The organism is Streptomyces sp. NPDC002104 (assembly GCF_053593795.1).
The window spans coordinates 1-56726 of the sequence record NZ_JBSFDF010000022.1; the positions used below are offsets into that span (position 1 = coordinate 1).

Annotated in this window: 53 protein-coding genes and 1 pseudogene (1 of these 54 running past the window's edge); 26 read left to right on the forward strand and 28 right to left on the reverse strand. The window is 72.3% G+C overall.

Annotation, left to right across the window (positions count from 1 at the left end; all coding sequences use genetic code 11):
* Positions 1-223: 223 nt before the first annotated feature.
* Entirely contained in the window at positions 224-913 is a 690-nt protein-coding gene (locus ACWCP2_RS19690; RefSeq protein ID WP_450909863.1) for a hypothetical protein, read from the reverse strand.
* 230 nt (positions 914-1143) lie between these two features.
* Between ACWCP2_RS19690 and ACWCP2_RS19695 the strand changes: the two genes are divergently transcribed.
* The 4 genes from ACWCP2_RS19695 to ACWCP2_RS19710 all read left to right on the forward strand — a co-directional run bounded on the left by ACWCP2_RS19695 (position 1144) and on the right by ACWCP2_RS19710 (position 6217).
* A complete protein-coding gene (locus ACWCP2_RS19695; protein WP_450909864.1) occupies positions 1144-2961 on the forward strand; it encodes a glycoside hydrolase family 35 protein in 1818 nt (605 codons plus the stop codon).
* A 211-nt stretch (positions 2962-3172) separates the two neighbouring features.
* On the forward strand, positions 3173-4366 hold the full coding sequence (locus ACWCP2_RS19700) for a serine hydrolase domain-containing protein (protein WP_450909865.1): 1194 nt from the start codon (positions 3173-3175) through the stop codon (positions 4364-4366).
* 118 nt (positions 4367-4484) lie between these two features.
* Positions 4485-4985, forward strand: a complete 501-nt coding sequence (locus ACWCP2_RS19705; RefSeq protein WP_450909866.1) for a hypothetical protein — start codon at positions 4485-4487, stop codon at positions 4983-4985.
* Positions 4986-5023: 38 nt separating this feature from the next.
* Positions 5024-6217 carry an MFS transporter gene (locus ACWCP2_RS19710; protein ID WP_450909867.1) on the forward strand — a complete coding sequence of 398 codons (1194 nt, stop codon included), beginning with the start codon at positions 5024-5026 and terminating at the stop codon, positions 6215-6217.
* Between the two features lie 62 nt (positions 6218-6279).
* On the opposite strand, the gene xdhC is transcribed toward ACWCP2_RS19710, so the two are convergent.
* Genes xdhC through ACWCP2_RS19725 form a run of 3 tightly spaced genes read right to left on the reverse strand, consistent with a single transcriptional unit; the run spans position 6280 to position 11112 of the window.
* On the reverse strand, positions 6280-7152 hold the full coding sequence (gene xdhC / locus ACWCP2_RS19715; RefSeq protein ID WP_450909868.1) for a xanthine dehydrogenase accessory protein XdhC: 873 nt from the start codon (positions 7150-7152) through the stop codon (positions 6280-6282).
* Position 7153: 1 nt separating this feature from the next.
* Positions 7154-9634 carry a xanthine dehydrogenase molybdopterin binding subunit gene (xdhB, locus tag ACWCP2_RS19720; protein WP_450909869.1) on the reverse strand — a complete coding sequence of 827 codons (2481 nt, stop codon included), beginning with the start codon at positions 9632-9634 and terminating at the stop codon, positions 7154-7156.
* Positions 9631-11112 carry a xanthine dehydrogenase small subunit gene (locus ACWCP2_RS19725; RefSeq protein WP_450909870.1) on the reverse strand — a complete coding sequence of 494 codons (1482 nt, stop codon included), beginning with the start codon at positions 11110-11112 and terminating at the stop codon, positions 9631-9633. The genes xdhB and ACWCP2_RS19725 overlap by 4 nt, the downstream gene beginning before the upstream one ends.
* A 477-nt stretch (positions 11113-11589) precedes the next feature.
* Here ACWCP2_RS19725 and ACWCP2_RS19730 point away from each other — a divergent pair, with 477 nt between their 5' ends.
* From ACWCP2_RS19730 to ACWCP2_RS19745, 4 genes are all read left to right on the forward strand, one after another.
* Positions 11590-12222, forward strand: coding sequence for a pyridoxamine 5'-phosphate oxidase family protein (locus ACWCP2_RS19730; RefSeq protein ID WP_450909970.1), 633 nt, complete (start codon positions 11590-11592; stop codon positions 12220-12222).
* Positions 12223-12478: 256 nt separating this feature from the next.
* Positions 12479-13891, forward strand: coding sequence for a family 2B encapsulin nanocompartment shell protein (locus ACWCP2_RS19735; RefSeq protein ID WP_450909871.1), 1413 nt, complete (start codon positions 12479-12481; stop codon positions 13889-13891).
* 100 nt (positions 13892-13991) lie between these two features.
* A complete protein-coding gene (locus ACWCP2_RS19740; RefSeq protein ID WP_450909872.1) occupies positions 13992-15287 on the forward strand; it encodes a family 2 encapsulin nanocompartment cargo protein terpene cyclase in 1296 nt (431 codons plus the stop codon).
* A 14-nt stretch (positions 15288-15301) separates the two neighbouring features.
* Positions 15302-16204 (forward strand): geranyl diphosphate 2-C-methyltransferase, encoded by a 903-nt coding sequence (locus tag ACWCP2_RS19745; protein ID WP_450909873.1) that lies wholly within the window; start codon positions 15302-15304, stop codon positions 16202-16204.
* Positions 16205-16259: 55 nt separating this feature from the next.
* Here ACWCP2_RS19745 and ACWCP2_RS19750 read toward each other — a convergent pair whose 3' ends face one another.
* The 6 genes from ACWCP2_RS19750 to ACWCP2_RS19775 all read right to left on the reverse strand — a co-directional run bounded on the left by ACWCP2_RS19750 (position 16260) and on the right by ACWCP2_RS19775 (position 21666).
* Positions 16260-16943, reverse strand: coding sequence for a DsbA family oxidoreductase (locus tag ACWCP2_RS19750; protein WP_450909971.1), 684 nt, complete (start codon positions 16941-16943; stop codon positions 16260-16262).
* 112 nt (positions 16944-17055) lie between these two features.
* Positions 17056-18360 (reverse strand): methyltransferase domain-containing protein, encoded by a 1305-nt coding sequence (locus tag ACWCP2_RS19755; RefSeq protein ID WP_450909874.1) that lies wholly within the window; start codon positions 18358-18360, stop codon positions 17056-17058.
* Positions 18357-19196: an iron-containing redox enzyme family protein gene (locus ACWCP2_RS19760; RefSeq protein ID WP_450909875.1), complete on the reverse strand. Its 840-nt coding sequence runs from the start codon at positions 19194-19196 to the stop codon at positions 18357-18359. Before ACWCP2_RS19760 ends, ACWCP2_RS19755 begins: the two co-directional genes overlap by 4 nt.
* Complete coding sequence (locus ACWCP2_RS19765) at positions 19190-19957, reverse strand: dihydrodipicolinate synthase family protein (RefSeq protein ID WP_450909876.1); 768 nt, start codon at positions 19955-19957, stop codon at positions 19190-19192. The genes ACWCP2_RS19760 and ACWCP2_RS19765 overlap by 7 nt, the downstream gene beginning before the upstream one ends.
* Before the next feature lie 22 nt (positions 19958-19979).
* On the reverse strand, positions 19980-20492 hold the full coding sequence (locus ACWCP2_RS19770) for a DUF6190 family protein (RefSeq protein ID WP_450909877.1): 513 nt from the start codon (positions 20490-20492) through the stop codon (positions 19980-19982).
* Entirely contained in the window at positions 20482-21666 is a 1185-nt protein-coding gene (locus ACWCP2_RS19775) for an aminotransferase class I/II-fold pyridoxal phosphate-dependent enzyme (protein WP_450909878.1), read from the reverse strand. Before ACWCP2_RS19775 ends, ACWCP2_RS19770 begins: the two co-directional genes overlap by 11 nt.
* A 383-nt stretch (positions 21667-22049) precedes the next feature.
* Here ACWCP2_RS19775 and ACWCP2_RS19780 point away from each other — a divergent pair, with 383 nt between their 5' ends.
* The gene (locus tag ACWCP2_RS19780; protein WP_450909879.1) at positions 22050-22637 is read left to right on the forward strand and encodes a TetR/AcrR family transcriptional regulator; all 588 of its coding nucleotides are present in this window, start codon (positions 22050-22052) and stop codon (positions 22635-22637) included.
* Positions 22638-22722: 85 nt separating this feature from the next.
* Here the strand turns inward: ACWCP2_RS19780 and ACWCP2_RS19785 are convergent, their stop codons facing one another.
* Both ACWCP2_RS19785 and ACWCP2_RS19790 read right to left on the reverse strand, forming a co-directional pair.
* Entirely contained in the window at positions 22723-23301 is a 579-nt protein-coding gene (locus tag ACWCP2_RS19785; protein ID WP_274550934.1) for a YceI family protein, read from the reverse strand.
* Between the two features lie 32 nt (positions 23302-23333).
* The gene (locus tag ACWCP2_RS19790) at positions 23334-23666 is read right to left on the reverse strand and encodes a rhodanese-like domain-containing protein (RefSeq protein WP_327302767.1); all 333 of its coding nucleotides are present in this window, start codon (positions 23664-23666) and stop codon (positions 23334-23336) included.
* A gap of 93 nt (positions 23667-23759) precedes the next feature.
* Between ACWCP2_RS19790 and ACWCP2_RS19795 the strand changes: the two genes are divergently transcribed.
* Positions 23760-24215 carry a MarR family winged helix-turn-helix transcriptional regulator gene (locus ACWCP2_RS19795; RefSeq protein ID WP_450909880.1) on the forward strand — a complete coding sequence of 152 codons (456 nt, stop codon included), beginning with the start codon at positions 23760-23762 and terminating at the stop codon, positions 24213-24215.
* A gap of 156 nt (positions 24216-24371) precedes the next feature.
* Here ACWCP2_RS19795 and ACWCP2_RS19800 read toward each other — a convergent pair whose 3' ends face one another.
* The gene (locus ACWCP2_RS19800) at positions 24372-24782 is read right to left on the reverse strand and encodes a Fur family transcriptional regulator (protein WP_250738278.1); all 411 of its coding nucleotides are present in this window, start codon (positions 24780-24782) and stop codon (positions 24372-24374) included.
* 346 nt (positions 24783-25128) lie between these two features.
* Between ACWCP2_RS19800 and katG the strand changes: the two genes are divergently transcribed.
* From katG to ACWCP2_RS19815, 3 genes are all read left to right on the forward strand, one after another.
* Positions 25129-27360, forward strand: a complete 2232-nt coding sequence (katG, locus tag ACWCP2_RS19805) for a catalase/peroxidase HPI (RefSeq protein WP_450909881.1) — start codon at positions 25129-25131, stop codon at positions 27358-27360.
* A 175-nt stretch (positions 27361-27535) separates the two neighbouring features.
* Positions 27536-27886 (forward strand): hypothetical protein, encoded by a 351-nt coding sequence (locus tag ACWCP2_RS19810; RefSeq protein ID WP_450909882.1) that lies wholly within the window; start codon positions 27536-27538, stop codon positions 27884-27886.
* Positions 27887-27979: 93 nt separating this feature from the next.
* Complete coding sequence (locus tag ACWCP2_RS19815) at positions 27980-29947, forward strand: potassium channel family protein (protein ID WP_450909972.1); 1968 nt, start codon at positions 27980-27982, stop codon at positions 29945-29947.
* Here ACWCP2_RS19815 and ACWCP2_RS19820 read toward each other — a convergent pair.
* Positions 29926-30522, reverse strand: a complete 597-nt coding sequence (locus ACWCP2_RS19820) for a hypothetical protein (protein WP_450909883.1) — start codon at positions 30520-30522, stop codon at positions 29926-29928. The two genes, ACWCP2_RS19815 and ACWCP2_RS19820, sit on opposite strands and share 22 nt — an antisense overlap.
* Positions 30523-30693: 171 nt before the next feature.
* On the opposite strand from ACWCP2_RS19820, the gene ACWCP2_RS19825 reads away from it, so the two are divergent.
* From ACWCP2_RS19825 to ACWCP2_RS19840, 4 genes and pseudogenes are all read left to right on the forward strand, one after another.
* Positions 30694-31203 carry a hypothetical protein gene (locus ACWCP2_RS19825; protein WP_450909884.1) on the forward strand — a complete coding sequence of 170 codons (510 nt, stop codon included), beginning with the start codon at positions 30694-30696 and terminating at the stop codon, positions 31201-31203.
* Between the two features lie 100 nt (positions 31204-31303).
* Positions 31304-32341 (forward strand): urease accessory protein UreH domain-containing protein, encoded by a 1038-nt coding sequence (locus tag ACWCP2_RS19830; RefSeq protein ID WP_450909885.1) that lies wholly within the window; start codon positions 31304-31306, stop codon positions 32339-32341.
* Complete coding sequence (locus tag ACWCP2_RS19835) at positions 32338-32553, forward strand: cation transporter (protein ID WP_450909886.1); 216 nt, start codon at positions 32338-32340, stop codon at positions 32551-32553. Before ACWCP2_RS19830 ends, ACWCP2_RS19835 begins: the two co-directional genes overlap by 4 nt.
* A gap of 88 nt (positions 32554-32641) precedes the next feature.
* Positions 32642-33255 (forward strand): annotated as a pseudogene (locus tag ACWCP2_RS19840) (RraA family protein).
* A 61-nt stretch (positions 33256-33316) separates the two neighbouring features.
* Here ACWCP2_RS19840 and ACWCP2_RS19845 read toward each other — a convergent pair.
* The 10 genes from ACWCP2_RS19845 to ACWCP2_RS19890 all read right to left on the reverse strand — a co-directional run bounded on the left by ACWCP2_RS19845 (position 33317) and on the right by ACWCP2_RS19890 (position 43155).
* Positions 33317-34729 carry an ammonium transporter gene (locus tag ACWCP2_RS19845; protein WP_450909887.1) on the reverse strand — a complete coding sequence of 471 codons (1413 nt, stop codon included), beginning with the start codon at positions 34727-34729 and terminating at the stop codon, positions 33317-33319.
* Positions 34726-36099 (reverse strand): ammonium transporter, encoded by a 1374-nt coding sequence (locus tag ACWCP2_RS19850; protein ID WP_450909888.1) that lies wholly within the window; start codon positions 36097-36099, stop codon positions 34726-34728. Before ACWCP2_RS19850 ends, ACWCP2_RS19845 begins: the two co-directional genes overlap by 4 nt.
* A 48-nt stretch (positions 36100-36147) precedes the next feature.
* Entirely contained in the window at positions 36148-37173 is a 1026-nt protein-coding gene (locus tag ACWCP2_RS19855; RefSeq protein ID WP_450909973.1) for an urease accessory protein UreD, read from the reverse strand.
* Between the two features lie 5 nt (positions 37174-37178).
* Complete coding sequence (gene ureG / locus ACWCP2_RS19860; protein ID WP_250738243.1) at positions 37179-37802, reverse strand: urease accessory protein UreG; 624 nt, start codon at positions 37800-37802, stop codon at positions 37179-37181.
* Positions 37803-37866: 64 nt separating this feature from the next.
* Entirely contained in the window at positions 37867-38598 is a 732-nt protein-coding gene (locus ACWCP2_RS19865; RefSeq protein ID WP_450909889.1) for an urease accessory protein UreF, read from the reverse strand.
* Complete coding sequence (gene ureC / locus ACWCP2_RS19870) at positions 38595-40319, reverse strand: urease subunit alpha (RefSeq protein WP_450909890.1); 1725 nt, start codon at positions 40317-40319, stop codon at positions 38595-38597. Before ureC ends, ACWCP2_RS19865 begins: the two co-directional genes overlap by 4 nt.
* A 2-nt stretch (positions 40320-40321) precedes the next feature.
* Entirely contained in the window at positions 40322-40846 is a 525-nt protein-coding gene (locus ACWCP2_RS19875) for an urease subunit beta (RefSeq protein ID WP_450909891.1), read from the reverse strand.
* 23 nt (positions 40847-40869) lie between these two features.
* Complete coding sequence (locus tag ACWCP2_RS19880) at positions 40870-41796, reverse strand: sirohydrochlorin chelatase (RefSeq protein ID WP_450909892.1); 927 nt, start codon at positions 41794-41796, stop codon at positions 40870-40872.
* Positions 41797-41799: 3 nt separating this feature from the next.
* Positions 41800-42105 carry an urease subunit gamma gene (locus ACWCP2_RS19885; protein WP_243332378.1) on the reverse strand — a complete coding sequence of 102 codons (306 nt, stop codon included), beginning with the start codon at positions 42103-42105 and terminating at the stop codon, positions 41800-41802.
* 81 nt (positions 42106-42186) lie between these two features.
* On the reverse strand, positions 42187-43155 hold the full coding sequence (locus ACWCP2_RS19890) for an urea transporter (protein ID WP_450909893.1): 969 nt from the start codon (positions 43153-43155) through the stop codon (positions 42187-42189).
* 315 nt (positions 43156-43470) lie between these two features.
* On the opposite strand from ACWCP2_RS19890, the gene ACWCP2_RS19895 reads away from it, so the two are divergent.
* Positions 43471-44427, forward strand: coding sequence for a tellurite resistance/C4-dicarboxylate transporter family protein (locus ACWCP2_RS19895; RefSeq protein ID WP_450909894.1), 957 nt, complete (start codon positions 43471-43473; stop codon positions 44425-44427).
* Positions 44428-44475: 48 nt separating this feature from the next.
* Here the strand turns inward: ACWCP2_RS19895 and ACWCP2_RS19900 are convergent, their stop codons facing one another.
* Positions 44476-45189: a YoaK family protein gene (locus tag ACWCP2_RS19900; protein ID WP_450909895.1), complete on the reverse strand. Its 714-nt coding sequence runs from the start codon at positions 45187-45189 to the stop codon at positions 44476-44478.
* Between the two features lie 311 nt (positions 45190-45500).
* Here ACWCP2_RS19900 and ACWCP2_RS19905 point away from each other — a divergent pair, with 311 nt between their 5' ends.
* The 5 genes from ACWCP2_RS19905 (at position 45501) to ACWCP2_RS19925 (ending at position 49421) form a co-directional block, all read left to right on the forward strand.
* Positions 45501-45935 carry a VOC family protein gene (locus ACWCP2_RS19905; protein WP_450909896.1) on the forward strand — a complete coding sequence of 145 codons (435 nt, stop codon included), beginning with the start codon at positions 45501-45503 and terminating at the stop codon, positions 45933-45935.
* 90 nt (positions 45936-46025) lie between these two features.
* The gene (locus ACWCP2_RS19910; RefSeq protein WP_450909897.1) at positions 46026-46733 is read left to right on the forward strand and encodes an epimerase; all 708 of its coding nucleotides are present in this window, start codon (positions 46026-46028) and stop codon (positions 46731-46733) included.
* Positions 46734-46805: 72 nt separating this feature from the next.
* Positions 46806-48020 carry an RNA ligase gene (locus tag ACWCP2_RS19915; RefSeq protein ID WP_450909898.1) on the forward strand — a complete coding sequence of 405 codons (1215 nt, stop codon included), beginning with the start codon at positions 46806-46808 and terminating at the stop codon, positions 48018-48020.
* A gap of 4 nt (positions 48021-48024) precedes the next feature.
* The gene (locus ACWCP2_RS19920; RefSeq protein WP_450909899.1) at positions 48025-49002 is read left to right on the forward strand and encodes a phosphatase domain-containing protein; all 978 of its coding nucleotides are present in this window, start codon (positions 48025-48027) and stop codon (positions 49000-49002) included.
* A 53-nt stretch (positions 49003-49055) separates the two neighbouring features.
* Positions 49056-49421, forward strand: a complete 366-nt coding sequence (locus tag ACWCP2_RS19925) for an NTP pyrophosphohydrolase (protein ID WP_450909900.1) — start codon at positions 49056-49058, stop codon at positions 49419-49421.
* Positions 49422-49453: 32 nt separating this feature from the next.
* Here ACWCP2_RS19925 and ACWCP2_RS19930 read toward each other — a convergent pair whose 3' ends face one another.
* On the reverse strand, positions 49454-49954 hold the full coding sequence (locus ACWCP2_RS19930; RefSeq protein ID WP_450909901.1) for a hypothetical protein: 501 nt from the start codon (positions 49952-49954) through the stop codon (positions 49454-49456).
* Positions 49955-50180: 226 nt separating this feature from the next.
* Here ACWCP2_RS19930 and ACWCP2_RS19935 point away from each other — a divergent pair, with 226 nt between their 5' ends.
* Positions 50181-50555, forward strand: a complete 375-nt coding sequence (locus ACWCP2_RS19935) for a YbjQ family protein (protein ID WP_450909902.1) — start codon at positions 50181-50183, stop codon at positions 50553-50555.
* Positions 50556-50717: 162 nt separating this feature from the next.
* Positions 50718-54155 (forward strand): endo-alpha-N-acetylgalactosaminidase family protein, encoded by a 3438-nt coding sequence (locus ACWCP2_RS19940; RefSeq protein WP_450909903.1) that lies wholly within the window; start codon positions 50718-50720, stop codon positions 54153-54155.
* Here ACWCP2_RS19940 and ACWCP2_RS19945 read toward each other — a convergent pair.
* On the reverse strand, positions 54133-55062 hold the full coding sequence (locus ACWCP2_RS19945) for a helix-turn-helix domain-containing protein (protein ID WP_450909904.1): 930 nt from the start codon (positions 55060-55062) through the stop codon (positions 54133-54135). The genes ACWCP2_RS19940 and ACWCP2_RS19945 overlap by 23 nt on opposite strands.
* A gap of 32 nt (positions 55063-55094) precedes the next feature.
* On the reverse strand, positions 55095-56126 hold the full coding sequence (locus tag ACWCP2_RS19950; RefSeq protein ID WP_450909905.1) for a DMT family transporter: 1032 nt from the start codon (positions 56124-56126) through the stop codon (positions 55095-55097).
* A 101-nt stretch (positions 56127-56227) separates the two neighbouring features.
* On the opposite strand from ACWCP2_RS19950, the gene pdxR reads away from it, so the two are divergent.
* A protein-coding gene (gene pdxR / locus ACWCP2_RS19955) for a MocR-like pyridoxine biosynthesis transcription factor PdxR (RefSeq protein WP_450909906.1) crosses the window boundary here: on the forward strand, positions 56228-56726 show its 5' portion. Its footprint extends 1190 nt past the window's final position; the window shows 499 of its 1689 coding nt (coding positions 1-499); its start codon is at positions 56228-56230; its stop codon lies off the right edge, out of view.

Consider the following 56726-nt stretch of genomic DNA (forward strand, 5'->3'; position numbering starts at 1 on the left):
CCCGGCCCGGCCCGGCCCGGCCCGGCCCGGCCCGGCCCGGCCCGGCCCGGCCCGGCCCGGCCCGGCCCGGCCCGGCCCGGCCCGGCCCGGCCCGGTCCGCCCGGGCCCGGCCGGAGCGGCGCGCCAAGCCCCCAGCCCCCGCCGCACCGGGACCCGGTGAGAGGGCGACCGGTTCGCCGAGGAACGAGTCGCTCCGGAGCTGGTCAGCCTCTTCCAGCGGCTCTCACTGCCCCCCGCCGGCCGCGGAGGTCGGCGACGGGCCCACGAACACGGCCAGATAGCGGAACTCCCCGCCCGATCCGCCTTGTTCGGAGTACCCGTCCCAGGTCAGACAGTAAGTTCCCGCCAGCGTGCACGTGTTCTTCTCGTACGTGCCGTTCGCCCACAGCCGGGTTCCGGTCAGCTCGCCCCCCGCGTGGATCCTGAACGCGTGGTCGCGCGTCGGCCGGTGGCCGGGCCCAGGGGCCGTCCACAGCGCCGGTTCGTTGGTCAGCATGAGGGCGAGGCCGTTCTGCCCGGTTTCCGTGCAGAAGCGTTCCAGTCGGGCTATGTCCCGGACGAAGTGGAGGCGGGCGAGGTCCGTCGCCGCGTGTGCCTTCAGCGAGTAGGCCTCGGCCGGGACGCCCGCCGTGCCCCGCCAACTGCGGGTGAAGTACTTGAACTCGACGCAGGTACGGACCTCCGGGCCGATGCAGAGCAGGTCCAGGTGCTCGGTCCGTCCCGATTGCCGCAGCGGGACCTCCAGCCTGGACTCCACCTCCGGCGCCAGCTCCCACAGGGCCCTCGCGAAACCGTGCTGGAGGTCGGCTTCGGAGTGGAAGACGGGTCTGCGGCGCCGCAGGTGCTCCATGACCTCGTCGAGCGGGGCTCGTCCGGCAATCGTGCGTGCGCTGTCCAGGGATCCTGTGGTCACGACGGCATTCAAGTGGGTTGCGGGCCGCTTCTCAACCCCAGGGTCCCGGGCGGTCAACGGGGGCGACGGGCGGGCCCGCGCATCCGGCCCGCTGCCGCATGCGTGATCTCCCTTGACCCCCCGGGCTGCTTCGGCCTAGCGTGATCAGGGGCCCGTAGAAAGCGCTTTCTATGTCTCCCTGTCGGCCGACGGGCCGTGCACCACCGGAAGTCACCGAGAGAGAGCGCCACGTGAAGCCACCGCACCCGCCGATCGCGCATCCGATCCCGCATCCGGTCACGACGCTGACCACGGACGAGACGGGCTTCCTGCGCAACGGCCGCCCGCACCGGATCGTCTCCGCGGCCATCCACTACTTCCGGGTGCACCCCGGCCTCTGGGCCGACCGCCTGCTGCGCCTGCGCGCGATGGGGGTGAACACCATCGAGACGTACGTGGCCTGGAACGTCCACGAGCCCCGCCCCGGTGCGTTCACCTTCGACGGGCCGAACGACGTCGCCGCCTTCATCCGGACCGCCGGCGACCTCGGCCTCGACGTCATCGTCCGGCCCGGCCCCTACATCTGCGCCGAATGGGACTTCGGCGGACTGCCCGGATGGCTGCTGGCCGACCGCACGATCCGGCTCCGCCGGCGCGACCCCGCGTACCTGGCCGCCGTGGACGCGTGGTTCGACACCCTGGCGCCCGTGCTGGTTCCCCTCCTCGGCAGCCGGGGCGGCCCGGTGGTGGCGGTGGGCGTCGAGAACGAGTACGGCAGCTTCGGCAACGACACCGGCTATCTGGAACACCTCCGCGACGGACTGGTCCGACGGGGCCTGGACTGCCTGCTGTTCACCACCGACGGTGCCGACCACGGGTTCCAGCTCGGCGGACGCATCCCCGGTGTCCTGGCCACCGGGACCTTCGGCTCGCGCCCCGAGAGTTCGCTCGCCACCCTGCGCACGTACCAGCCCCAAGGCCCGCTGGTCTGTGTGGAGTACTGGCACGGCTGGTTCGACCACTGGGGCGAGCCGCACCACACGCGCGACGCGGAGGACGCCGCCGCCACCCTGGACACCCTGCTCGCCGCGGGCGCCTCGGTGAACATCTACATGGGGCACGGCGGCACCAACTTCGGCTGGTGGAACGGCGCCAACCACGACGGCACCACCTACCAGCCCGACGTGACGAGCTACGACTACGACGCCCCCGTCGGCGAGGCCGGCGAACTCACCCGCAAGTTCCACCTCTTCCGCGAGGTCATCGGCCGTCACACCGCGCCCGTCACCCATGAACCGCCCGCTCTGCCCCCACGCGTGGTGCCCCGGCTGCTCGCCGTCGACGGACGCGTCTCGCTGGCCGACTCCCTGGACGTCCTCTCCAAGCCCGTCCACCACGTCGATCCGCTGACCATGGAGGAGGCGGGCCAGTCCCTGGGCCTGATCCACTACCGCACCCGCCTGCGCGGACCGCTCCCCGGAGCGGCGCTGCGCATCGACGGGCTGGCCGACCGCGCCCAGGTGTTCCTGGACGGCCGGGAGATCGGGCTGCTGGAACGGGACGAACCGGCGGCGGCGCTGACCGTCGCCGTGCCCGACGGGGGAGCGGAACTCGACATCCTCGTGGAGAACCAGGGGCGCATCAACTACGGCCCCCTGCTGGCCGATCGCAAGGGCATACGCGAAGGGGTCAGGCTGGACAACCAGTACCAGTTCGGCTGGGAGACCAGGCCGCTGCCCCTCGACGACCTGACGGGACTCGCCTTCGGCCACGCCGCGCCCGCGGACGGCCCGTCCTTCCACCGGGTCACCGTCGAACTGGACTCGGCGGCCGACGCGTTCATCGCCCTTCCCGGCTGGACCAAGGGCATGGTCTGGCTGAACGGCTTCGCCCTGGGCAGGTTCTGGGAGCGCGGCCCGCAGAAGACGCTGTACGCACCGGGTCCCCTGTGGCACGCAGGTGAGAACACCCTGGTGATCCTCGAACTCCACCGCTCCGGCACCACCGTGGAACTCCGCGACGCACCGGACCTCGGCACAGAGGCACCCGCGCCCATCCCCGTCTGGTAGCGGGGAGCGGGGAGCAGTAGCCGGATCCGGAGCGGGAGGAGGAGCCGGAGCGGGAGCCGGATCCGAAGTCCGAGCCGGCCCGGAAGCCGGAGCCCGGCCCCGCAGGGCCGGATGGGCCACGGCTCACCGGCCCGCGCCGTGTCGGCGCCGGAGGCGGCGGGGCCCCTGTCATCGTGGGCCACCGCATCCGCCTACCCCGGGAGGTACCTCCGTGTCCCGACGCTCGCACGGCCGCTCCGGTCGGATCCGTCCGTCGCTGCGCCTGGCCGCCGCCACCGCCGCGTGCGGCGCCCTGCTCGCCGTCACCGTGCAGCCCGCACAGGCCGGGGCGGACCGCAATCCGCCCCCCGGAGCCGCGCTCCACCAGGAGCTGCGGGAGCTGGTGGAGCGGCCCGACGGGCCCCCCGGGGTCATCGCGGTCCTGCGCGACGGCGACCGTACCGAGGTCTACCGGGCGGGCGTGGCCGACGTGGAGAGCGGCCGGCCGCCGCGGGCGACGGACCACATGCGGATCGCCAGCGTCGCCAAGGCCTTCAGCGGGGCGGTGGCCCTGGCGCTCGTCGACCGCGGCGCGCTCCGCCTCGACGACACGATCGGCGAGGTGCTGCCCGGACAGCCGGAAGCCTGGCACGAGGTGACGCTGCGCCAACTCCTCAACCACACCAGCGGATTGCCCGACTACTCCTCCTCCGAGGGCTTCGTCGACATCATCTCCGCGGACCCCCGCCACCGCTTCGACTCCCGCCGCCTGCTGGAGTTCGTCGCCGACGAGGACCTGGCCTTCCCGCCGGGCAGCCGCTACGCCTACTCCAACTCCGACAACATCGCCGTCGCCCTCATGGCCGAGGCCGTCACCGGACGCCGGTACGAGACGCTGCTGCGCGAGTTCGTCCACGAGCCGCTGGGCCTGCGGGCCACCAGCCTGCCCCAGGGCTACCGGCTGCCCACCCCCTTCCTGCACGGCTACCAGATCGATCCGCAGGAAGGGCCGGTCGACGTCAGCGAGGCCGTGGGCGCCTCGGGAGCCTGGGCATCCGGCGGGATCGTCTCGACGCCGAAGGACCTGACCGCGTTCATCCGCGGCTACGCGGGCGGCGCACTCGTCTCGGAACGCACCCGGCGCCAGCAGTTCCGGTTCATCCCCGGCGCGGAGTCCCAGCCGCCCGGCCCCGGCCGCTCCGAGGCCGGCCTGGGGATCTTCCGCTACACCACGCGCTGCGGAACGGTCTACGGCCACACCGGCAACACGGCCGGCTACACGCAGCTCGCGGCGGCCACGGCGGACGGCCGGCGCTCGCTGACCTTCTCGATCACCACGCAGACCTCCCTCACCGCCAACCCGGACCTGCTCGGACAGGTCCGGGAGGTCCAGGAGGACTTCGTCTGCGCCCTGCTGCGCACCTGAGCACGCGCACCCGCGGCCGTGCCGGCCGCGGGTGCGCACTCCACCCCCATGGGGGAAGCTGGGAAGACCCCGGTGACGCCGGAGCCGGGCAGAGCGGCAAGGGCAAGGAAGGTCTTCCGTGAACGTTTCCGCAGGTGGCCGACCCGCCCACGCATCCCGGCGCACGGTGCGGACGGCCACGCTGCTGTGCGCGCTGGCCGCGCTGACGGCAGCCGTGCTCCCGGCCTCCGCGGCCCCCTCCCCGCGCGCCGGCGCCACCGCGTCCGCCGCACCGGCCCCGGATCCGGTCGTGGTCGTCGACTGCTCCTCGCAGGCCCAGACCCGCCCCGCCGAGTACGTCCTCGCCTGCGGCGACGGGAACAACCGGCTGGTCGGGCTCCGCTGGAGCACCTGGGGGCCGGGCAGCGCCACGGCCACCGGCACCGACATGGTGAACGACTGCCGCCCGTACTGCGCGGCCGGCCGCTTCCGCCCCTACCCGGTCAAGGTGGTCCTGGGCGATCCGCAGGCCTGGCCCGACCACCCCGACCTGCGGCGCTTCACCACGATCCGCCTCCTCTACACCGACACCGCACCGGAACCCGTCCCCAAGGACGTCACCTACAAGCTGGTGTACTGACCCGGGCCCCGGGCTCCCCACGGGATACGGTCGGCCGCATGGACCTTGATCGACGAGGGTGGAGCCCGACCCTGCTGAGCGGGGCGGTGTTCGCCGTGTGCATGGCCGGCACCACGCTGCCGACCCCCCTCTACGGGCTCTACCAGGAGAAGTTCGGCTTCTCCGCGCTGATGGTGACCGTGGTGTACGCCGTGTACGCCTTCGGGGTGATCGGCGTCCTGCTGCTGGCGGGCAACGCCTCCGACACCGTGGGCCGGCGCCCGGTGCTGCTGGCGGGACTGGGCTTCGCCGCGGCGAGCGCCGTCTGCTTCCTGTGCGCCGACGGGATGCCCTGGCTGTACGCGGGCCGGCTGCTGTCCGGCCTGTCCGCCGGCCTGTTCACCGGAGCCGCCACCGCGTACGTGATGGAGCTGGCCCCGCCCGGCGGGGCGTCACGGGCCACGTTCGTCGCGACGGCCGCCAACATGGGCGGGCTGGGCTGCGGGCCGCTGCTCGCCGGAGTCCTCGCGCAGTACGCCTCCTGGCCCCTGTACCTGCCCTTCGTGGTGCACCTCGGGCTCGTGGCGGCCGCGGTACTCGTCCTGCTGATGCTCCCCGAGACGGTGCGCGAGCGGCGGCCGCTGAGCACCGTACGACCGCAGCGGCCCGCGCTTCCCCCGCAGGTGCGGGCGGTGTTCGGACCGGCCGCGACCGCCGCGTTCGTGGGCTTCGCCCTGTTCGGGGTGTTCACCTCCGTCAGCCCGGCGTTCCTCGCGGAGTCCCTGGACGTGCACAACCGGGCCGTGAGCGGGCTGGTGGTCGCGCTGGCCTTCTTCGCCTCGACCGCCGGGCAGCTGGCCGTCGGCCGCGTCGGCGTGGAGCGCTCGCTGCCGCTGGGGTGCGCCGTGCTCCTCGCCGGGCTGGCGCTGCTCGCCGGCGCACTGGTGTGGGACCTGCTGGCGCTGGTGGTGCTGAGCGCACTCGTCGGCGGACTCGGACAGGGGCTGGCCTTCCGCGGGGCCCTGTCCGCGGTGGCCGGGGCGTCACCCGCCGACCAGCGGGCCGCCGTGATCTCCACGCTGTTCCTGGTGGCGTACACGGGCATCTCGCTGCCCGTGATCGGGGTGGGACTCCTGGAGGGCCCCCTCGGGCTGGAGGGCGCGGGACTGGTGTTCATCGCCTGCATGGCGCTGCTCGTCGTGGGCGCGGCCGGCTACCTGCTCAGGCGCCCGGTGCGGGCCGCCGCGAACTGAGCGTGCGGTACCGCCCGCCCCACCCCCTCCGCCCGGCCCGCGGCGCGTGAGCCCGAGAGGACTCACGCGCCGCCGGCGGCCGTCGGGTACGCCACCTCGGCGATGGTGTTCGGGACCGGGACCGCCCAGTGGCGGTCCCGCTCGAAGGCGCGGAGCAGGTCCGCCGCGACGCTCACCGCGATCGTGGCGGGTTCCTTGCCCGTGATCTCGGTCAGTCCGATCGGGGTCGTGATCCGGTCGATCGTGCCGGCGTCATGACCGCCCTCCGTGGCCAGCCGCTGCCGGAACCGCGCCCACTTCGCGGACGAGCCGATCAGCCCGATCGAGCCGAGACCGTCGGTGCGCAGCGCGGCATCGCACAGCGCGGCGTCCTCGGCGTGGTCGTGCGTCATGATCAGTACGTGGGTGCCGGGCGGCAGCTCCCCGAGCACCGTCTCCGGCAGCAGCGGGGTGTGGTGCACGTGGACCTGCGCCACCGCGTCGGACAGCACACCGAGCCGCTCCTCGGTCACCATGTCGGGCCGGCTGTCGATCAGGTGCAGGTCCAGGTCCTGGCGGGCCAGGATGCGCGCCAGCTCCAGCCCGACGTGCCCGACGCCGAAGACGGCCACCGCCTGGACCACCGGCAGCGGTTCGAGCAGCACGGTGACGGCTCCGCCGCAGCACTGCACGCCGTGCCGGCCGGTCACCTTGTCGTTCAGGGCGAACTCCATCAGCTCCGGCTCCGGATCGGCCGCGCCGCTCAGCTCGCGCGCCCGGTCGATGGCGACGGCCTCGATGTTGCCCCCGCCGATCGACCCCCAGGTCCCGGTCCGCCCCACGACGAGCTTGGCACCGGCCCGGCGGGGCGCGTGGCCGCGCACGGTCGCGACGGTCACGAGCACGCCGGGTTCCCGGCGTGCCCGCAACCGCGCGACCGCGGCGACCCAGCTCATGTCAGACATTGCTCAAAGCGCTTGCATCGGCCTCGGCTCCGGCACCGGCCTCGGCACCGGCCTCGGCACCGGCCTCGGCACCGGCCCCGGCACCGGCCTCGGCTCCGGCACCTGCTTCGGCTCCCGCGAGGGCGCCGCCGCCCTCGGAGGCCCGCCCGCCCCGGCGGGCTCCTTCGATCGCCCAGTACACCGCCTCCGGCGTGGCCGGCGAGGCGAGCTCCACGCTGATTCCGGCGGGCCCGAACTCCGCGGCCGCCTGCCGCAGGGCCTCGCGGACCGAGAAGGCCAGCATCAGCGGGGGCTCACCGACCGCCTTGGACCCGTAGACCGCGCCCTCCTCGGTGGCGTTCTCCATCAGCCTGACGTTGAACTCCTCGGGCATCTCCGAGAAGCTCGGCAGCTTGTACGTGCTCGCGGCCTGCGTCAGCAGCCTGCCGCGGTGCGGTCCGTCACCCGAGTCCCAGCGCATGTCCTCCAGTGTCAGCCAGCCCGCGCCCTGGACGAAACCGCCCTCGACCTGACCGATGTCGATCATCGGCGAGAGGCTGTCGCCGACGTCGTGGACGATGTCCACGCGCCGGATCCGGTACGCGCCGGTGAAGCCGTCCACTTCCACCTCGGTCGCGGCGGCCCCGTAGGAGAAGTACTTGAACGGCGAGCCGTGGAACGCCTTGGCGTCCCAGTGCAGGCCCTCGGTCCGGTAGAAACCGGCCGCCGAGAGCTGGACCCGCTGGAAGTACGCGGTGCGGACCAGGTCGTCCCAGGCCAGCTCCTTGTCGACGCCCAGGGCGCGTGCGACGCCCTCGACGATGCGCACGTCCGAGGCGTTCGTACCCAGCTGCGTGCCGGCCACCTGGAGCAGCCGCTCGCGGATCTGCTCGCAGGCGTTCTTCACCGCGGCGCCGTTGAGGTCCGCCCCCGCACTGGCGGCGGTGGCCGAGGTGTTGGGCACCTTGTCGGTGCGCGTCGGGGCGAGGCGCACCTTGTGCAGCGGGATGCCGAGCGTGGTCGCGGCCACCTGCAGCATCTTGGTGTGCAGGCCCTGGCCCATCTCGGTGCCGCCGTGGTTGATCAGGACGGAGCCGTCCTTGTAGACCAGGACCAGCGCACCGGCCTGGTTGAAGGCGGTGAGGTTGAAGGAGATGCCGAACTTGATCCCGGTCATCGCCAGCGCCCGCTTGGTGTGCGGGTGCGCGGCGTTGAAGGCCGCGATCTCGCGCGCCCGCTCGGTCAGGGCGGCGTCCTCGCGGACCTGCTGCCAGATGGCGGAGATCCGCTCGGGGTGGGGGACGGGCTGCCCGTACGGGGTGGACTGGCCCTGCCGGTAGAAGTTGCGCTCGCGCAGCTCCAGCGGGTCGAGGCCGAGCAGCGGCGCGCACCGGCCCATGATGTCCTCGATCACGAGCATGCCCTGGGGTCCGCCGAAGCCGCGGAAGGCGGTGTTGGAGACCTTGTTGGTCCGGGCGATGCGCCCGGCGATGCGCGCGTTGGGGATCCAGTACGTGTTGTCGATGTGGCACAGCGCGCGGGCCACCACGGGCTCGGACAGGTCCAGGCTCCAGCCGCCGTCGGCGGTCAGGGTGGCGTCCAGGGCCTGGATGCGGCCCTCGGCGTCGAAGCCGATCCGCCACGTGGCGTGGAACCCGTGGCGCTTGCCGGACATGGTCAGGTCCTGGGTCCGGTTGAGCCGTACCCGGACCGGGCGGCCGGTGAGCTTGGCGCCGAGCGCGGCGACGGCCGCGAACCCGTGCGGCTGCATCTCCTTGCCGCCGAAGCCGCCGCCCATCCGCAGGCACTGCACGGTCACCTCGTGGCTGTGCAGGCCGAGGACGTGCGCGACGATCTCCTGGGTCTCCGAGGGGTGCTGGGTGCTGCTCTGGACGAACATCTGCCCGTTCTCGTCCAGGAGGGCGAGGGCCGCGTGCGTTTCGAGGTAGAAGTGCTCCTGGTCGGAGAACTGGAACTCCCCGGTGAACACGTGCGCGGAGTCCTCGAAACCGGCGTCGACGTCACCGGTCACCATCAGGGGCCGGGCACCGTGGAAGCTCTCGGACTCGATCGCCTCCCGCAGGGTGATCACGGAGGGCAGCTCGTCGAGCTCCACCTCGACGGCCGCCGCACCGAGCCGGGCCGCCTCGACGGTCTCGCCCAGGACCCAGGCGACCGCGTGGCCGTGGAACATGACGGTGTCGGGGAACAGCGGTTCGTCGTGCTTCATGCCGGCGTCGTTGACGCCGGGCACGTCCGCGCCGGTCAGTACCCGGACCACGCCGGGCACGGCGAGCGCCGGCTCGGTGCGCAGCGCCGTGATCCTGCCGTGGGCCTTCATGACCTGGACCGGGTAGGCGTGCAGGACGTCCTTCGTACGGTGGACCAGGTCGTCGGTGTAGAGCGCCGCTCCGGTGACGTGCAGGTTCGCACTCTCGTGGGGCAGCGACAGCCCGACGACGGGCTTCTCGGGACGCTCGGACAAATGGCTCATGACGACACCGCCTCGGTGGTTCGCGCGTACAGCTTGTTCAGGCTCTGGCCGAGCATCGCGGAGCGGTAGAGGGCGCTGGCGCGGTGGTCGTCCATCGGGGTGCCCTCGGACCGCAGGACGCGGGCCGCGGCCTCGACGGTTTCCGCCGTCCACGCCCTGCCCTCCAGGGCTGCCTCGGTGCTGAGGGCGCGGATCGGGGTGGCGGCCACGCCGCCCAGGCCGATGCGCGCCTTGCGGACGATTCCGTCCTCGATGTCGAGGGCGAAGGCGACCGCCACGCTGGAGATGTCGTCGAAGCGACGCTTGGCGATCTTGTGGAAGGCCGTGACGGGCGACAGCGGCAGCGGGATGCGTACCGCGCGGATCAGCTCGCCGGGCCGGCGCACGCTCTGCCGGTATCCGGTGAAGTAGTCGGCGAGGGGGACCTCGCGCTCACCGTCGGCGCCCGCCAGCAGCAGCGTGGCCTCCAGCGCGAGCAGCACCGGCGGGCTGTCACCGATGGGGGAGCCGGTACCGAGGTTGCCGCCGAGGGTCGCACTGTTGCGGATGAGCCGGGACGCGAACTGCGGGAACAGGTCGGCCAGGAGCGGGACGCTGCCGTCGAGGCGGCGTTCGATCTCGGTGAGCGTCTGCGCCGCACCGATCTCGATGTGATCGGATTCGACGCGCAGTTCCCGCAGTTCGGGCAGCCGGTCGACGGCGACCACGCAATCCGCGCGGCGGGAGCGGATGTTCACTTCCACGCCCCAGTCGGTGCTGCCGGCGACCACGACGGCCCCGGGCCGCTCGCGCAGCAGCCGCACGGTCTCCGCGAGGGTGCCGGGCCGCAGGAACGCGCTGTCGCCGCGGGTGTAGTCGGTGGCGGCGGCCGCGGGCGGGGACTGCTCGCGCCGCTGCGCCAGGACGTCGTCCTCGGCGGGGGAGCCGACGGCGAAGGCGGCGTCGCGGATGGGACGGTAGCCGGTGCAGCGGCACAGGTTCCCGCTCAGTGCGTGCAGATCGAAACCGTTCGGACCGTGCTCGGCGTCGGCGTCGGAGACGGAGTCGGCGTCGTGAGCCGGGTCCGCGTGCGCGCAGCGGTCGGGCCGGTAGTACTCGGAGGCCATGCTGCAGATGAACCCCGGTGTGCAGTAACCGCATTGGGAGCCACCGCGGACGGCCATCTCCTCCTGTACGGGATGCAGCGCCGTGGCCGCGCCGGATTCGTCGACGGTGGCGAGCCCCTCGGAGGTGACGACCTCCTGGCCGTCGAGCGCCAGGGCCGGAACCAGGCAGGCGTTGACCGCCACCCAGTCGGTGGGCTTGTTCACCCCGGGCCGGGCCACGAGCACCGAACAGGCGCCGCACTCACCCTCGGCGCACCCCTCCTTGGTACCGGTGAGGCCGCGGTCGCGCAGGAAGTCCAGCACCGTGGTGTGGGCTGCGGCCGGAGCGATCGGTGTGTCTTTCCCGTTGACCGTGATGCGCGCCGCTACCACGGAAGGTCCCCGTTTCGGGGCGCGGTCGATCGGACTGTCCTAGTCGCCATGGCAGGAGCTTTCTCGTTCAGTGGCCGCAGCTCGATGTCCCGCGAGCGCGGCGAACCGGCACGCAAGGAGGTGCCGTAAAGGGTGACAGAGTGACGCGAAAAGTACCGGGGCCGCGATCGGGCACGCCGGAAGAAGGGGCCGTTCAGCAGCCGTGTGCTACACGACCCGGAGCCCAAGCGGTCTGGTGAGCGAGGCGAAGGGGTACGGAGAGGGTCGACATCCGGACTTCGCCTCCTTCCAGGGGCTCTCGAGTGGGTGCGGTCGAAGTTACGTGCCGAAGGTTGATCGGTCAAGCACCATTTAGGACGATTCCATGAAGGCGGCCGCTCGCGCGCGGAGATCTTTCGTACGCGCAACCAGTGGCATGGTCGCGCACAGGGCGGCGGCAGACGGCCGCGGACGAGCAGACGGAGGCGACAAGTGGCTTTGGACACAGGGGCGTTCGAGGAGATCACCACCGAGGGGGAACTGGGCGAGCTCCTCGGCGAGCCGAACGCGGTGGCCCTGGGCAAGGAACGGCGGACCCTCCACGAGCACCACGTGCAGTGGCTCGCGCACTCCCCGCTCTGCCTGATCTCCACCTCCGCCGCCGACGGCACCTGCGACGTCTCGCCCAAGGGCGACCCGGCCGGCTTCGCGAAGGTCCTGGACGACACCACGCTCGTGATCCCGGACCGCCCCGGAAACCGCCGGGCGGACGGCTTCCGCAACATCCTCACCAACCCCCACGTCGGCCTGCTCTTCCTGATCCCGGGCCGCGGGGACTCCCTGCGCATCAACGGCCGGGCCCGGCTGCTGCGGGACGCGCCCTTCTTCGACGACCTGACCGTCAAGGGGCACCGGCCGGCCCTCGCCCTCCTCGTCGAGGTCGAGCAGGTCTACTTCCACTGCTCCAGGTCCTTCGTGCGCTCCGCCCTGTGGAAGCCGGAGACCTGGAACCCGGAAGCCGCCCCTTCCCGGGCGAGGATCTCCAAGAGCCTGGAGCGCACACACGAGTCCCTGGAGGCGCTGGAGCGCTACTACGGCCCCTCGTACGACGAGAAGGACATGTACGTCTGACCAGCAGGGGGCTCGTGGGCTCCTGTGCGCACCGATGGCCGGATCCCCACGCAGGTGTCCGGCGGATGCTTCCGCGTCGGCTGGAAATCGTTGATCCGTCGATCAAACCCCGCGAGGTGCAGGATCACCGGAACGAAGCAACGGCAACGTTTTTTCACGGTCAGTCGGGGATCTCCGCCGTTACGGTTCCCCGGGATCTGGACGGACGCCCAGACGTTCGCCTTCCTTTCCCCGCTGATGAAGGAGAGCTCGACCGATGACTGTTGACACCAGCCCGGAAGCACAGCTGGATCCGCCCAAGCAGTCCAGCCTGGGCACGTCGGCCGCCCGCAACCTTGCCACCACGACCAAGTCCGCCCCGCAGATGCAGGAGATCACCTCCCGCTGGCTGCTGAGGATGCTGCCCTGGGTGGAGACCAAGGGCGGTGCCTACCGGGTGAACCGCCGGCTGAGCTACACCGTCGGCGACGGGAGCATCGAGTTCGTCCAGGACGGTGCCCGCGTCCAGGTGATCCCGCGCGAGCTCGGCGAACTCGCCCTGCTGCGCGGCTTCGACGACGAGGAAGTCCTGGCGGCGATCGCCGGCCGCTGCGTCCAGCGCGATTTCCGTGCCGGGGAGGTGCTGGTCGAGCGGGGTGCTCCCGCCGAGCAGATCCACCTGATCGCCCACGGCCGGATCAGCCAGACCTCCGCAGGCAAGTACGGCGACGAGATCTCCGTGGCGGTGCTCGCCGATGGCGACCGGTTCGGCGAGAACGCCCTGCTCGACGCGGACGCCCGATGGGACTACACGGCCACCGCCGAGACCCCCGGCACCCTGCTCACGCTCTCCCGCGCCGACTTCGCCGGCATCGCGTCGGGAGCGCCGCACCTCCAGGAGCACATCCAGCGGTTCAGCTCGCTGCCCCTGCAGCGGCAGAACAAGCACGGCGAGGCCGAGATTGCGATGTCGGCCGGCCACACCGGCGAGGCCGAACTGCCCGGCACCTTCGTCGACTACGAATCGAAGCCGCGCGAGTACGAACTCTCCATCGCCCAGACCGTCCTGCGGGTCCACACGAGGGTCGCCGACCTCTACAACGGGCCGATGAACCAGACCGAGGAGCAACTCCGGCTCACCATCGAGGCCTTGCGCGAGCGCCAAGAGCACGAGCTGGTGAACAACCGGGAGTTCGGCCTGCTCCACAACGCGGCCTTCAAGCAGCGGATCCAGACCCACTCCGGCCCGCCCACCCCGGACGACATGGACGAGCTGCTCTGCCGCCGCCGCGGCACCAAGCTCTTCCTCGCCCACCCCCGCACGATCGCGGCGATCGGCCGCGAGATGAACGCCCGCGGCCTCTACCCGGACCACGTGGACGTGGGCGGACAGCAGGTCCCGGCCTGGCGCGGGGTCCCGATCCTGCCCTGCAACAAGATCCCCATCACCAAGGAGAACACCAGCTCCATCCTCGCCATGCGCACCGGTGAGGACAACCAGGGCGTCATCGGGCTGCGCCAGACCGGCCTGCCGGAGGAGTACGAGCCGGGCCTGTCGGTCCGCTTCATGGGCATCGACGAGAAGTCGATCATCTCCTACCTGGTCACCACCTACTACTCCGCCGCGATCCTGGTGCCCGACGCCCTCGGCGTCCTGGAGAACGTCCAGATCGCCCGCCGGAGCGACTGACCGGCCGGCGGACACACACGACGACAGCCCGGACCCTCCCGGGCCGGCCGAGCGCGCCCGGGATCCGGGACGGAACACCCCTCTCACCAAGGAGTCACGGATGCCCGAGCCCGGGCCTTCCCCTCTGCAGTCGAGCCTGCCCGGCGCCGCTGCCCAGTTCGGGGCCCACGTCCTCGGCAGTGTCAAGGTCCCCGCGTCCGGAGGCCTGCCCGCCCCGCCCGTCCCGGCGGACCCGCCCGCCCCGCCCGCCCCGAGCCCCGCCCTGCGACGGCTCCTGAGCGGACCGAGCGGCCTGGGTACGGAGGGACTGCACCCGGCCCGCCGGGAAACGCCCCCCGCACCCGAACCCGCGGCGGCCCCGCACCCCGCGGCGGGCCCCCACCCCGCGGCCGCCCCGCACCCCGCGGCTCCCGCGGCCGGAAACCCGGTCCCGGGCCTCTACCACCACCCCGTGGCGGAGCCCGACCCGGTGCGCGTGGAGGAGGTCAGCCGCCGGATCAAGGCCTGGGCGGTGGAGGAGGTCGACCTGTTCCCCGACGCCTGGGAGAACCAGTTCGACGGCTTCCACGTCGGGCGGTACATGGTGGCCTGCCACCCCGACGCCCCCACCATCGAGCACCTGATGGTCGCCACCCGGCTGATGGTCGCCGAGAACGCGGTCGACGACTGCTACTGCGAGGACCACGGCGGCTCGCCCGTCGGACTCGGCGGACGGCTCCTGCTGGCCCACACCGCGATCGACCCCCTCCACACGACGAAGGAGTACGAGCCCGCCTGGGCGGCGTCGCTCGAGTCGGACGCGCCCCGGCGCGCCTACCGCTCGGCCATGGAGTACTTCCTCCGCCAGGCGAGCCCCTCGCAGGCGGACCGCTACCGGCACGACATGGCCCGGCTGCACCTGGGGTACCTCGCGGAGGCGGCCTGGAGCCAGACGGAGTACGTCCCCGAGGTGTGGGAGTACCTGGCCATGCGGCAGTTCAACAACTTCCGCCCCTGCCCCACCATCACCGACACCGTCGGCGGGTACGAACTCCCCGCCGATCTGCACGCCCAGGCGGCCATGCAGCGGGTCATCGCACTCGCCGGGAACGCCACCACCATCGTCAACGACCTGTACTCCTACACCAAGGAACTCGCCGCCCCGGGGCGGCACATGAACCTTCCCGTGGTCATCGCCGAACGGGAGGGGACCTCCGACAAGGAGGGCTATCTGAAGGCGGTCGAGGTCCACAACGACCTCATGCACGCCTTCGAAGCGGAGGCCGCCGCCCTGGCCGCGGCCTGCCCCGTCCCGAGCGTGCTGCGCTTCCTGCGGGGAGTCGCCGTATGGGTCGACGGCAACCACTACTGGCACCAGACCAATACCTATCGCTACAGCCTGCCCGACTTCTGGTAAGGACGGACCTATTCGTGACCAGCATTGACGTGACCACCGGCTCCAGCTCCCACGGCGCCACCCCGGCCTCCGTGGTCATTCCCGGGCCGGCGACCCCGTACCAGGGGGACATCGCCCGCTACTGGAACAACGAGGCCAGGCCCGTGAACCTGCGCCTCGGCGACGTCGACGGCCTGTACCACCACCACTACGGCATCGGCGACGTCGACCACGCCGCCCTCGGTGACACCGACGACAGCGCGTACGAGAAGAAGCTGGTCGCCGAGCTGCACCGGCTGGAGTCGGCGCAGGCCGAACTCCTCCTGGACCACCTCGGCCCCGTCGGCCGCGAGGACACGCTCGTGGACGCCGGCTGCGGCCGCGGCGGCTCCATGGTGATGGCCCACCAGCGCTTCGGGGCCAAGGTGGAGGGCGTCACCCTGTCCGCGAAGCAGGCCGACTTCGCCAACCAGCGCGCCCGCGAGCTCGGCATCGACGACCACGTCCGGGCCCGCGTCTGCAACATGCTTGGCACGCCCTTCGAGACCGGTCAGGCCACGGCGTCCTGGAACAACGAGTCGAGCATGTACGTCGACCTGGACGACCTCTTCGCCGAGCACTCCCGCGTCCTGAAGGTCGGCGGCCGGTACGTCACCATCACCGGCTGCTGGAACCCGCGCTACGGCCAGCCCTCCAAGTGGGTCTCGCAGATCAACGCCCACTTCGAGTGCAACATCCACTCCCGCCGCGAGTACCTCCGGTCCATGGCGGACAACCGCCTCGTGCCGCAGGCCGTCATCGACCTGACCCCCGCGACCCTGCCCTACTGGGAACTGCGGGCCACGTCCTCGCTGGTCACCGGCATCGAGGAGGCGTTCATCGAGTCCTACAAGGACGGCTCCTTCCAGTACGTCCTGATCGCGGCCGACCGCGTCTGACGACACGGCCCGGGTCCGGGCCCGCCCCCCGGCGGGCCCGGACCCGGGCGCGTGCTCAGAGCAACCGGGCGGCGCGCGCGAGGAGTTCCCCGTACACCTCCGGGCGGTCCCGGTCGATCACGGGGAACCCCTCCCCGAAGTCGCCGTTCACCCAGTGCGCCTCGATGCCGGGGTTGGCCATGTCGGTCCCGTCGTGCAGGAACACGTGCGGGCTGCAGTTGACCCGGCCCTCGCGCGCCGACTCGTACTGCGCCGTGACGGCGGCCCGCGCCGACCCCGTGTCCAGGGCGTGCGCGAGCCCGTCCACCTCGACGGCGCCCGTCGCGGCGGCCACGTCCAGGATGACGTGGCGCATCGAGATGCAGCGGCCCTCCGCCCAGAAGGCCCGGCGCAGCGCCCGGTCGAGCCGCTCACTGGCCTCCATGGACTGGGACTTGACGGCGTGCACCGCTTCGAGCGCGGGCAGGGTGGTCACCGGGTAGGTCCAGTCGGGCCCCTGCCACAGCCGCCAGCCGGCCTCCGGTTCGAGGGCGCCGAGCACCGAGATCTCGGAGTCGACTCCGGGGCGGGCGTTGACCTCCTGGTTGAACAGCTCCAGGGGGAAGGCCCGGAAGTCGAACCAGATCCGCCCCTCCAGACCCAGCTCGCGCCGGGTCTCGTGCAGCCGGTGCACGGCAACGTGGGCGAAGGAGCAGTTCAGATCGGTGTAGACGCTGATCGTGTCGGGCGTCGCGGGCAGCCGCGGGTCCGGGAGCGGGCCGCCCGCCGTGCCGGTCGTGGCCTGCGTGATCGCTGCGGTGGCCGTGCTGGCCGTGCTGGCCGTGCTGGTCCTGGTGGTCGTGGTCACGGGGTCAGCCTTCCTGGTCGGGCCGGGTGCTGTGCGAGAACCGGGCCACGGTGACGTCCCCGGAGACGACCGAGCCCTCCCAGCCGTAGACCTGTCCGAAGGAACCGGATCCGGTGCCGGTGGGGTGCCGCCGGGAGAAGGCGAGCGCGATCCGGTCGCCCGGCCGTACCGGCACGGCGTCCCGGACCGGCAGGTAGGCGTGCTTCCAGCTGTCCGAGGTGGTACGGGCCCGCGGATCGTCCGCCGCGACCTCGTCACCGGAGATGTCCAGGGCCACCGTGTCCGAGAGGGTGGCCACGAAGTAGCCCTTGAAGCCGGTGAACAGCCCCGCCCGCTGCACGGTGTACACGAGCGGAACCTCGTACGAGGTCTCGTGCGCGCCGTGCGTCCCCTCGAAGGCGTACCGCCGCACGAGCCGCGGCGCCGCGAGCTGGCCGCCGACCGGGATGATCGCGTCGTAGTAGAGGTCGAAGGCGTCCCGTGCCCCGCGCCCCTTCAGCAGCTCGGCGAACTCGGCCGGGCTCCCGGCGTCCTGCGGGGACCCGTCGCGCACCGCGCCGTGCGCCGCCTCCGCGACGACCGGTACGAGGTAGCTCTCCACGGCCACCGGAAGCATCGCGCCGCCGGGCCGCAGGAAGCGGCTGCGGGCGTCGTCGAGGATCGCGACGCAGTTCTCGTTGTCGGCGAGGTTGCCCATGATCTCGGAGATGATCAGGTCCACCCGCTCGGGCAGCTCGATGTCGAAGGAGAACCCCCGCAGCGGATGGAAACGGTCACCGAACCCGGCATCGGCGAGTCTGCGCGTCGCGGTGTCGAGGATCTTCTCGTTGAGGTCGATGCCGTAGACCCGGGCCGCCCCCGCCTCCAGCGCCCACTGGGCCAGGATCCCGGTACCGGTGCCCAGGTCCAGGACGGTGGCGCCGGGCCGTACGGCCTCGGTGATCGCCGCCTTGTACGCGGCCATGCGCAGCCGGTCGCCCAGCATCAGGTCGTGGAAGCCGTCGTCCCATTCCAGCAGCCGCTCGGAGGCCGGCAGCCAGACCTCCTGCTGCTCGTACAACTGCCCGAGCACGCCGGAGTGGTGCACCGTCAGCGGCTCCGCCGACGGGCCGGCCACCGGGCAGCCGGTGGCGAGGTCGAAGCCGGTGCCGTGCAGCGGGCACGTGATGCGCAGGGTGCGCGCGTTGACCTGGCCGTGGACCAGCCGGCCGAGCCGGTGCGTACAGGCGGCGTCGATCACGAACTCCCGCCCCGCGACGCGGACCCGCACCCGGTCGCCCGGCAGTTCTTCCAGCACGGCGTCGCTCATGCCACCTCCCGTGCGCGCTCGACGGCGGCGTCGAAGGCGCCCCCGATCAGACCGGACAGCAACCGCGCCCCGACCCAGAGCTTCGTGGCGTCGAGTCCGCACGCCGCTTCGTACTCCTTGATCGCGGTCTGCATCTCCCGCATGTGGAAGGTGTCGATGTGCAGGTGCTCGGTGTAGTACCTGCCCTGCTCGATCCCGAGCCGGGCGCAGGCGCGGGCCTGCACCGTGAAGGCGTCGGGGATGCTCGCCTCCAGGTAGGCGAGGGCGCCGAGGAAGTACTCGACGTGCGCGGCGCGCTGGGTGAGCCAGTAGAAGACGTTGAGGAAGGCGTACGTCTCGTCGCCGGTGGTGTCGAGGAAGTCCTCCAGCTCCTGGGGGAGCCCCAGTTCGGCGAGCAGGTCGAGGTAGAGCTTGGAGTGGGTCTGCTGGAGGTTGCCGCAGCCGAACTCGTCGATGAGCACCCGCATCACGGCCATCTGCGCGCGGATCGGCAGCCGCGGTATCGCCGGGAAGAAGTTCTGCGCCTCGGTCAGTCCGTCGAGCGCGAACTCCCGCACCACGTGGGCGAACTGCTCTCGGGTGGCCTTCTCGGCGAGATAGCTTCCGGCCGGGCTGCCCCCGCGTTCCTGGGCCAGCAGCCCGGCGAGGCGCTCCTTCCACTCGGCGCGGCCGGCGAGCGGGGGAGTGCGGCCGGCCAGGTCCTCGACGAGGGGCTCGATCCAGGCCGCCTCCAGCTCCTCGATCCGGGCGAGGACCGCGGAGCTCTGGAGGGTGCGGTTGTGGAGGAACAGCCGCTTGTGCGGACTGTCTTCCGGCTTCGGGTTCACGTTCAGCACGGGACCTCCCGGTCGGTCTCGATCACGGCGCGCCGCAGCAGTTCGGTCTTCAGCGAGCGGTACCAGTCGTCCCGGTCCAGGCCGTACCGTGCGTACGCGGAGTGCAGCTGCGCCGCCCGCTCCTCGCCGCGGTCGGTCAACAGGGCCTTGCACAGCTCCGGTTCGACGTTGGCCAGCGCGACGACCCAGCCGTCCACGGGTCCGGACTCCAGCAGGAGGTGTTCGAGCCCCTGGGCCACGGGCACGCCCGGGCCGGCGTCGATCAGGGCGCGGGTGAACTCCGGCTCCCCGGCGGAGTCCTTGACCCCGGCCACCCCCGGCAGCGCGCAGACGCGCAGCAGGGTGCCGAGGTCGAGGGTGTTCCCGGAGACGGCCGACTCGTGGTAGACGATCACGGGCAGTCCGGCCCCGGCCACGGCCTCGAAGTGGCGGAACATCTCCTCCTGGGTCACGTCCGCCCCGTACGGGGTGGTGACCACGACCGCGGCGGCGCCCAGTCCGCCCGCACTCCGGGCGAGTGCGAGGGCCCCGGCCGTGGTGGGCCGCAGGATGCCGGCCAGGACCGGCAGTCCGTCGGCGTACCGGACGGCCGCGCTCAGCGTGTCCCGCCACTGCCGGTCCGACAGGGAGCCCCCCTCGCCGGTGCTCAGTGCCGGCAACAGGGCGTCCGCGTAAGGCCGTACGGTCGCGATCAGGCGGGCCATGCCCTTTTCGTCGATCTCTCCCGCCGTGTCGACCGGGGTGACGAGAGCGGTGGTCATTCCGGTGATCATCGGTCCTCCGTCACAGGGCTTCGGCCGGCACGCGCAGGGCGAGGGACTGCCGGTAGAGGCTTTCCAGCGGCTCGGGGAAGACGGCTTCCGGCCCGTCGGCTCCGGCCACGGCGCGCAGCGCGAAGCCGGTGGTGGCCGCGAGGCGCGGGCTGGCCGTGTGCAGCAGCCCCTCGCGGCCCTCGACCATGCCCAGGAGCAGCCGCTCGTGCACCGGCAGGGACGGCGGCAGCTCCGTGCCGGTGGCGCGCAGCACGTCGGCCTCCTCGTAGCCGAGCCGCTGGATGTCCATGACGGTGTGCAGGTTGTCCATGAACGGGTAGTAGGCGTCCTGGAGTTCGCGGGAGAAGCCCCAGATGATGTCGTCGCAGCGGCCCACCTGCTCCAGGCTCATGACGATCCGGCCGTCGAGCCGCTCCACGAAGAAGGCCTTGCAGGCGCGCCGCACGCCCTCGTCCTCGCTGTTCATGCCGAGGAAGAGCGCGGCGTCGGCGTACTCCTCACGGACGTGCGTGTCAGACGGCATGGCGGTCGAGCACCTCGCGCATCCGGGCCATGGCGTCGGAGAACACCTGCGGGTCGCGCGCGAGGGCGAAGCGGACGAAGGCCTCGCCGCGGTCGGGCTGGCTCCAGTAGAAGAACCGGCCGGGAAGGACGTACACCTCGGCCTCGGCCAGGACCCGCTGCAGTTCGGTGGCGGTCAGCTCCGGGTGGTTGATGCGCGCCCAGGCGACGCTCACCGCGGCGACGGGCTCCTGGTACTCCAGGATCGTGCCGTCGATCGCCTTGCGTATCGCCTCGCGGTTCTGGGTGAGAACCTCCCGGACGGATCCGAGTTCGTCACGGGTGGAGTCCTGGACGTACTGGGTCAGCATGTTGAGGACGAAGGGCGAGACGTTGAGCAGGACGCTGGTGTGGAGGTTGTACACGTCCTCGCGGATGTCGTCGCTGGCCGTGATCATGGCCGCCTTGGCGTCCTGGACGGGCCAGGTCTTGCCCGTGTCCTCGATGGCCAGGTAGGAGATGCCGGAGCTTTCGAGGAGCTCGTAGATGTCGAACCGGGCGAGCTTCTCGTCGTAGAGCGTGAACGAGGCGAAGCAGAAGTCGATGACCAGCAGCTTGTTGTGGTCCTTGCAGAAACGGACCACCTCTTCGAAGCCCTTGCGGCCGTGCTGGAGCAGCGTGAAGCCGGTGGGGTTGTTCGGGTCGACGAGGAACAGGGCGTCGGTGCGGACCAGGCGCTTGAGCTCGGAGTAGATCCGGTCCGGGTCGTGGAGCGCCGACTCCTCGATCGGGTACATCGGCACGCCCATGTTGTTCAGGACGTCGTAGAGGTTGTCGAAGCAGGGCTCGACCAGTGTGACCGACTTGCGCTGCTGCTTGAGGTACATGCCGGCGACCATCGTCGAGATCGAGGCGGCGTACGACAGCAGGGTCTTCTTCTTCGCCAGGGCGGTGTCCTGGCGGTGCAGGGTGAAGAAGGCCTCGATGAAGCGCTCCTCGGCCGTGGCCTGCAGGCCGCGCTCCGCCTCGTACCAGAGTTCGGGCAGCCGGGCGACGATCTCGCGCTGGCCGGCCGACTGCTGCTGGTGGGTGTGGGCGTCGGCGAGGTTGAACCTGGTGCGCAGCGCCTGGATCTCGTGCTGGGTCAGGTCGAGGAGCTGGTTGTCCGGGCTGGCCGGGCTGGGGTGCGTGGTCATGCTTCCTCCGGTCGAGGGCGGGCGTGCCAGGGGGAGTGCTGCGCGCTCGGGCGCGCTGTGCTCGCGGTGGGCGGGATCAGCTGCCGATCGGGCTGACGGAACTCTCCCGTGGGCGGCCGGCTTCTGAAGGGAACGCAGTGCGGCGGCCTTTGAGCTGTGTCATCGTGGTCCCCCATAAGCGGACTGCGGTCCGCTTCGGCAACGACCCTGACACATCGTGTTCACGCGGGCAAGCAAACGAACGGCGAAGAACGGCAGTTGGGGGTTAGGTGTGGCCGTCGCCCACCAGGCGCACGTGATGTCCGAGATGGGTACACTCGCGACAACCGACGTACCTACGAGGTCATGGACGAAGACACAGCATGACCAGCGGGTCACCTGAAGTGACCGAACTCATCCGGAAGCCGGTCCGCGAGCGGGCGGACGCGGCGCGAAACCGTGACCGCATCCTCACGGTCGCCGCCGAACTCTTCGGGGAGCACGGGGTCGAGAACGTGTCCCTCGACGCCATCGCGGCCCGCGCGGGGGTGGGCAAGGGAACGCTCTTCCGCCGGTTCGGCAGCAAGTCGGGGCTCGCCGTGGCCCTGCTCGACGCCCAGGAGAGCGAGCTCCAGAGCAGGATGCTGTTCGGGCCGCCGCCCCTGGGACCCGGAGCCGCCGCGAGCGAGCGGATCACCGCCTTCTTCGACACGTACCTGGACCTGCTCGACGCGAACCTGGAGCTGGTGCGGCTCTCCGAGACCACCGCGCCCGGCGTCCGGTACCAGATCGGCTCCTACTGCCTGTGGCAGCGCCACCTGTCCGTCCTGCTGGCCGAGGCGCGGCCGGAGCTGGACGCCCAGGGCACCTCGCACCTGCTGCTCGCCATGGTCGACGCCGATCTGCAGCAGGCGCTGCGCAGCAGCGAGTTCAGCCCCGGACGGATCCGCGGTGCGCTCGGCGAGATGGTGCGGCGGGTCCTGGAGGCCTGACCGGCGCACCCCGGACGGAAGCGGGCAGGGGTGGTCCCGGTACGGCGGAGGCCGTACCGGGACCGGCAGGTCGACGCGCGGGGCGTCAGACCTCCCTGACCGCCTCGATCTCGAGCGAGAGCTCGATCTCCTTGGAGACCAGGAACCCGCCGGTTTCCAGGGCCATGTTCCAGGTCAGGCCCCAGTCCTCGCGGTTGATCTTGCCGCGGGCCGAGAAGACCGTACGGTCGTTGCCCCACGGGTCCTTGGCGTGGCCCAGGTAGTCGACGTCGAGCTCGACACGGCGGGTGAACCCCTTGATCGTGAGATCGCCGGCGAGCGTACCGCTCGTACCGTTCCAGCTCACCGACGTGGAGGTGAACGTCGCCCGCGGGTGCTCCGCCACGTCGAAGAACTCGGCGGACCGCAGGTGATCGTCCCGGGCCGTGTCCCCGCTGTTGACACTGGCCATGTCGATCACCGCGGTGACCTTGCTGTCCTCGGGCCGCTCGCCGATGTAGACGGTGGCGTCGACGCCGGTGAACCGGCCGCGCACCTTCGTGAGCATGAAGTGCCGGCCGAGGAAGCCGACCTCGGCGTGCCCCGGGTCGACCTTCCAGTCGCCCACGGCCGGGAGTTCCACCCCGTCCACGGTGCGGGTCGGGGATGTCGCGCTACTGGTCATCGTCCGTTCCTCCTGCTCGTGTGTGGACGTGCTCAGACGCCGGACTCGGTCGGGAGCCCGCCCCCGATCCAGTCCTCCTTGCCGTCCTTGTAGGTGAAGACCTTCGAGTAGCCGAGCTCCGCGAGGCGCTCGGCCGCGATGCCGGAGTTGGAGCAGGTCGTACCGGTGCAGTAGACGATGACCTCGGCGTCCTTGTCGGGCAGCAGGCCGGGGGCCAGCTGGTCGACGTCGTCGACGGGGAGGAGGAGCGCGCCCGGCAGGTGCGCCTCCTTGTAGTACTGCTCGGGCAGGGCCTCGACGACCGCGGCCTTGCCGCTGTCGAGCTTCTGCTTGACCTCGTCGCGGGAGAGGTTCTGAACGGCCATGTGCCAGCCTCCGAAAATCAAGGATCAATAAGTGCGTACGCACGCACCTTAACAAGTATGTGCGGGCGCACGCAATGGGAGTAGGATCGGGACGTGACCGAACGGGATGATCGACTCGAGGCGTGGCGGGCGATGCTCCTCGCGCACAACACCGCCGTACGCGCCATCGAGGGCGACGTGCAGCGCGACGGCCGGATCCCCTTGACGTGGTACGACGTACTGCTCGAACTCAAGGCGGCCGGGGAGCACGGGCTCCGCATGCAGGAGGTGGCCAGCCGGGTGGTGCTCAGCCGCACCCGGGTCAGCCGCCTGATCGACGAGATGGTGCGCGCCGGCCTCGTCGACAAACTGCCGGACCCGCACGACAAACGGTCCTCGTGGGCCGTGATCACCCCGGCGGGGGCCGAGGCCCACCGGGCGACGGCCCCGGTCTACATGCGCAGCATCCAGAAGCACTTCTCCGCGCACCTCACCGACGAGGACGCCGCGGTGATCGCCCGGGCCCTGTTCAAGGTCGCCCAGCCGGACGCCGACATCCAGCTGGGCTGAGGTCCGGCCGTCCGGCCGGACGCCGTCCCGCCGTCCCGCCGTCCGGCCGTCCCGCCGTCCCGCCGGGCCGGCGTCCACCTCGCGCACCGTGCGCGGGATCCCGTACGGGTGCATTCGGGCCGGGCCCGCCGCCAGGAGCGGCGGGCCCGGCCCGTCTCACGCGCAGGAGGCGCAGAGTCCCCGGTAGGTGACCTCGACCCCGGACACCGTGAAGCCGAACCGCTCCTCGGCCGGGAGGCCGGCCAGCGGATCGCCGGTGGGGTGGACGTCGCGGATCAGGCCGCAGCCGGAGCACACCAGGTGCTGGTGGGGGTGGTGCGCGTTGGGGTCGTAGCGTTTGGCCCGGCCGTCGGTGGTCACCTCCATGACCTCCCCGAGGGAGACCAGCTCGCCCAGGGCGTTGTAGACGGTGGCCCGGGAGATCTCGGGCAGCCGCGCCACGGCGCGGGCGTGCACCTCGTCGGCCGTGAGGTGCACGTGGTCACCGTCGAGCACCTCCGCGACGACACGCCGCTGGGAGGTCATCCGCCAACCGCGCTCGCGCAGCCGCTCCAGCAGGTCACTCATATCGGCTCACCACTTTCACATGAGGAGGGGGCGGGTCCGGCGGCGCGGGCCACCGGGACGCCCCGGAGTTTCCCGCCTGTGGTCCGGGATCCGACGGGATGCGGGCTTGGTGTCGTTCTTGACTTGGAATGCGTCCATCGTAGGATCGGTCGTGTTGATAGCCAAGGGACAGGAACGGTCCGGAGCAGCGCGGGACTGGACGTGAGACCGTCCGCGACGGTGACCGCCCCGGCGTCAGGACGACCGTGAAACCGGGGCCCGCCACCGGGTTCCCGTGCCCCGAAAACGTTCCATCGCATGCAGTTCCTGATCACCGTGACCCCCGGTCCGGTCCGGAAGGATTCCCATGTCTGAGAACCATGATGCAATCGTCACCGATGCGAAGTCGGAGGGCGGCGGTGGCTGCCCGGTCGCGCACGAGCGGGCCGCGCACCCGACCCAGGGCGGCGGAAACCGCCAGTGGTGGCCGGATCGGCTCAACCTGAAGATCCTCGCCAAGAACCCCGCCGTGGCCAACCCCCTCGGCGGGGAATTCGACTACGCCGCGGCCTTCAACACCCTCGACCTCCCCGCGGTCAAGCGGGACATCGCGGAGGTGCTGACCAGCTCGAAGGACTGGTGGCCCGCGGACTTCGGCCACTACGGCCCGTTCATGATCCGCATGGCGTGGCACAGCGCCGGCACCTACCGGATCAGCGACGGCCGCGGCGGCGCCGGAGCCGGCCAGCAGCGGTTCGCCCCCCTCAACAGCTGGCCGGACAACGGCAACCTCGACAAGGCCCGCCGCCTGCTGTGGCCGGTCAAGAAGAAGTACGGCCAGAGCCTCTCCTGGGCCGACCTCATGATCCTCACGGGCAACGTCGCCCTGGAGACGATGGGCTTCGAGACCTTCGGCTTCGCCGGCGGCCGCGCCGACGTCTGGGAGCCGGACGAGGACGTCTACTGGGGTCCCGAGACCACCTGGCTCGACGACGAGCGCTACACCGGCGACCGCGAGCTGGAGAACCCCCTCGGCGCCGTCCAGATGGGCCTCATCTACGTCAACCCGGAAGGCCCCAACGGCACCCCGGACCCGCTCGCCGCGGCGCGCGACATCCGCGAGACGTTCCGCCGGATGGCGATGAACGACGAGGAGACCGTCGCCCTGATCGCCGGCGGCCACACCTTCGGCAAGACCCACGGCGCCGGCCCCGCGGAGAGCGTCGGCGACGACCCCGAGGCCGCCCCGATCGAGGCGCAGGGCCTGGGCTGGGCCAACTCCTTCGGTACCGGCAAGGGCGGCGACGCCATCACCAGCGGTCTGGAGGGGATCTGGACGAACACCCCGACCGCCTGGGACAACACCTTCTTCGACATCCTCTTCGGCTACGAGTGGGAGCTGTTCAAGAGCCCCGCCGGCGCCCACCAGTGGCGGCCGAAGGGCGGCGCCGGGGCGGGCACCGTACCCGACGCGCACGACCCGTCGAAGACGCACGCGCCGACGATGCTCACCACCGACCTCTCGCTGCGCATCGACCCCGCCTACGAGCAGATCTCGCGGCGCTTCCACGAGAACCCGGCCGAGTTCGCCGACGCCTTCGCCCGCGCCTGGTACAAGCTCACCCACCGCGACATGGGCCCGATCGTCCGCTACCTCGGCCCGGAGGTCCCCTCCGAGGTGCTGCTGTGGCAGGACCCGCTGCCCGCGCTGACGCACTCGCTCGTCGACGAGGCGGACGTGTCCGCCCTCAAGGCCAAGGTCCTCGCCTCGGACCTCTCGGTGTCCCAGCTCGTCTCCACCGCCTGGGCGGCGGCCTCCTCCTTCCGCGGCAGCGACAAGCGCGGCGGCGCCAACGGCGCACGCGTCCGCCTCCAGCCGCAGAGCGGCTGGGAGGTCAACAACCCCGACGAGCTGGCAACCGTCCTGCGCACCCTGGAGGGGATCCGCGGGGCCTTCAACTCGGCCCAGACCGGAGGCAAGGAGATCTCGCTGGCCGACCTGATCGTCCTCGCGGGCGGCGCGGGCGTCGAGCAGGCCGCCAAGGACGCCGGTGTCGAGATCCGCGTGCCGTTCGCTCCGGGACGCGTGGACGCCACGCAGGACCAGACCGACGTGGAGTCCTTCGCCGCGCTGGAGCCGGTCGCCGACGGGTTCCGCAACTACCTCGGCAAGGGCAACCGGCTGCCGGCCGAGTACCTGCTGCTCGACAAGGCGAACCTGCTGAACCTCAGCGCCCCCGAGATGACCGTCCTGGTGGGCGGCCTGCGGGTGCTCGGGGCGAACCACCAGCAGTCGCCGCTCGGCGTCCTCACCGCGACCCCCGGGTCCCTCACCAACGACTTCTTCGTCAACCTGCTCGACCTGGGGACGACCTGGAAGCCGACCTCCGAGGACGCGAACACCTTCGAGGCCCGCGACGACGCCACGGGCAAGGTCAAGTGGACCGGCAGCCGGGTCGACCTGGTCTTCGGCTCGAACTCCGAGCTGCGCGCGCTCGCGGAGGTCTACGCGAGCGACGACGCGAAGGAGAAGTTCGTCAAGGACTTCGTCTCCGCCTGGGACAAGGTGATGAACCTGGACCGGTTCGACCTCGTCTGATCCCCATCCGGCACGGGCCGGCCGCGCACCCCGCGGCCGGCCCGTGCCGTCCGGGCCTCCCCGCCGGGCCGGAGGGGCGCCTTCACCCGGACGGCGGAGCAGCGGGAGCCGCGCGCGCCGTGCCGGGGCAGTCTGTGCGTAGGACCGCCACCACCGCACAGACGAGGACCGCGCCATGTCCCACAGCAGGCGTATCAGCATCATCGCGGGAACGGCAGCGCTGCTGCTGACGGCCACCGCCTGCTCGGGCCTGGGCCGGAGCACCGTCGGAATGCTCGAGTTCCGCGGCCACGACTCGCCGGTCGAGGTGAGCTACAGCAACACCTCGGTCAAGGGCTGCCACCGCATCGCCCTGCCGAAGGGGGCGACCCACGTGGTGAACAACACCCTCGTGGACGTGGTCCTGTACCAGACGGAGGACTGCCGCAAGGTCGACCGGCGCGACGGCACCTACGTGGCCACCACCCTCTCGAACGTCACCGCCCCCGAAGCCCTGCCCTGGCGCAGCTTCAGCGTCATCCACTGACGTACCGGCGCCGGGCCGGAGCGGCCGGCACGGCATGCTGGGGAGGTGTCCTCTCCTTCCGCGCATCCCCAACCCGCCGAATCCGCCGACCTGATGGTCGTGTGCGGGGACGACGGGCTCGCCCACCGGCTGGCCGCAGAGCTCCGCGACGTCTACGAGGAGCGGGTGACGCTGGTCGTGCCGGCCGCCCGCGAGGTGCGCCCCGGTACGGGAACCCGGCAGGACCGGACCCGCGCCCGGGCCGGCGCCGGGCGCGCACTGCTGGGACGGTTCCCGGCTGCCCGGATCCGTACGGCCGCCGGGGACCGGGCCGCCGCGGGGGAGGTACCCGTACCGGAACTGCGGGTGCTGGAGGCTCCCGCCCCCGACGAAGAGGCCCTGGCCGCCGCCGGGGTTGCCAGGGCGGCCGCGCTGGCGCTCGTCTACGAGGACGACGAGACGAACGTACGGGCCGCCCTCGTGGCCCGGCGGCTGAACCCCAGGCTGCGCCTCGTCATCCGCCTCTACAACCGCAAACTCGGCCAGCACTTGGAGGAGTTGCTCGATCAGGCCGCGCTCCTCGCGGAACCCGGCATCGACCTGCGCGCGCTGGACTCCGCCACGACCGTGCTCTCCGACGCCGACACGGCCGCCCCCGCACTCGCCGCCTCCGCCGTCGCGGGCACCAGCAAGGTGATCCAGGCCGACGGCCTGCTCCTGCGCGCGGTGGAACGCACGCCCCCCGCCCGGGGAGAGGTCGCCGACCCTGGCCTGTGCACCCTGGCCCTGCTGTCCGCGACCTCCGTCGATCCGGCCGGCGCGGACGGATCGGAGATCGGCGGGGACCGGGGCCCGCAACTGCTCCCGGACGACCGGTCCGTGGCGGCCGCGACCGGTCGGGGGATCGTCGCGCTCGAAGCGGTCTCCCACGCGACCCCCGCGCCGGACGGCCGACGGCTGAACCAGGTCTCCCTGCCCGTCGGTTCACTGTTCTCCCGCAGGCTCCGCTGGTCGCTCGCCGGGATCACCGCAGCCGTCGGCGCCCTCGCCGTGGCCTCCTCGCTGGTCACCGGGGACACCCCGCTGCACGCCGTCTACCTGACCCTGCTCGACGTCTTCGCGATCAACGACCCCGCGCTCGACCAGCCGACCGAGCGTCAACTCCTGCAGATCCTGGCCGGGTTCGTGGGGCTCCTCCTGCTGCCGATCCTGGTCGCGGCGGCCCTCGAAGCACTGGGTGCCTTCCGCACCGCGACGGCCCTGCGCAGGCCGCCGCGCGGGCTCTCCGGCCACGTCGTCCTGCTCGGCCTCGGCAAGGTCGGCACCCGGGTGCTCGCCCGGCTGCGGGAGCTGGGGATCCCCGTGGTGTGCGTGGAGTCCGACCCGCTGGCCCGCGGGATCGCCCTCGCGCGCCGCCTGCACGTGCCCGTCGTGGTCGGCGACGTCACCGACGAGGGAGTCCTGGAGGCGGCCCGGATCCACCGCGCCCACGCGCTGCTGGCCGTGACCAGCTCGGACACCACCAATCTGGAGGCGGCGCTGTACGCCCGTTCGGTGAAGCCCGACGTACGGGTGGTGATGCGGCTGTACGACAACGAGTTCGCCACCGCGGTCTACCGCACCCTGCGCGAGGCCCACCCGGCGGCCCTCACCCGCAGCCGCAGCGTCTCCCATCTGGCCGCGCCCGCCTTCGCCGGGGCGATGATGGGCCGCCGGGTGCTCGGCGCCATCCCGGTGGAGCGCAGGGTGCTCGTGTTCGCGGCGCTGGAGGTGGCCGGCCACCCCCTGCTGGAGGGCCGCACCATCGACGAATCGTTCCGGCCCGGTGCCTGGCGGGTGATCGCCCGGGACACCGCCGCCCCGGGAAACCGCCGCCGCGACCTGGCGACGCAGCCGGGCTACGACGATGCCCGGCCGCCGGCCCTGATCTGGGACCTGCGCCCGGGCTACGTCCTGCGGCCGCAGGACCGCGTGGTCGTGGCCGCCACCCGGCGGGGCCTGGCCGAACTGCTCGGCCGCGCGCAGGCCCGTACGGCCGGCGCCGGGGACACCGGGGGCGGTCAGGCCGGCTCGTCCCGCTGAGCGCGGTCCATGCGGTCCTCGTGGTCCAGATCGTCCACGTCGTCCAGATGGTCCCTGTGGTCCCTGTGGTCCCTGTGGTTCATCCGGTCCGTCTGGTCCATGGGGTCGGTCCCGTCCATGTGGTCCGGCCCGTCGGTCCGCGCCGGCGGCCCGGACGGGACCGGATCGGTGCGCAGGAGGACGTGGTGCGTGCCGTGTCCCGCGGCGTCGACGTGCACCACGTGGCAGCCCACCCGCACGGTCTGGGTGCCCGCGGCGAACCAGCAGCCGGTGGGGCCCTGGGCGTACGGCAGCGGGGACCACACCTCCAGGAAGGTGCTGCCGTCGGGGTTGGTGCCCATCTCGACCAGCCGGTTGCCGTCGGGACGCAGCACCCCGACGTCGTGGCCGGGGGCGCCCACGTGGTGGTGGAACGTGACCCGGCGGCCGTCGTACGAGGTGGTTCCGGCGAACCCGCGGCTGTCCGCGTACAGGGTGTCGGTCTGGACCCACACGACGTGCTCGGTTTCCCGGAGCGGGCCGCCGTCCCGGCTGATCCCGGTCCGGAGCCAGGCCCCGTGGAGGGGCGCATCCATGGCGGGGCCTCAGGCCCGGTCGCCGTGGGCGCCGGTGGACTTCACCCGTGGGGTGGTGGAGGTCTCCATGGCGACACATTAACGGCGGGGCGGCCGGCGTGCCGGGTGTCGGACAGGATTGCGCCGCCCCCGTTCGGGAGGGGGCCGGGCGGCTGTCGTAGCATCACGGACATGCAGCCCATCCCCGCCCATCACCGCGCCCCGGCACTCGCCGCGGGCGTTCTGGCGGTGCTGCTGCTCGTGTGCGGCGGGCTGTTCACGCATCCCGGTTCCACGGGGCACGCGAGGGGCATGCGGCCCTCCGGGCCGGCACACGCCGGGATGGCGGGGATGGCCGGGATGCCGGGGATGTCCGCCACGGGCGCGACGCCCGCCATGGCCGGTACGGCTACGGTGGGGCCGCCCGTGAGCGCCGCGACATCAGCGAGCGACGGGGGCCCGGAGAGCGCCGCCGGCGCGGGCGCCGGTACCGACGGGGGCTGTTCAGCCCCGGGGCAGGACTGTCCGCTGGCCTCGGCGTACGCGCCCACCGTGCCGGCCGGTCCGGCAGGAGATCTCGCCGGTTCCGCCACATGGGGGACGCCGTCCCTGGCCCATGGCCACACGGGCCCCGTGCCGCCCCCGGCGTGCTCCCGCCCCAGAGCCCCCGATCTCGACTCCCTCTGCGTCAGCCGGACCTGACCGGTCCCGCACCCGTACCCGCCCGCACACCGGACGGCCGGGGTGCTTCGCCGCGTCCTGATCCACTGCCGCACTGCGATGTACAGGGAGTCCGTTCCCCATGGCTTCATCCACCGCGTTGTTCGTCACCGGTGTCTCCACCGGCCTGCTGGCCGGAGGCGCCTCCTGCGCCGCCGTCCAGGGAGGTCTGCTCGCCGGGGCCGTGGGCCGCCGGTCCGCCGAGTGGTCCCGGGAGAGGTGGGAGCGCAGCGGGCTCTTCGCCCCCGTCGGCGCCTTCCTCGGCGCCAAGCTCCTCTCCCACACCCTTCTCGGCGGCGCCCTCGGCCTGATCGGCGCCGCGGTCCAGCCCGGTCCGCGCACCCGGGCCGTGCTGATGCTGTGCGCGGGCGTACTGATGCTCCTGTTCGCCCTCGACATGTTCGGAGTGCGCGCGGTACGCCGCTTCGTGCCGCGCACGCCCGCCTCCTGGGGCCGGCGGGTCCGCCGCTCGGCCCGGAGTACGGCCGTCACCACGCCGGCCGTACTCGGCTTCCTGACCGTGCTGATCCCCTGCGGGGTGACCCTGAGCGTCGAGCTCCTCGCCGTCACCTCCGGCGGCCCGCTCGCGGGAGCGGCCGTCATGGCCGGCTTCGTCCTGGGGACCGGCCCGCTCTTCGCCGTCCTCGGCTTCTTCCTGCGCTCCGCCGCCCGGCTGTGGCAGGGGCGGCTGACCCTGGCGACCGCGGTCGTCGTGCTGCTCGTCGCGGTGTGGACCCTCGGGAGCGGGCTGCGGCTCGGCGGCTGGTGGCCCGCCGGGGCCCCGGCGGCGGTCGCCGCCGAGGCGGCGGCCGGGACGGTGGTGCTCCACCCGGACGGTACGCAGACGGTGACCATCCGGGCCCGTACGAACGCCTACGCCCCGGCAGCCGTCACGGCGAAGGCGGGTGTCCCCACCACCCTGGTCGTGGCCACGCGGGGGACGGGCGGCTGCGTCCGCTCCTTCGTCGTCCCCGACCTCGGCATCCAGAAGATCCTCCCCACCACCGGGACCACCGGCATCGACCTGGGCACCCGGCAGCCGGGGACCCTGGAGTACACCTGCGGCATGGGCATGTACGGCGGCCGGATCGTCTTCGAGAGCCAGGAGGGCGCCTCGTGAAGGAGCGCATGGAATTCACCGTCACCGGCATGCACTGCACCGGCTGCGGGCTGCTGATCGACGACGAGGTGGAGGAGCTGGCCGGCGTGGTCGCCAGCACGACGAGCCTGCGCACGGGCCGCACCGTCGTCGACGCGGACCGGCCCGTCGACCCGGCCGCCGTCATCGCGGCGATCGCCTCCGCGGGGTACGAGGCGCTGCACACGCGGTAGCGCCGTCCCGGGGCGCGCCACCGGTACGGGCACTGAGAACACGAGTACTGAGAACACGGCCACTGAGAAGAAGGACTGACGGACTGACATGGACAACGGTTTCAAGGGCGTTCCGCCCACCACCCTCGCCGACTTCTGGGCCGCGAGCAGGTCATGGACATCGGCATCCGCCCGCTCTGGGACGCGCCGCGCGTCGCGGGACCCGCGTACACCGTGCGGTGCGAGCCCGGGGACAACCTGATGCTCCACGCGGCCATCTACCGCGCCGAGCCCGGCTCGGTCATCGTCGTGGAATCGGGGGACCTGGACCACGCGCTCGCCGGCGGCAACGTCTGCGCCGTCGCCCAGCGCAGGGGCATCGCCGCCTTCGTGCTCGACGGGCTCCTGCGGGACCTCGGGGAGGTGCGCGAGGCGGGTTTCCCCGTCTTCGCCCGCGGCGTGGTCCCCGTCCCGGGGGCCAAGAAGAAGCTCGGGTCGCTCGGCGGGCCGGTCCGGGTCGGCGGAGTGGGCGTGCACCCCGGCGACATCGTGGTGGCCGACGAGGAGGGCATCGTGGTCACTCCGGCCGCCCGGCAGGACGAGATCCTGCGGGCCGCCCTGGACAAGCTGGCCAAGGAGGCGGGGGAGTCCCTCGACGCCTGGGAGGAGCAGCACCGAGGGCGCATCGAGGAGGCGCTCCGCGGCCTCGGCTTCACCGGCTGACCGCACGCGCGACGGGCCCCGGTCCCGGCCGGGGCCCGTCTGCCTCCGTACGCGTCCGTGCTCAGCCGCGGTCGTCGCCGCCCTGCCGGTCGCCGCCGCCCTGCGGAGCGGTGAGCAGGACCTCGCGGAGCCGGGCGACCAGGGCGGAGGCGCTCTCCGGCTCCCTGCCGGCCCCCTCGGCCCGGTGATCGGGGGGTGACAGCTGCTCCAGGCCGTCGGAGAGGACGTCGGCGTAGGCCTGCTCCTCCTCCACCATTCCGCCGGGCTGGCGCAGCCCGATGGTGACCTCGATGGCCTTGCCGATCAGCGCGGTCATCACGAACGAGAACAGGCCGAGCACCACCGTGGCGGTGAGCTGCTTGCTCAGCAGGTCCCAGGAACCGCCGTAGAAGAGGCCCTTGTGGCCCGTCAGGGTCCCGGTCGCGCAGAGGCCGGCCATCACCATGCCGACGATGCCGCCCCAGCCGTGGATGCCCACCACGTCCAGGGTGTCGTCCACGCCCAGCCGGTACTTCCAGCTGATCGCGAACGCGCAGGTCAGCCCGGCGAGGAAGCCGATGACGGTGGCCCATACCGGGCTCACCCCGCCGGCCAGCGGGGTCATGGCGACCAGTCCCGTGACGGCGCCCATGCACATGTCGAGCAGGCCGACCGTCCGGGTGCGCCACCAGCTGGTCACCGCCCAGCCGGCCATCGCGGCGCCCGCCGCGAGCTGGCTGTTGAGGAAGGCCATGGCCGCGCCGCCCGGGGTCCCCAGGGAGGAGCCGGTGTTGAAGCCGAACCAGCCGAACCACATGAGCGAGAGCCCGATGACCACGAGCGGCAGGTTGTGCGGCCGGATGCCCTGCCGGTCGAAGTCGGCGCGCTTGCCCGCGACGATGGCCAGAGCCAGTCCGGCGGCCCCGGACCCGATCTCCACGACCGTGCCGCCGGAGAAGTCGACGGCGCCGAGCTGCTCGGCGACCCAGCCGGCCGGGTCGAACACCCAGTGGGCCATGGGGATGTAGACCAGCAGGGTCCACGCGATGACGAAGGCGATCCAGCCGCCCATCTTCGCGCGGCCCGCGATGGAGCCGGCGATCAGGGCCACGGTGACGACCGCGAAGGACAGATGGAAGACCACGAAGGTGACCGTGGGGACGGAGCCGGTCAGCGAATCGACATCGATCCCGCGCAGGAAGGCGTGGTCGAGCGTGCCGATGACCCCGAGCCCGCCGGCGTCGGGGCCGAAGGCCAGGGAGTACCCGATCGCGAACCAGAGCACGGTGACGATCACCATGCAGAAGAAGATCATCTTCAGCATGGCGACGATCTGGCCGGTGCGGACCATGCCGCCGTAGAAGAAGGCCACCCCGGGGGCCATCAGCAGCACCAGGGCGGTGGCCATCATCAGCCAGGCCGCGTTGCCCGAGTCGGCGGCGGTGGGTGCGGCAGAGACCGCGGAAACGGTCGCGGCCATCGTGTGCGCGGTCACTTGTCACGCTCTCGTCGGTCCAGCACGGATACGACCTCGGCGAGCAGCGCGGCGTCCTGCTGCTCCGCGGCGTCCCGGGAGGCGCCCGCCGCGGCGCTCTCGCGGGGCGCGGCCCCGGCTCCGCCGACCCGGTCGCGGATCTCGTCCAGCGTCGCGTTGTCGTAGGCGACCTCCTCGTCCCGGCCGGGTACGTTCTCGTACTCCTCCGAGGTGCGGAAGCCGACGGCCTTGTCGATGACCTTGGCGATGATCCAGGTCATCACGAAGGCGAAGGAGCCCACCGCCAGCACGCCGACGGCCTGACGCCAGAGCTGGTCGAGGCCGCCCCCGTAGAAGAGGCCCTTCTTGCCGCTCATCGCGGCCGTCGCGAAGAAGCCGATGGACAGGACGCCGACGATGCCGCCCCAGCCGTGCACGCCGACCACGTCGAGGGTGTCGTCGACGCCGATCTTGTACTTCATGTTGACGGCGAAGCAGCAGACCACACCGGCGGTGAAGCCGATGATCAGCGCGCCGAGCGGGGAGACCTCGCCGCAGGCCGGGGTGATGGCCACCATGCCGGCGACCGCCGCCGAGGCCACGCCCAGCATCTCCACATGGCCCAGGCGCCACTTCTCGATGATCGGCCAGCCGATCATCGCGCCCGCGGCGGCCAGTTGCGTGTTGAAGAACGTGGTCGGTGCGCTGCCCTCGACCTGGAGCGCGGAGCCCGCGTTGAAACCGAACCAGCCGAACCACAGCAGGGCCAGACCGATGACGACCAGGGGCAGGTTGTGGGGGCGGATCGTCTCGCGCTCGAAGTCCTTGCGCTTGCGCAGCACGATGGCCACCGCGAGCCCCGAGGCGCCCGAGCTGAGCTCGACCGGCAGACCGCCGGCGTAGTCGAGCGCGCCCAGGGACTTGTTGATCCAGCCGTCGGAGGCGAACACCCAGTGAGCGGTGGGCACGTAGACCAGCATCGTCCAGGCGACGACGAAGACCAGCCACCCCTTCATGGTGGCGCGGCCCGCGATCGACCCGCTGATCAGCGCCACCGTGATGATCGCGAAGGACATCTGGAAGCACGCGAAGATCACGGTCGGGATGGATCCGTGCAGGGAGTCCATCCCGATGCCGCGGAAGAAGGCGTGGTCGAGATTGCCGATCATGCCGGCGCCGGCGTCCTTGCCGAAGGCGAGGGAGTAGCCGACCGCGACCCACAGGATGGTCACCAGCGACAGACAGGCGAAGCTCATCTTGAGCATCACCAGCACGTGCTTGGTTTGGACCATGCCGCCGTAGAAGAAGGCGAGGCCGGGGGTCATCAGCAGCACCATGGCGGTGCTCGCCATCATCCAGGCGGTATTACCCGTATCGTAGCCACTGGGCATCTGGTGGAGCTCTCTCTGGTCGTGAACAGGCTGGTCGGGGTGGGGAGTTCAGGTCTTGCGCAGGTTCGGGGCGGGTACGCCGATCAGCCTGCGCCGCACCGCGTCCCAGGCGGCCCCGAGCGCCCGGGTCACGGCCTCGGTGTGGTCCCCGAGCACCCGTACCCAGGCCCCGCAGTCCTGCGGGAGCACGCTGACCCCGTACCGGACCCCGCGGTCGGCCAGGGCCGTGTGCAGCAGGTCGGCGAGCTCGCGGGCGGGGGCGAGCGGGCTGACCGCGAAGAAGCAGGCCATCACGCGGTGCCCGGCCAGTACGGCGGGCCCGTCCACGGAGCCGCGGTCCGAGCCGGGGCCGGCGCCGCCCGGTTCCAGTCGTACGGTGTCCAGCGCCACCAACTCACCTCCCGGTCTGCGCAGTTCGAAGTCGGAGGCGAAGACCTGGTAGGCGTTGTGCTCCCCGTGCGCGAGCCGGCCGGACAGGACGGTCTCGCTCACCAGAACCGTGGCCGTGGGGTCGGCCGTGATCACCGTGCGCTGGTAGAAGCGGGAGTCGACGTAGGGGATGACCGGGTCCGGCAGGTACTCGACGTACGCGTCCGGGCCGGCGGTCAGGAAGGTCTGGGCGACGGCGTAGTCGTGCTCCATCCGGTAGACCTTGGTGGCCGCCTGCGTGGTGACGTGCGCCGAGGTGCCGGGGCCGAAGGACAGGTCGGTGCGCAGCCGGTCGGCCTGGATGACCCCGCCGCCCGTGGACATCAGGAAGGTGATGGGCAGGTCGGGGCGGTACGGGTCGAAGTAGAGCGGCCGCATGATCTGGAGCGGGGACTTCTGGTAGTGCCGCACCAGCTCGGTGCGCCCGCCGGCCCGCTCGAAGGCCAGCTCCAGCAGGCCGACCTTGCCGGGGCGCCCGACGGCGAGGGTGTCGGGCACCGAGGAGTGCCGCAGGACCTCCAGGGGGACGCGCGGCGGTTCGTAGTGGGCGGGCTCCAGGCGCGCGGGCGGCAGGAGGGCGCGGGGAGGAGGGCCGGGCGGGGTGAGGGGAGGGGTGGGGGGAGGGGTACGGGGAGGGTCCGCCACCGTGCTCACGCCGGCACCCGGCGGAAGGACTCGATGAAGGTGGCCACGTCCTCCAGGCCCTGTCCGGTGAGGCAGTTGGTCAGGACCACGGGGCGGCCCTCGCGCACGCGGTGCGCGTCGGACTCCATGACGCCGATGTCGCAGCGGACGTACTGGGCGATGTCGATCTTGTTGATCACGAGCAGGTCGGACTCGGTGATGCCCGGACCACGCTTGCGGGGCATCTTCTCGCCCTCGGCGGTGTCCAGGACGAAGAGGAAGAGGTCGACCAGGACCGGGCTGAAGGTGAGGGTGAGGTTGTCGCCGCCCGACTCGTAGAGCAGCGTGTCGACATCGGGGAACCGCTCCAGCATCTCTGCGCCCGCGGCCAGATTCATCGTCGGGTCGTCGCGCACGGCGGTGTGCGGGCAGGCCCCGGTCTCCACGCCCACGACGCGCTCGGGATCGAGCACCCCGGCCAGGGTGCGGCGGACCTGGCGGGCGTCCTCCTGGGTGTAGATGTCGTTCGTGATCACGGCGGGCCGGTGGCCGCGCGCGATCAGCACGGGTACCAGGGCCTCGATCAGGGCCGTCTTGCCGGATCCGACGGGGCCGCCGACGCCGACGCGCAGGACGTTGTCCTCGGTCATCACAGTCACACACCTCAAGTAGAAGACAGCTCGATATAGGGGGATGGGGAAGGGGCAGTGGAGGTCACGTCGCGAACAGCAGTGCCTCCGCACGCTCATGACGGCCCGACATGATGTCGGCCATCGGAACGCACCCGCCGAGGTCGGCGAGTTCACGGCTCAGGGCCGCCCCCGCCACTTCCTCGATGACGGGTGCGATCCCGCGCAGCACCACCTGCGCCTTGCGGTGGTCCGTGAGCCGCAGCCGCAGCGCGGCCCCGGTGAAGCTGGCCGAGTACGCGAACAGGTCGCTCACGACAGCCTGTTCGGCCGGGACACCGGCGGCCGCGTACGCGACTCCGGCGGCCACGGCCTGCGAGCCGGGGGCCCGCTTGGCGGCCACGAGCTCGGCGTACCGCTCCAGGGGCTCCCCGCCGACGCACTCGCGGGCCAGGTCCAGCAGCTGGCGGCCGGTCCGGGTGGCGGCGCGGCGCAGCCCCTCGTTCAGCTTGGCCGCGTTCAGCCGCCGGTCGGTCTCCGCCAGGGCCTCCCAGTCACCGGCCAGCGCGGCCCGGTGGGCCAGCGCCAGCGCGGTGGCGTCGGAGGGCCCCACCGCGTGCCGCAGCAGGTCGGCCAGCAGCCCCGGTACGCCCTCCGGGGTCACGGCCTTGGCCTGGGCGTAGCCCTCCAGGCCGTGGGAGAGGGTGTAGAAGCCGCTGGGGAAAGCCGAGTCGGTGAGCTGGAGGCTGACCAGCAGGGCCTGCACCGGCGTCACGGCCGCGGGGCTGATCGCGGCGGAGTGGGAGGCAGTGCTCATGCCAGGTAGAACAGGTGGTTCAGGGGCAGTTCGCGGGCCGGCTCGATGGTGGCCGGCACCCCGTCGAGGGTGACCTTGTAGGTCTCGGGGTCGACGGTGATGACAGGCAGGGCGTCGTTGCGGACCATGTGCTGCTTGCCGACGGTGCGGCAGTGCTTCACTGGCAGGACCCTGCTGTCCAGGCCCAGCTTCTCCGGAACGCCGAGCTCGATCGCGGCCTGCGACATGAAGGAGACCCGGGTGGCCTGCTTGGCCTTGCCGTACGCCCCGAACATCGGCCGGTAGTAGACAGGTTGCGGGGTCGGCAGCGAGGCGTTCGGGTCGCCCATCAGCGCCCAGTTGATCAGTCCGCCCTTGATGACCATCTTCGGCTTGGCGGCGAAGGAGCCGATCGGCCACAGCACGATGTCGGCGAGCTTGCCCGCCTCCAGCGAGCCGATGTACTCGGCGGTGCCCGAGGCGATCGCCGGGTTGATCGTGATCTTGGCGAGGTAGCGCAGCGCGCGGAAGTTGTCGTTGCGCTCGGTGTCGCCGTCGAGCTTGCCGCGCTGGTCCTTGCAGTGGTGCGCGGTCTGGAAGGCGCGGGTCCAGGACTCGCCGATGCGGCCCATGGCCTGGGAGTCCGAGGAGAAGATCGAGATGACCCCCTCGTCGTGCAGCACGGTCTCGGCGGCGATGGTCTCGGCGCGCACGCGCGAGTCGGCGAAGGAGACGTCCTCGGGGATGTCGTGCGACAGGTGGTGACAGACCATCACCATGTCGAGGAGCTCGTCGACCGAGTTCACCGTGTACGGCAGCGTCGGGTTGGTCGAGGACGGCAGCACGTTGGGCTCGCCGGCCACCCGCATGATGTCGGGGGCGTGGCCGCCGCCCGCGCCCTCGGTGTGGAAGGTGTGGATGGTGCGCCCGTCGATCGCCGAGCGGGTGTCCTCGAAGAAGCCGGACTCGTTGAGGGTGTCCGTGTGCACCGCGACCTGCACGTCGTAGGCGTCGGCCACGTCGAGGGCCTTGCTCAGCGCGGCCGGGGTGGTGCCCCAGTCCTCGTGCACCTTCAGGCCGCAGACGCCCGCCTCGACCTGCTCGATCAGCGCCTCCGGCAGCGAGCCGTTGCCCTTGCCGAGCAGGCCGACGTTGACCGGCAGGTCCTCGGACGCCTGGTACATGCGGCCGATGTTCCACGGACCCGGGGTGCACGTGGTGCCGTTGGTGCCGTCGGAGGGGCCGGTGCCGCCGCCGATGAGGGTGGTGATGCCGTTGGACAGGCCGTGCTCGGCCTGCTGCGGGGCGATGAAGTGGATGTGCGTGTCGATGCCGCCGGCCGTGGCGATCATGTGCTCGCCCGAGATCACCTCGGTGCCGGGCCCGATGACCAGCTTGGGGTGGACCCCGGACTGGGTGTGCGGGTTGCCGGCCTTGCCGAGGCCCGCGATGAACCCGTCCTTGATGCCGAGGTCGCCCTTGACCACGCCCAGGATCGCGTCCATGACCACCACGTTGGTGATGACCAGGTCCAGGGCCCCCTGGAGGTTGGTGGCCTGCGGGTCCTGGGCCATGCCGTCGCGGATGCCCTTGCCGCCGCCGTAGACGGCCTCGTCGCCGTAGTGGCCCTCGTTGTGGTCCTTCTCGACCTCGATGACCAGATTGGTGTCCGCCAGGTGGAAGCGGTCGCCGACGGTCGGCCCGAACAGGTCGGTGTACTGCTTGCGGCTCAGGACAGCCATCGCTACTTGTCGCCCTTCTTGGAGGTCTTGGACTTCTTGGCGGCCGCGGTCTTGGCGGGCGCCTCGGCAGCGGGCTTCGCGGGCTTCGCGGTCTTCGTGGCCTGCACGGCCGGCGAGGCCGCCTGGGCCTCCGCGGCCTGCTGGGCCGTCTCCGCCCGGGCTCCCAGGAATCCGAGCTCGACGGCCCGGTTCATCGCGCGGATGCGGGTGTCGGTGGAGCCGAGGCCGCCGTTGACGAGGGAGCTGAAGCCGATCAGCCGGCCGTGGCCGCTGTACGCGGTGAGTTCGACCTCGCGGGTGTCGCCCGGCTCGAAGCGGACTCCGGTGCCCGCGGGCAGGTCGAGGTGCATGCCGTAGGCGGCGTTGCGGTCGAAGTCGAGGGCGCGGTTGACCTCGAAGAAGTGGTAGTGCGAGCCGACCTGGACCGCGCGGTCACCGGTGTTGGAGACGGTGACCGTGGCCTTGCGGCGGCCGGCGTTGATCTCTACGGTGCCTTCGCCGTAGAGGTAGGTGGCGCCACCTGACATGGGGGTACTTCCCTTCCTTCGGATCAGTGGGGGGAATGGCCGTGCGGGTGGCCGTGACCGTGACCCTGGCCGTCCGCGCGGCGGTGGGTCTCGCCGGGCTCGTGCGGGTGCGGGTGGGGGTGGTGCGCGTCCGGATCCGGGGCCGCGTGGTCGGCGCCGTGGTGGGGGCCGTAATCGTGACCGTGGTGGCGGTCGCCGCCCGGGCCGTGGGAGTGCGCGTACCCGCGCCCGTGTTCGGCGTCCAGGCCTTCGGCCACGCCGTCCTGCCCGTGGGCCAGCCGGTGCAGCGCCTCCTGCGCGCGGGCCCGTACGACCTGGGCGATCGCCGCCGCGGACAGCAGCGGCCCGGTGTCCAGGACCCCGGCCGGGAGCTCGGCGGGCGGGGCGAACGCGGCCCGGACCAGGGCGACGTGCCCTGCGCCGAGACGGCGGCAGCGCTCCGCGCCCTCCGCCAGGCCGGGGTCGCCGCCGTCGAAGGCGACCTCGACCCAGCGGTGGTGCCCGTACTGGCGGACCAGCCGGGCCACCCGGAACAGGTCGGCGTCCTCGAAGGGACCCGCGGCCGGCGCGGTGACCAGTACGGCGGAGGTGTCGGGCGCCTCGCGCACCGCCTTGAGGGCGGCGGTACGGAGCCACGCGGTCAGGTGGTCCACGGTGGCGAAGGGGGGCGCCAGCACGAGCCGACCGGGGCCCGCCTCCCGGCCCAGCCAGCGCAGGGCGCGGGCGCAGTCGGCGATCAGCCCGGGGTCGCGCCCCAGCGTCATCGGGACCACGCACACCGGCCCGGCCGAGGCGGCGAGCGCCGCGCGCACGGCTTCGGCCAACGGCCGGCCGGGGTGCACGGCGCCTGCCGCGGCGCCGCCCTCGTGACCGCCGGCCAGGACGACCGGGGCCGCCGATTCCGGTGCCCGGACGGGCTGTTCGGGGCGCTCGGGTGCGATGGCCGCCACCGCTCAGGCGCCGACGGGGTCGTGGCAGGAGACGAGCTTGGTGCCGTCCACGAAGGCCGCCTCGACCTGGAGCAGCGGAAGCATCTCCCGTACGCCCTTCATGACATCGGCGGCGGAGACGATCTGCTTGCCGAGCTCCATGCACTCGGCGACGGTCCGGCCGTCGCGGGCGCCCTCGAGGATGCCCTCGCTGATCAGGGCGCAGGCCTCGCTGTAGTTGAGCTTGACGCCGCGGTCCCGCCGCTTGCGGGCGAGGTCGGCCACGACGTAGATCCAGAGCTTGTCCATCTCACGGGGAGCGAGATTCATCGGTCACTCACTTTCGGCTCTCAGGGCGGTCCGGGTGCTGTACGTGCTGCGGGTGCTGCGGGTGCTTCGGCTGAGGTGGTGTCAGGTCCGTCGCAGCCGCGGGATCTGCGGGACGGCGGCGACGAAGACGCCCGTGGTCAGGACGAACGGCCAGGTGAAGGTGTGGCCGCCGAACGGGGCGAAGAACGCGGTCAGCGCGGCCGTGAATCCGGTTGCGGCGGCGGCGCCCAGCACGGCGAACGCGAAGCTCCAGCGGGACCGGACGAGGAACACGCCGCACAGGGCCATCGCGACGAGCACGCTGCTGTAGCCCATGAGCCCCTGCGCGACGGCATCGGACGGTGAACCCAGCGACCAGGCAACGAAGATGGCGGTGACGCTGCCCACGCACGCCATGACGCCGGCGAGCCGGCTGGCCACGAAGATGCCGGCGAGGAAGATCAGGCCGACGTACCACTGCGGCATGAAGAAGATCTGGCCGACGTTGGAGAAGAAGGCGCGCCAGAGCTGGCCCCAGTTGAGCGCGGTGGCGCCGTCGGCGGCCGCCGGCAGCGCCGCCAGACCCGGACCCGTGTGCCAGACCCGGGAGAAGCTCGGCGCCGCGATGGTCATGACGCTCGCGAGGATGCAGAACGGCGCGGTGAACGTGGGGATGTTCCAGGTGCCGAGGATGGTGGCCAGCGCCGAGGTGACGACCACCACGGTGACGCTGCCGCCGATCGCGAGCAGCAGCGTGGACAGGTGGTTCCAGCCGAGGAACACGGCGAACGCGAGGGAGACCAGGGTGCCGTTGAAGCCGCGCAGCCCGGCCGAGACGATCTCGCGGTCGATGCCGAACGTGTAGGCGGTGGCGGTGCCGACGGCCGCGCCGAGGAGTCCGTAGAGGGCGTACTGCCAGCCGGCGGCGGCCAGGGCGGCGAGGAAGAGGATGCCGGTGATCGCGTTCGGCATGAAATCGACCTGGGCGACGCCCCGCAGGACTTCCTGGATGAAGCTCGCGGGTTGAGCGGGAGCTTGGCGTGCGGCGGGCTCCGTTGCCACGGCCTGCATTTCCTTCTCCTCTGCACAAGAAGAGGGCCCCGCGGGGCCCTTGGTTCGGAGGTGCGTCCGGTGGGGGCGACTGGATCGAGATGAACCCAACGTCACGGATCGAGTACCGACAGTAGCGGGAAATGCGGATGATCCCGGCTGGAATTGGGCGTGTCGATGCAACGGGGAGGCGGCCCCCTCGCGTCCGGCCGCCTCTTGCGAGGGATGGGCAATAAGGCGTGCGGTTCCGCCTTCGCCGCGCCCGGAAGGGTCATCACCCCGGGGTCCGTGGCGCGCCGCACCGGCGGGCCGCGGCCGGTGGTGTCGGCTGGGCGGGTGAGAGTCTCCGTGCGGGCCCGCTGGTGGGCCGAGCTGCCGCCGGCCGCCGGCGCCGCCGTCATGGCCGCCGGCATCATCTCGACCGGGCTGCACCTCATCGGTCGAAGCACGCTCTCGCTCCTCGCGCTGGCCCTCGCCGCGGCCCTGTGGCTCGTGCTCGCCGGCGACTTCGCCGCCCGGTTGCTGGGCGACCGGCGGCGGTTCCGCGCCGAGGCCGACACCCCGGCGGCCCTCACCGCCGTGGCCGCCACCGCCGTGCTCGGCTCCAGGCTCGCCGCCGTCGGCTGGACCGGGTCGACCCCCGTGGCCGTCGCCCTGCTGGCGCTGGCCGCCGCGCTCTGGCCCGGACTGCTGGTCGCCGTCCTGCGGCACTGGGGCTACCGGATGCCCGGTGCGGCCTTCCTCGTCTGCGTGGCCACCCAGGGCCTCGCCGTCCTGGCGAACGCCCTCGCCGTTCCCACCGGCCAGGACTGGCTCGGCCGGGCCGCGCTGGCCGCCTTCTGTCTGGGGCTGCTGCTCTACGCCGAGGCGCTCGTACGCTTCGACTTCCGCCAGGTGGTCTCCGGCGCGGGCGACCACTGGGTGGCCGGCGGTGCGCTCTCCATCACGGCCCTCGCCGGGTCCGGGCTCGTGGCCTCGCCCCTGTGGACGGGATGGGCGCACGCGGGGCTGCGCGGCGTCACGCTGGCCGCCCTCGGCCTCTCCCTCGCCTGGTACGCCGTGCTGCTCGCCGCCGAAGCCGTCCGGCCGCGCCCGCGCTACGACATCCGGCGCTGGTCGAGCGTCTTCCCCCTCGGCATGACGGCCACCGCCTGCCTCTCGGCGGCCGCCCCGACGGGCGTGGAGTGGCTGCGGCCCCTCGGTGCGGTGCTGCTCTGGGTGGCGGTCGGCGCCTGGGTGCTGACGTTCGCGGCCCTGCTGGCGGAGCGCGGGCGGACGCCTCCGCGCGCGTGAGCCGGCGGGCGCCGGCTCCCCGGCGGCCCTACGGTCGCCGCCCCGTCCCTACGGTCGCCGCCCGGTGCCGTCCCATCGCGGGGAGAGGAACACGCAGCACAGCAGGGCCACGGCCAGGGCCAGGGCCCACTCCGCGCCGTGGCGCAGCGTCAGTGCCGCCCCGGCGAGGGCTCCGAGGAGCAGGGCCACGACCGTCACGAGGCGGCGTAGCGGACCCGGCCCCCACGGGTCGGCCGCCAGACCGGTCAGGGCCCTGGTGACGACGGTGGTGGTGAGATCGGGGACGGCGAGCCGGTGCACGACGGCGTTCTGCAGGCCCATGCCGAGGGCCAGCAGGGCGATGACCGGCGGCGGCCCGGAGCCGAGCGCGGTCAGTACGAGCGCCCCGCCCACCAGGACCGTCTGGATCGCCACCAGCGGCGCGAACATCCTGGCCGCCCCGGTGGTCCGCCGCAGCCGTCCGGCGGCCGCCGCCCCGGCCAGGAACGCGCCGAGGGCGAGCAGGGAGTCCGGGGCGGACAGGGAACGGTCCCCGGCGAGCGCGAAGCCGAGGAAGACCACGTTGCCCGTCATATTGGCCACGAAGACGTGGCCGAGCCCCAGGTAGCTCACCGCGTCGACCACACCGCTGACGAAGGTGAGGACGATCAGCAGCGGCGGCAGCACCCCGTGCGGGGCCCGCGAGCCGTCCGCCCCGGGCGGGAACAGCACGTCGGCCAGCGGCGGCAGGATCCCGCGCCGCCTTGGTGGGGTGGAGGTCAAGGGGTGCCTCTGGTCGGGGCGTACGCCGGTCCGTGGCAGGTGGGGTGAGGGACCTCCGCCGGAAGCGGACGGACCCGTGCACCCCGAAAGGGAGCGGAGCGGAGGGGGCTTTGTCCCGCGGAATGCTAGCGATCCCCGGCGGACGATCGAAGGAGCGACCCGCGGAGGCCCCAGAAGGCCCGGCTCCCGCACCGGGATCCCAGGTGAGGAACGTCCATTCCACGACCGGCCGCGCCTGCGCGGCCGGCTGGTGGCCGCGTACCTTCCCCGTCGCGGTGGCGGGCACCGTGGGCGCTCAGTAGGGTCGCCGTATGGCATATACCTTTCAGGTCACCGTCGATTCCGCCACCCCGCACGACCTCGCCGACTGGTGGGCCGATGCCCTGGGTTGGGACGTCGAGCCCAGTGACGAGGAGTTCATCCGCAAGATGATCGCCGCCGGGCGGGCGACCGAGGAGGACACCACCACCCACCGGGGCGTCCTCGTCTGGAAGGCCGGCCAGGGGATCCGCCACCCCGAGGGCCTCGAACGGGCGCCCCGCATCCTCTTCCAGTTCATCGAGGAGCCCAAGACCGTCAAGAACCGCGTGCACCTCGACGTCCGCACCGGCGAGGACGACCCGCGGGCCCTGGTCGAGCGGCTCCTCGCCAAGGGCGCCGTGCACCTGCACGAGGGCAACCAGGGCCCCTCCGTCTGGACCACCCTCGCCGACCCCGAGGGCAACGAACTGTGCGTCTCGCACTGACCCTCTCGCCCTGACGCTCTCCGACTGCCCCTCTCCCACGGACCGTTTCCCACGGACCGGCACGACGCCCCACAGCACTAGGCTGGGCCCGTGAACGTCATCCTCTTCGGTGCCACCGGCATGATCGGCCGGGGCGTGCTCCGCGAGTGCCTGCGCGACGAGTCCGTCGACAGCGTGCTGGCCGTCGGCCGCAGTCCCCTCGCCGTCTCCCACCCGAAGCTGCGCGAGCTCGTACGGGCCGATCCGACCGACCTGTCGGCGCCCGGCGGCCCCGACCTGGCCTCGTACGACGCGTGCTTCTTCTGCCTCGGCATCTCCTCCTTCCGCATGAAGGAGGAGGAGTACCGGCGGATCACCTACGATCTGACGCTCGCCGCCGCCCGCCCCCTCGCCGCCGCCAACCCGGGGCTGACCTTCGCCTACGTGTCCGGCGAGGGCACCGACAGCACCGAGAGCGGCCGCACCATGTGGGCCCGGGTCAAGGGGAAGACCGAGAACGACCTGCTGGGGCTCCCCTTCGAGGCGTACATGTTCCGGCCGGGGATCGTGCAGCCGGACCGCGGCATTCCCTCCAAGACCCCGCTCTACCGCGCCGCTTACGCCGTCACCGCGCCGCTCTTCCCGCTCCTGCGCCGCTTCGCGCCCGACCTGGTGACCACCACCGGGGCCCTGGGCCGCGCCATGATCGCCGTCGCCGCGGCCGGGCCCGGCGATGCGGACACCCAGCGGATCCTGCGGCCGCGCGACATCAACCGGGTGGGCGGCGAAGGCCCGCACCGGGCGAAGGACCTGCGGTAACGGGCCGATATTCGGTTTCGGCCAGGTCCTCCCGCACCCGAGAATGAGGGATCTCGAACCGGGAGGAACCCCATGAGCCAGGACCGCCTGACTCTGCACGACCTGATGCCCGCACAGGCACTGACGGAGGCCATCGACGCCGGACACGTGGCCCGCAAGGCCCACCCCGAGCTGCCGCTGTCCCTCTACAGCTACACCCGGACCGCCCAGTACGAACAGGTCTGGAACCAGGTCACCACGCGCTGCCGCGGACTCGTCGCCGACGACGTCACCGGTGAGGTCGTCGCGCTGCCGCTGCCCAAGTTCTTCAACGTCGGCGAACACGAGGCGGGCCGGCCCTACGCGCCGGCCCTGCCGGACGACGAGCCGTTCGAGGTGTACGACAAGGTCGACGGCAGCCTCGGAGTGCTCTTCCACTACGCCGGCACGTGGCGGGCCGCCTCCCGGGGTTCCTTCACCAGCACGCAGGCCGTCTGGGCCCAGCGCCGCCTCGACGCACGCGACACCTCCGCACTGGTCCCCGGCACCACCTACCTCGCGGAGATCGTGTACCCGCAGAACCGTATCGTCGTGGACTACGGGGACCGCCGCGACCTGGTCCTGCTCGCCGCGTACGGCGCGGACGGCGCCGAGGTGCCGCTCGCCGAGGCCGCCGGCCACTGGCAGGGCATCGGCTCCGTGGTGAAGGTGTGGCCCGCCATGCCGCTCGGCGAACTGCTCGCGCTGACCGGGTCCAGCACCCTGCCGGGCGGCGCTCCCGCGACCGGTACCGACGCGGAGGGTTTCGTCCTGCGCTTCGCCTCGGGTGTCCGGGCCAAGGCCAAGATCGCCGAGTACGTACGCCTCCACAAGCTGCTCACCGGCGTGACCGAGCGGGACATCTGGCGCGGCCACGGCATCCAGCGCTTCGCCGGCCTGCCCCTCAAGCAGCTCGCGCAGGGCCTGAACTGCACCGTCGCCGACATCGAGGCCTCGGGCGGCAAGCCCCTCGACGCCCTGCTGGAGCAGGTGCCCGACGAGTTCGACCACTGGGTGCGCTCGGTGATCGAACGCCTCGAAGCCGAGGCCGCGCTCCGCGAGCGCGCCGTCGACGAGGCGTACGCCTCGCTGGCGCACCTGGCCGGCGACCGGGGAGCGTTCGCCCGCGCGGCCGGGACGACGATCCGCGACAGCGCGGTCCGCGGCGCGCTCTTCCAGCGCCTCGACGGCAGGACGACCGAGCTCCTCACCTGGCGGCAGGTGCGGCCCGAGACCTCCGACCCCTTCACGCACGACGAGGAGAACTGAACCCGTGTCCGAAGCACCCGAAACCGGGGCCCCCGTGTCCCCGGCCGCGTCCGCCGAGCCCCCCGCGCTCCCGGTGGTCCACGTCATGACGGGGCTGCCGGCCTCCGGCAAGACCACCGCCGCGCGCGCCCTCCAGGCGGAGTCCGGCGGCCGGATGCGCCGCGTCAACCTCGACGACCTGCGGGCCATGCTCGACGTGCCGGACCCGGAGCGCGCACGCTCGTACAAGCACGAGCAGACCGTGCTGGACATCCAGGACGCGGCCGTCAGCGCGGCCGTCGAGGGCGGCTTCGACGTGGTCGTCGACAACACCCACCTGACCTCGTACATCCCCAAGCGGCTCAAGGCGGCCGTCGCGGGACGGGCCACCTTCGTGGTGCACGACTACACGGACGTGCCCGTGGAGGAGTGCCTGCGGCGCGACGCCGCGCGCGAGCGGCAGGTCGGCGAGGAGATCATCCGGATCCTCGCGGACAAGCACGCGAAGGCGAAGAAGGGCGGCTGGCGGCTCACCGCGGACTGGCTCAACGACCAGCCGGACGTGTCCCCGTACGTCCCGGACCCCGCGCTGCCCACGGCCGTGATGTGCGACATCGACGGCACGCTGGCGATGACGGGCGACCGCAACCCGTACGACTTCACGCGCTGCGGCCTCGACACGCTGAACGCCCCGGTGCGCGACGCGCTGGACTCCTTCCGGCGGGCCGACGGCGACACCGTCGTGCTGCTGTCCGGGCGGGGGGAGGAGTACCGCGAGCCCACCGAGGCCTGGCTGCGGGAGCACGCGGTCCCGTACGACGAGCTGTGGATGCGGGCGGCGGGCGACACGCGCCGCGACGACATCGTCAAGGCGGAGCTGTTCAACGCGCACGTGCGCGAGCGGTACGCGGTCCGCGTCTCCCTGGACGACCGGGACCGTGTGGTGGCCATCTGGCGCCGGATGGGGCTGGCGACCTGGCAGGTCAACTACGGCGACTTCTAGGACGGAGCCGCTTCCCGCACGGCGGCTTCCGGCCGGCTCGCCATACTGGAGCGGTGGACGAGCCGAACGTACTGATCGTGGACGGTGCCAACGTCGTCGGATCCGTGCCGGACGGCTGGTGGCGCGACCGGCGCGGCGCCGCCGAGCGGCTGCGCGACCGCCTCGCGCTGCGCGGGGAGGGCGAGGAGATCGTCCTCGTCGTCGAAGGCGCGGCCCGGGGCCTCGCGTCGGTGCCGGGCGTACGGGTCGACGAGGCGCGGGGGAGCGGCGACGACCGCATCGTGGAGCTGGCGGCCGCGTACGCGCAGAGCGGCGGGCGGGCCGTGGTCGTGGTCACGGCCGACCGGGAACTGCGGACACGGGTACGGGCGCACGGTGCGCGGTGCGTGGGACCGCGCACCGTACGCCCGGAAGCGTAGGCACGGGCCGCCGGGTCACGGCGGCGGGACGGCTAGGCGCGGCAGTACTTGACCTCGCCGAAGTTCTTGACGTAGCGGGCGGCGACCCAGTTGTCGTCGCGGTCCATGGCCGCCGCGGACTTCGCCGACTTGGGCATCATCGCGCCCTTGCGGTCCTCGTCCAGGGGCTGGCGCTCGTCGCGTTCCTTGAGCAGGTACCAGATGTTGTTGCCGTCGACGCGCTCGCCGCGCGTCTTGCACTCGATGGCGACCTTCTCGTGCGAGTGCAGCCGGCCCACCTTCTGGGAGTGGGTGGTCGGCCGGCTGCGGACGGTCAGCGGGCCGCGCGAGGTGACGACGCCGCGGGCGTGCTTGCGCTTGCCGTACTCGTCGTCGCGGTCGGAACCGTCCTCGTCGTCGTCGGCGAGCGAGGTGGTCAGGACCGGGCCGCGCGGCGCCGAGTGGTCGGCGGCGACTGCCGCGCCCGCGCCGACCAGGCCGAGCACCAGGCTTCCGGCAGTGAGGGCGAGGATGGTCCTGGTGGGCTTCAGCATGAGCCGGCTCCTCCGAGAATGCGTCCGTCCGTGCTGCGGAACGCGGCACGGGGCGGCAACCGGGCGGTTGCCAGGGACGACTATGGCGACGCGGGGCCGTGCGGTCCCGCTGGCGCACCGCGACGTCGCCCGATATGCCCAATATGTAGAGGCGGCTCCGGAGGAGGGGCCGAGGCGGCCCCTCCTCCGGATGCGGGCACCGCGCGGCGCCGCCACAGTGGGTGCCATGGGTATCGACGATTACGGCGGCGGCCCCGGCGCGCAGCAGACCGGTGTCATGGTGGTCACGACGAACGACGTCCCCGGCTACCGGGTCGAGCAGGTCATCGGTGAGGTCTTCGGCCTCACCGTGCGCTCCCGCCATCTGGGCAGTCAGATCGGCGCGGGCCTGAAATCGATGATCGGCGGCGAGCTGAAGGGCCTCACCAAGACCTTGGTGGAGACCCGCAACCAGGCCATGGAACGCCTCATCGAGCAGGCGAAGGCGCGCGGCGCGAACGCGGTGCTGATGATGCGCTTCGACGTGACCGAGGCGGCCGACATCGGCACCGAGGTGTGTGCGTACGGGACGGCCGTCGTCCTGGTGCCGGCGGGCACCTGACCGTACGGGAACCCCCACCCGGCACAGAAGTCCAGGACGGGGCGCGGCTTTGTCCATGGGCGTGGCGGGGTGCGGTCCGCAGGCTGGCAGGTCAGTGAGCGGACCGCCGGCCTCCACGGTGTGCGGTCTTCCGCCCAGGAAGCGCCGACTCCCGGAGGTCCGATGCGAACCCCCCTCTGGCCGGCCGCAGCCGCGGTGGCCGGTCTCGTGGCCACCTTGGTCGTGGCCGTGCCCGCCGCCCCCGCCGTGGCGGCCGGCCCCGTGACGATCACCTCGCCCGAGCTGTCCGTCAGCGTGGACAGCGCCTTCCCCCGCGTCATCAGCTACACCCGCACCGCCACCGGGGACGTGCTGAACGGCAACGAGGACGCCATCGGCGCGATCCTCGTCAACGGAACCACCTACACCCCCACCGTCACCTCCACCCCCTCCGCCTCCGGTGTGGACTACGCGCTGGCCTTCTCCGGAGTGACCATCAGGTCCCGTCTCTCGGTGGCCGGTTCGGTGGTGGAGTTCAAGGTCACGGCGATCGAGGACACGGCCGCCCTGCGGGTACGCAGCTTCGCGATCCCGGACCACAACCTCGTCAGCGTCCGCAGCAGCCAGGCGGGCGCCGCGCTCTCCACCGCGAAGATGCACACCGCCACCACCGGCACCGGGGACACCTTCACCCCGGTCACCGCGAGCACACCGGTGGACGCCTCCGCGACGACCGTGATGTACGGGCTGGCCAACACGGGCAAACTGGCCGCGGCCATCGACTCCAACTCGTCCTACGACGCCCCCTCCGGCGGCACCGCCAACGAGAACGGCCGGATCAGCAAGCAGGTCACCGACAAGGGCGGCTACCGCCGGGCCGGCCTGTGGAGCGGATCCTGGCTCTACCGGTCCACGGGCGCGGCCGACACCGACACCGAGCCCCTGCCCTACGTCCGCGTCGCCATCACGGCCGACCGCAACGCCGATTCCACCGTGGACTGGCAGGACGCGGCGGTCGCCTACCGCGACATCTGGACCCCTCCCACCGGCTGGCAGCAGACCGCCGACCGGGTCGTGCAGCGCATCCCCTTCAACTTCGCCTCCGCGGCCACCCACCCCTTCGCCGAGACCCTCGACGAGACCAAGCGGGTCAACCTCGCCACCGACGGCCTCGGCCAGTTCGTCCTGCTCAAGGGGTACGCCTCCGAGGGCCACGACTCGGCCCACATGGACTACAAGAACATCGGCTCCAAGCTCGGCGGCGCCACCGACCTGAACACCCTCACCACCGTCGGCCACACCTACAACGCCGACTTCGGCGTCCACGTCAACGCCACCGAGGAGTACCCGGTCTCGGCGACCTTCGACCCGGCGCACCAGACCGGCGGCCTCGGCTGGGACTGGCTCGACCAGTCGTACTACGTGGACACCCGCAAGGACGGCCAGTCCGGCGAGCGCCTGCGGCGGTTCCAGGACCTCAAGGCGGCCGCTCCCGGCCTGGACTTCCTCTACGTGGACGTCTGGTACGGCGACGGCTACGTCTCGCGCAAGCTCGAACGCGAGATCGGCGGCCTCGGCTTCCAGCTCGCCACCGAGTTCCCCAACTCCATGACCGGACAGTCCCTCTGGCACCACTGGGCCACCGACGTCAACTACGGCGGCAGCGACCTCAAGGGCATCAACTCCAACATCGCCCGCTTCATCGCCAACCACACCAAGGACGACTGGATCGCCGCCCACCCGCTCCTCGGCGGCGCCGAGATCACCGCCTACGAGGGCTGGCAGGGCAAGAAGGACTTCACCGCCTTCCTCACCACCACCTTCGCGACCAACCTGCCGACCAAGTACCTCCAGGAATCCCCGATCGTGAAATGGACCGCGAACGCGGTCACCCTCGCCAACGGCACCACCGTCACCACCTCCGGGAACACCCGCAGGATCACCACGGCCGGCCGCACCGTCCTCGACGGCTCCGCCTACCTGCTCCCGCGCGACGGCAAGCTCTACCACTGGAACGACAAGGCCGCCGCCACCACCTGGACCCTGCCGGCCGGCTGGTCCTCGCCCAAGCTGTACAAGCTGAGCGACACCGGCCGCCAGCTGGTCGGCGACCTCGCCGTCACCGGCGGGCAGGTCACCATCAACGCCGCCGCCAAGACCGCGTACGTCGTCACCAACGGAGCCGCCCCCGCCCAGGCCGACCCCAACTGGGGCGAGGGCGCCCCCGTCAAGGACCCCTCCTTCTACTCCGGCAACCTCAACGCCTGGACCGTCACCGGAAGCGGCGCCGCCGGCACCCGCAACGCCCAGGGGCAGAACGAGCTCACCATGGCCGCGAGCACCGCGCCCGCCGTCTCCCAGCAGCTCACCGGCCTCGCCCCCGGCACCTACGCCGCCTCCGTCTGGGTCTCCACCCCCGCCGGCCGCGCCGCGACCCTGACCGCGACCCCGGCCGGAGGCACGGCAGCCTCCGTCTACGCCGACTCCTCCACGCTGACGAACAACCTCGGCGGCAGCGAGAAGAACGGCACCAAGATGCAGCGCATGAAGGTGCTCTTCGACGTCCCCGCAGGCCAGTCGACGGCCACCCTCACACTGTCCGCGGCCTCCGGGCCGGGCACCGTCTCCCTGGACGACGTACGGGTCGTCCGCTCCGCCCGCACCCCGCTGAACGGCCACTGGTTCACCGAGGACTTCGAGAACGTCGACGCGGGCTGGGGCCCCTTCGCCTTCGGCGGCGCCGGCGGCTCCGCCACCGACCCGCGCACCCACATCGCCCAGCGCAACGCCCCGTACACCCAGGCGGGCTGGAGCGGAAAGCTGGTCGACGACGTGATCGGCGGGCAGAACTCGCTGAAGTCGCACGAGGAACGGCAGGGCCTGGTCTACCGCACCCTCCCGCAGACCCTGCGGCTCACGCCCGGCCGCTCGTACAAGGTCACCTTCAGCTACGAGAACGGGTTCAGCGGCGACTACCAGTTCATCACCGGCTCCGGCAGCAACGAGACGGCGACCGCGCTGAACCAGGCCCGCACGGCCACCACCTTCACCAAGACCTTCACCGCGGGCACCGACGCCTGGATCGGCGTACGGAAGGTGACCGGCGAAGGCTCCCACAACGAGGCCGACTTCATCCTCGACGACCTCGCCGTCGACGACCTGGGCTCCGGAGGCGGCGGCGAACTCCTCGTCCCGCAGACGCAGATGAGCGTCAAGGCCGTCGACAGCCAGGAGACGGCCGGAGAGAACGGCGCCGCGGCCAACGTGCTCGACGGGGACGGCTCCACGATCTGGCACACCCAGTGGTACCAGGCCACCGCACCGATGCCGCACGAGATCACCCTCGACCTCGGCGCCTCCTACAACGTCTCCGCCCTGCACTACCTGCCCCGGCAGACGCAGAGCAACGGGCGCATCGCCGACTACCAGGTGTTCACCTCCACGGACGGGGTCACCTGGGGCACGGCGGCAGCCTCGGGGACCTGTCCCAACACCACCGCGCAGCAGGACGTGACCTTCACGGCGCGCACCGCGCGCTACGTCAAGCTCAAGGCCACGAGGGAGGTTTCGGGCAATCCGTGGACGGCGGTCGCGGAACTCAACGTCGGCTACCTGCCGTGACGGGGGAGTCGAGCCACCGCGCGGGCTGCGGCGGTACGGGCTGTGCCACGGACGGCGTCACGGACTGTGCCACGGACTGCTGTACCGACTGCTGTTGGCGGAACCGGACGGGCGCCATGCCCACCCGGCGGCTGAACAGCCTGCTGAAGTAGGCGGGGTCCTCGTAGCCGACCCGCCGGGCGACGCCGGCGACCGGCAGGTCGGTCCGGGCCAGCAGCTCCTTCGCCCGGCTCAGGCGGATGCCGAGGAGGTACTCCTTGACCCCCTCCCCGGTACTGCCCCGCACCGCCCCGCGCAGTTCGGGCAGGGTCATCCCGAGCCGGGCGGCGTGATCGGCCACCGAGATCGGCAGCAGCGCGTCCCGGGCCAGGGTGTCCATCACGGTGTCCCCGTGGCGCGACACCCCGGCCCGGGCGTAGCGCAGCGCGACGAGCAGCCCGTGCACGGCCGCGGCGGCCTCCACCTCCAGCAGGGGGCCGCCGAGCCGGGCCGCCCGTACGATCCCGTCGACCACGTGCCGCACCCCGGCCGTGCCGCTGAGCGGGACCAGCGGCCGGTCGGGGGTGAGGTAGCCGAGGTCGGTGTACGCCTCCACGCTGTGGCCGGTGAAATCCACGAAGCACTCCTCCCAGCCGGTCCGCGGATCGGGGCCGTAGTGGTGCTCCACCCCGGGCACGAGCCACAGCAGCGCCGGGGCCGTCACGGGCTGCGGGGCCCGCCCGCCGTGGCTGAACCAGCCCCGGCCGGCGCAGACCACCACCGCGACGTGGTGGTCGAGCACGCGCGGGCCGACCACCGGCAGCTCCCCCTGCTGCACCCCCACGCCGAGGCACACCAGCCCGAGCCGGCGGTGGTTGGCGGTCGGCGAGAAGTACCGCATCCAGCTGCTGTACGGAGGCGTTGCCATCTGCGGATTGTGATCCACGAGGCGGGGGGTGCTCAAGGGGCCGTGGGCTCGTGGGTGTGACGAGGCATGCGCGCGCCGGGCGTGCCGGGCGCAGCGGGCGCAGCGTGCGTCCCGTGCGCCCCGGGCGTGCCGGACAGGGCGGGCGCGGCGGGCGGGGGCGCTGTCACCGGCGCGGGCGGTCCGTCCGCCGGTCCGCCCGCCGGTCCGCCCGGGGCCCGCTCCGGCCGGAGTCCGGCCGCCAGCCCGGCGACCACCACGGCCAGGCCCAGCCACACCGCCGGCCCCGGCACCCCGCCACCGGTGACGGCCCCCGCGCCCGCCGCCGCGAGCGGGGCCACCCCGGTCAGCAGACCGGCCCGGCCGGAGCCCACCGCGGCGACCGTGCGGTACCAGAGGAGGAAGGCCACCGCGGTCACCATCACCGCGAGGTAGCCGGCCGCGGCCCACTGGCGCGGGCTCACGGACACGAGCCGCGCGGGCCCCTCGACGCACACCGCGAGCACCACCAGCATCACCGCGCCCATCCACACCGCGTGCAGCGACACCCCCCAGGCGCCGTGACGCCGCAGCACCGGCACCGCGAGCAGGGTGAACCCGGCCTCGCAGCCCAGCGCGAGCGCGGCCCAGCCGACCCCGGCCGCGTCCGTCCGGCCCGTGCCCTCCACCAGCACCGCCCCGGCGACCACCACCGGAGCCGCCAGCAGCACCCGGCGGCTGGGCCCGCGGCCCTCCAGCAGCGGGCCGATCACCCCGAGCAGGACCGGGGCGCAGGCCACGGCCACCGCGATGACGGCCGGCTCCGCGTGCGCGACGCCCCGAACGACGGCCACGTTGAACAGCACCAGCCCGGTCGCGGCGACCCCGGCCAGCCACAGCCACTCCCGGCCCCGCGGAGCCCTGATCGGCACCCGGGCGACGCGGGCCAGCCCGAACAGGAGCAGCGCGGCCACCGCGTACCGGACGGCCTGGACGCCGAAGAGCGGGGCGTCCACGAGGGAGCGGGAGAGGGTGACTCTGCTGCCGACGAGGACCATGCCGGCGATGCCGGGGGCGAGGTCGCGCAACTGCCGCGAAGGAACGGGAGGACGGGAAGGAGAGGGAGGAGGAGAAGGACGGTGAGGGCGTGAGGTGCTCATACCGTCGAGCCTGGCCCCACAATGGACCTGTGGACAGGTCCAAAGTGAGTGCCATCCAGGGGTCCGAAACCGCTGGGTCCGAAACCGCTGGGTCCGAAACAGCTGGGTCCGAGACCGCTGGGTCCGAGACCGCTGGGTCCGAGACCGCGGGGTCGGACTTCCTCCAGCTCGACATCGGCCGGGCCCCCGCCGGCGGCCGTACCGACTGGCTCGCGGACCGGCTGCGCGCCGCCATCGCCGACGGCACGCTCGCGGTCGGCAGCCGGCTCCCGGCCAGCCGCGTGCTCGCCGCCGAGCTCCGGGTCTCCCGCGGCCTGGTCACCGAGGCGTACCAGCGGCTGGCGGAGACCGGCCAGGTGGCCGGCCGCGGCCGCGGGGGGACCGTGGTGGTGGCCGCCCCGGTGACCGCCTCGGTGAAGGCCCCGGCGACCGCCACGGTGACAGCCCCTGCGAGCGCCCCGGCGACCGCCCGGCAGTCCCGGTCCGGAGCCGCCGATCCGGCCGGTCCCTTCGCCCCGGGGCCGCGGG

Bases quoted from the DNA above. Each gene is read 5' to 3' on its own strand.
- ureG (WP_250738243.1), bottom strand. From the start codon at position 37,802: ATGACCGAGGACAACGTCCTGCGCGTCGGCGTCGGCGGCCCCGTCGGA.
- xdhC (WP_450909868.1), bottom strand. From the start codon at position 7,152: ATGAGCTGGGTCGCCGCGGTCGCGCGGTTGCGGGCACGCCGGGAACCC.
- ACWCP2_RS19710 (WP_450909867.1), top strand. From the start codon at position 5,024: ATGGACCTTGATCGACGAGGGTGGAGCCCGACCCTGCTGAGCGGGGCG.
- ACWCP2_RS19865 (WP_450909889.1), bottom strand. From the start codon at position 38,598: ATGAGCACTGCCTCCCACTCCGCCGCGATCAGCCCCGCGGCCGTGACG.
- ACWCP2_RS19740 (WP_450909872.1), top strand. From the start codon at position 13,992: ATGCCCGAGCCCGGGCCTTCCCCTCTGCAGTCGAGCCTGCCCGGCGCC.
- ACWCP2_RS19890 (WP_450909893.1), bottom strand. From the start codon at position 43,155: ATGCAGGCCGTGGCAACGGAGCCCGCCGCACGCCAAGCTCCCGCTCAA.
- ACWCP2_RS19885 (WP_243332378.1), bottom strand. From the start codon at position 42,105: ATGAATCTCGCTCCCCGTGAGATGGACAAGCTCTGGATCTACGTCGTG.
- ACWCP2_RS19945 (WP_450909904.1), bottom strand. From the start codon at position 55,062: ATGGCAACGCCTCCGTACAGCAGCTGGATGCGGTACTTCTCGCCGACC.
- ACWCP2_RS19810 (WP_450909882.1), top strand. From the start codon at position 27,536: ATGTCCCACAGCAGGCGTATCAGCATCATCGCGGGAACGGCAGCGCTG.
- ureC (WP_450909890.1), bottom strand. From the start codon at position 40,319: ATGGCTGTCCTGAGCCGCAAGCAGTACACCGACCTGTTCGGGCCGACC.
- ACWCP2_RS19800 (WP_250738278.1), bottom strand. From the start codon at position 24,782: ATGAGTGACCTGCTGGAGCGGCTGCGCGAGCGCGGTTGGCGGATGACC.
- ACWCP2_RS19775 (WP_450909878.1), bottom strand. From the start codon at position 21,666: ATGACCACGCACCCCAGCCCGGCCAGCCCGGACAACCAGCTCCTCGAC.
- ACWCP2_RS19850 (WP_450909888.1), bottom strand. From the start codon at position 36,099: ATGCCCAGTGGCTACGATACGGGTAATACCGCCTGGATGATGGCGAGC.
- ACWCP2_RS19735 (WP_450909871.1), top strand. From the start codon at position 12,479: ATGACTGTTGACACCAGCCCGGAAGCACAGCTGGATCCGCCCAAGCAG.
- ACWCP2_RS19935 (WP_450909902.1), top strand. From the start codon at position 50,181: ATGGGTATCGACGATTACGGCGGCGGCCCCGGCGCGCAGCAGACCGGT.
- ACWCP2_RS19875 (WP_450909891.1), bottom strand. From the start codon at position 40,846: ATGTCAGGTGGCGCCACCTACCTCTACGGCGAAGGCACCGTAGAGATC.
- ACWCP2_RS19820 (WP_450909883.1), bottom strand. From the start codon at position 30,522: ATGGATGCGCCCCTCCACGGGGCCTGGCTCCGGACCGGGATCAGCCGG.
- ACWCP2_RS19765 (WP_450909876.1), bottom strand. From the start codon at position 19,957: ATGACCACCGCTCTCGTCACCCCGGTCGACACGGCGGGAGAGATCGAC.
- katG (WP_450909881.1), top strand. From the start codon at position 25,129: ATGTCTGAGAACCATGATGCAATCGTCACCGATGCGAAGTCGGAGGGC.
- ACWCP2_RS19905 (WP_450909896.1), top strand. From the start codon at position 45,501: ATGGCATATACCTTTCAGGTCACCGTCGATTCCGCCACCCCGCACGAC.
- ACWCP2_RS19755 (WP_450909874.1), bottom strand. From the start codon at position 18,360: ATGAGCGACGCCGTGCTGGAAGAACTGCCGGGCGACCGGGTGCGGGTC.
- ACWCP2_RS19825 (WP_450909884.1), top strand. From the start codon at position 30,694: ATGCAGCCCATCCCCGCCCATCACCGCGCCCCGGCACTCGCCGCGGGC.
- ACWCP2_RS19770 (WP_450909877.1), bottom strand. From the start codon at position 20,492: ATGCCGTCTGACACGCACGTCCGTGAGGAGTACGCCGACGCCGCGCTC.
- ACWCP2_RS19790 (WP_327302767.1), bottom strand. From the start codon at position 23,666: ATGGCCGTTCAGAACCTCTCCCGCGACGAGGTCAAGCAGAAGCTCGAC.
- ACWCP2_RS19785 (WP_274550934.1), bottom strand. From the start codon at position 23,301: ATGACCAGTAGCGCGACATCCCCGACCCGCACCGTGGACGGGGTGGAA.
- ACWCP2_RS19815 (WP_450909972.1), top strand. From the start codon at position 27,980: ATGGTCGTGTGCGGGGACGACGGGCTCGCCCACCGGCTGGCCGCAGAG.
- ACWCP2_RS19830 (WP_450909885.1), top strand. From the start codon at position 31,304: ATGGCTTCATCCACCGCGTTGTTCGTCACCGGTGTCTCCACCGGCCTG.
- ACWCP2_RS19915 (WP_450909898.1), top strand. From the start codon at position 46,806: ATGAGCCAGGACCGCCTGACTCTGCACGACCTGATGCCCGCACAGGCA.
- ACWCP2_RS19930 (WP_450909901.1), bottom strand. From the start codon at position 49,954: ATGCTGAAGCCCACCAGGACCATCCTCGCCCTCACTGCCGGAAGCCTG.
- ACWCP2_RS19940 (WP_450909903.1), top strand. From the start codon at position 50,718: ATGCGAACCCCCCTCTGGCCGGCCGCAGCCGCGGTGGCCGGTCTCGTG.
- xdhB (WP_450909869.1), bottom strand. From the start codon at position 9,634: ATGAGCCATTTGTCCGAGCGTCCCGAGAAGCCCGTCGTCGGGCTGTCG.